This is a genomic window from Kitasatospora sp. CB01950 (assembly GCF_001905465.1).
Taxonomy (GTDB): Bacteria; Actinomycetota; Actinomycetes; order Streptomycetales; family Streptomycetaceae; genus Kitasatospora.
In genome coordinates this window covers 517,974-575,644 of sequence record NZ_LISX01000001.1, presented here as the reverse complement: position 1 = coordinate 575,644, position 57,671 = coordinate 517,974, and the positions used below count along the sequence as shown (strand labels likewise).

Here is a 57,671-nt window from a genome sequence, read left to right as displayed (position 1 = left end):
GTCGCGCAGCAGGACCATGACGGTCAGCAGCATCGCGGAGCCCGCCAGGTTGAGCGCGACGGCGACCAGCACGGTGGCCCGCAGGGTCGGGTCGCCGAAGATGTGCCGCAGCCCCGCGAACACCGCACCCTTCTCCTTGCCGTCGGCTGCCCCCGTCGGCCCGGCCGGTTCGGTGTCGAAGCGGACGGCGATCGAGGCGCCGAGCGCGGCCGCGGAGGCCAGCACGGTGGCGAGGAAGGGGACGGCGCGGCCGAGGCCGAGCAGGAAGCCGGCCAGCGGGGGGCCGGCCAGGGCCGCGCCGTTGACCCGCAGTTCGTCCTGGGAGAGGGCCTGGCGCAGCTGTTCGGGCGGGACGACGGTGCGCAGCGCGAGCATCCGGGTGGGGCCGCTGTAGGCCATGGTGGCGCCGATGGCGGCGGCGGCCAGCAGGGTGTGCGGGACGGTGAGGCGGTGGGTGAGCAGGGCGAGGGCGACGCTGAGCGCGGTGAGCAGGCGGACGGTGTCGGCGAGGATCAGCACCCGTCGCCGGTCGTGCCGGTCGGCGACCGCGCCGCCGTGCAGGCCGAACAGCACGGACGCGCCGAACTGGACGGCGCCGAACGCCCCGGCGAGGGTGGGCGAGCCGGTCATGGCGAGCAGCAGCAGCGGGTACGCGGTGTCGGCGACGCAGGTGCCGAGCATCGCGGCGGCCGATCCGGCCCACAGCGTCTGGAAGCGGCGGTTGCGGCGCAGCGGTACCGCCGCGGGCGCCACCGCCGTCGCTGTCGGGTTCTCGGTCACCGTCATCACTCCACCCCGTTCACACCTTGGCAACCATTCACGCTTGCGTGAATAGTTGCACGGCCGCGAATGATTGCACAAGGGATGAACGGTGTGGCTGAATGGCGACGTGGTGGATCAGAGGAAAGAACGCGAGGTCACGGACGTCGCGACGCTGAAGGCGCTGGCCGACCCGCTGCGGCTGGCCGTGCTCGGCGCGCTGATGAAGCGGGATCCGGAGCCGATGTCGGTGAAGGAGATCGCGGCCGAGCTGGACGAGGCGCCGACCAAGCTGTACCGGCACGTCAAGCAGTTGGAGCAGACCGGGCTGGTGTTCGTCGCGGAGACCCGGCTGGTGTCCGGGATCGTGGAGAGCCGGTACCGCTCCGCCCAGCACTCACTGCGGCTGTCGCCGCAGGTCTACACGGAGGGCGACGAGCCGCCGGCCGCGCTGGGCGCGATGCTGGCGGCGATGGACCTGGTGCGGTCGGACTTCCGGCGCAACTTCCTGGCCGGCCGGATCGACCTGACCCCGGCCTCGCAGGGCAACCTGCGGCCGAGCAAGTTCGCGCACACCACGACGCGGCTCAGCCCGGAGCGGCTGCGGAAGCTGCGCGGCCGACTGGACGAGGTGCTGGACGAGCTGTTCGCGGAGCCGGAGTCCACCGGGCCGGACACCGTCGAGGTGACCCTGTTCGCGCTGATGTACGCGGTGCAGCCGGCCCCGGAGGAGTGACGGCCGCTCAGACGTAGCGTTCCAGGATGGAGGACTCGGCGAGCCGGGACAGGCCCTCGCGGACCGAGCGGGCCCGGGTCTCGCCGACGCCCTCCACGGTCTGCAGGTCGTCGATGGACGCGGCCAGCAGCTTCTGCAGGCCGCCGAAGTGGTCGACCAGCCGCTCGATGACGGTGTTCGGCAGCCGCGGCACCTTGGCGAGCAGCCGGTAGCCGCGCGGGGAGACCGCGGAGTCCAGCGACTCGGGGGCACCGGTGTAGCCGAGCGCCTTGGCGACCGTCTGCAGGTCCAGCAGCTCGGCGTGGGTGAGCGCCTCCAGGTCGTCCAGCACCTCGGCGACGGTGCGGCCCTTCTTGGCGGCGCGGTCCGGGAAGTAGTCGCGGACGACGAGTTCGCGCTCCGGCTCGACGCCGGCGATCAGCTCGTCCAGCTGCAGGGACAGCAGGCGGCCGTCGGTGCCGAGTTCCAGCACGTAGCCGGCGATCTCGCCGGCGATCAGCCGGACCATCTCCAGGCGCTGCACCACGGCGGAGACGTCCCGGACGGTGACCAGGTCCTCGATCTCCAGCGCGGACAGGGTGCCGGCCACCTCGTCGAGGCGCAGCTTGTAGCGCTCCAGGGTGGCCAGCGCCTGGTTGGCGCGGGACAGCACCGTGGTGGAGTCCTCCAGGACCCGGCGGGTGCCGTTGACGTACATGGCGATCAGCCGCATCGAGTGCGAGACGGCGACGACCGGGAAGCCGGTCTGCCGGTTGACCCGCTCGGCGGTGCGGTGGCGGGTGCCGGTCTCGTCGGTGGGGATGTCGGCGTCCGGCATCAGGTGGACGCCGGCCCGCAGGATCTTGCTGATGTCCTTGTCGAGGATGACCGCGCCGTCCAGCTTGCACAGCTCGCGCAGCCGGGTGGCGGTGAACTCGACGTCCAGCACGAAACCGCCGGTGCAGAGCGCGTCGACGCTCTTGTCGAAGCCGAGGACGATCAGGCCGCCGGTGTTGGCCCGGAGCACCCGCTCCAACCCGTCGCGCAGCGCCGTGCCCGGCGCGACCGCACTGAGGGAGGCCCGCAGCAGGGCCTCCTCGCGGGTGGACTTGTCCGCCCGGTCGATGGCTGCCACGTGACTCCTTGGGCCGACCCGGACCGTGTGGCGCGGCGCCCGACGGTCTGTCTGTCATTACTGCACTTGACGGCAATTAGCAGGTGCAGTCTAACTGCGTATGACAGCGACAGGACGTGGGTCAGGCCAGTTCGTCCGAGTCGAGCGGCTCCCAGCCCGCCATCAGCTCCTCCGGGTACGCCTGGACCGGGGCGGCGGCGCGCTCCCGGGCAGGGGCCCGGCCGGCCGGAACGCCCTGCGGCGCGGCATCCTGACGGGCCTTCGAACGGGGGCGGCGGCCGGGGATCGCGCGCAGTGCCTCGCCGATGTCGGACACCTCCACGACCTTCATGCCCGGCGGCACCTTGCCCGGGTCCGGCGGCACCAGGGCGTGCGTGAAACCGAGCCGGTGGGCCTCGGCGAGCCGCCGCTGCACGCCCGTCACCCGGCGCACCTCGCCGGCCAGGCCGACCTCGCCGATCGCCACCAGGTTGTTCGGCAGCGGCGTGTCGGTGGAGGAGGACGCCACGGCGAGGGCGATCGCCAGGTCCGCGGACGGCTCGGTGAGCTTCACGCCGCCGACGGTGGCGGTGTAGATGTCCTGCTTGCCGAGCTTCACTCCGCCGTGCCGCTCCACCACCGCGAGGATCATCGCGATCCGCGGCGACTCCAGGCCCGAGGTGGTGCGCCGCGGCGAGGGGATCTGCGAGTCGACCATCAGCGCCTGCACCTCCGCCACCAGCGGGCGCTTGCCCTCCAGGGTGACGGTCAGGCAGGTGCCGGCCACCGGCTTGTCACGGCGCGTCAGGAACAGGCCGGACGGGTCGGCGAGGCCGACGATGCCCTCGTCGTGCAGTTCGAAGCAGCCGACCTCGTCGGTCGCGCCGTAGCGGTTCTTCACGCCGCGGATCAGCCGCAGCCGGGCGTGCCGGTCGCCCTCGAAGGACAGCACCACGTCCACCAGGTGCTCCAGCAGGCGGGGGCCGGCGATCTGGCCGTCCTTGGTGACGTGGCCGACCAGCAGCGTCGCCATGCCGCGCTCCTTGGACGCCCGGATCAAGGCGCCCGCGACCTCCCGGACCTGTGCGGGGCCGCCGGGCGCGCCGTCGAGTTCGGCGGAGGCGATGGTCTGCACCGAGTCCAGGATCAGCAGGCTCGGGTTGACCGCCTCGATGTGGCCGAGCACCGCGCCGAGGTCCTGCTCGGCGGCCAGGTAGAGGTGTTCGGAGAGCGCGTTGATCCGGTCGGCGCGCAGCCGGACCTGCCCGGCGGACTCCTCGCCGGTGACGTACAGGGTGCGGTGCCGGTCGGAGGCGGCCTTCGCCGCGACGTCCAGCAGCAGGGTGGACTTGCCGACGCCCGGCTCGCCCGCCAGCAGCACCACCGCGCCCGGCACCAGGCCGCCGCCGAGCACCCGGTCGAGCTCCGGCACGCCGGTGGAGCGGGCGGTGGCCACCTGGCCGTCCACCTGCGCGATCGGCTTGGCCGGCGAGGAGACCGGGCCCGCCGCCGTGGTGCGGATCGGCACCGCGCCGTACTCCTCGACCGTCCCCCAGGCGTTGCACTCGGGGCAGCGGCCGACCCACTTGGGCAGCTGGTGGCCGCACTCGGTGCAGCGGTACGCCGGGCGCGGCTTGGCGGTGGTCTTGGTACGGGCAGCCATGCGCGCCACGGTAGCGCCTCGCACCGACAGGGTCCGGCGGGCGGCGGGCCGGGCGTCAACGGCGGGGCGTCAACGGCGGGGCGTCAGCGGTGGGGCGTCAGCGGTGGGGGTCAAGGGCGGGGGTCAACAGCCGGGGTCAACGCTCGGCGTCAACCGGGAGCGTCAAGGGCGGGCGTCGAGGGTGGGCGTCAAGGGCAGGCGTCAAGGGCAGGCGTCAACCGGGCGAACAAGGGAGCGGTGGTGTTACCCGAAAGAAGGACAAGCGCCCCAAACCCACCGGTCGGAGGGTTTGTGCTGCCTACCGTCGATGACGTGACCACCGGCCAGCTCCACCCCGTCGAACCGTCCCCGGCCCTGCGGGCGTACGGCGCCTGCGTCGACGGGCTGTTCACCTACTGCCTGTCCGTGCTCTGCGACCACGACGCCGCCACCGCGGCCGTGCTGGAGGTCCGCGACCTGGCGCGCCGGCACGGCGGCCGGCTCACCGAGCCGGCGCTGCTGCGCGCCTGGCTGTACGCGCTGGCCCGGCACCGCTGCCTGACCCGGCTGAACGGCGGCCGCACCGCCGCGCCCGCCCCCGCCGCCGCACCGGTCCCGCCCGGCACGGTCGGCGAGCGGCGTCGCGAACTCGCCTCGCTGGCCTGGCCGGAGGCGGCCGGCACCGACCCGGAGCAGCGCGAGGCGCTGGAGCTGGCGGTCCGGCACCGGCTGGACGCCGGGGAGGTCGCGGCGGTGCTCGGCCGGTCCGGCGAGGACACGGCCGCGCTGCTGGACGCCGCGGGCGCCGAGGTCGGCCGGACCAGGGCGGCGCTGCTGGTGCTCGGCGTGGGCTCCTGTCCGCAGCTGGCGCGGCTCGGCGGGGTCGGCGGGGAGTCCTGGCGGGGCTGGGTGCTCGGCGCGGCGCTGCGCCGGGAGCTGGTGGAGCACCTGGTGGAGTGTCCGACCTGCCGCGGCACCGCCGAGCGGGTCGCCGGGCAGCTCGGCCACGGTCTGGCCGGGCTGCCCGGCCTGCCGCTGCTGACCGCGCCCACCCGGCTGCGCCCGGCCCCGGCGGTGGCGGGCGGCACCGCGTTCCTGTCGGGCGCGGCGGCCGGTCGGCGGGCCGCGCAGGGCCTGCCCGGTGGCGAGCCGCAGTTCGACCGGCGCGGTTTCCCCCGGCACCGGGCGGCGGCCGGGGCGCGCGGCTCGGCGGTGCGCCAGCGGGTGGTGACCACGGGTGTGCTGGCGGCAGTGCTGGCCTCGCCGGTGGTGGCGCTGTGGAGCGCGCACCGGGACGGCAACCCGGACGGGCCGGCGACGGCGGTGTCCTCCGTGCGGGTGGAAGCGCCCGAGCACCGGCCGGCGGTGGCGGCGGCGCCCGCGATGAGCGCCCTGCAGCTGGCGGGCTCGGTGGCCGCAGAAACGTCCCTGCCGATGGTTCAGGGCCCGGCGCTGATGGTGCCCTCGCACGGCCCGACCCCGCCGCCGGGCCCCGCGCCGACCGCGGATCACGCCCCGCCGTCCGCCGCCCGGGAGCAGTTGACCGTGGAGGCCGGCGAGTTCGGCAGTCGCACGGTGCTGACCCTGACCAACTCCGGTGGCAGCGCGCTGAGCTGGCACGCCGTGCCGGACGTCGACTGGCTGCGACTCAGCCGGGACTCCGGCACGCTCGCGCCCGGGCAGCGGATCACCGTCATCGTCACGGTGGACGAGTCCCGCGCCCCGCAGTCCCGGTGGACGGCGCACGTGGCGCTGGCGCCGTCCACCGCCGTGGTCACCCTGGAGGGCGGGAGCGACCACCGCGGGCTGCCGACGCCCGTTCCGCCGCCGAGGCCGACATCCACGCCGACGCCGACGCCGACGCCCGTGCCCTCGTCCGACGACACGCCGTCGCCGTCCTCCACCGGCTCGCCCGCCCCGTCGGCAAGCCCGTCCGGGGCGGCTGCTTCGCCGTCGGCGGCCGACTCGCCGTCCTGAGGCAGGGTCAGCGCGGCTGGATCGGCGGGAGGCGGTAGGTGCCGTCGAGGATCGCGTCCTGCGGCTGGTACATCCGCACCATCGGGCGGAAGCCGGAGGACGGGGTGGGCAGCCAGTTGGCGAACTCGTCGGGGTCGGTGGGCTGGGCGTGCTGGAGGTACAGGGTGAGCGAGCCGTCGGGGGCGTGCACCAGGCCGGGGGTGCGGTCGCCGATCGAGTACCGGTCGATGTCGTTGGGGACGAGCAGGTACTCGGGCGTGTCGTACATGGTCACCGACCAGAACGCGCCGACCGGCGGCAGTTGTTCGAAGCGCAGCGTGTAGGAGCGGGCGCCGTCCAGCGGGTGGCCGTCGGCGTCGTGGTAGGTGGTGGCGTAGGTGGCCTCGTAGGCGTGGTTGCCCCACAGGGCGGTGCGGGCGGCGACGGCGCGGGTGAGGTAGGTGGCGCGGCGGTCGGCGACCTTCCACTGGGATTCGTCGCGGGTGCCGGGGCCGAGGTGGTCCAGGTTGTAGTCGAACAGGTGCCGGTTGGCGGTCCATTCGCCGGTGGGTTCGACGGTGCCGATGCTGGCCGCCTCCACCCGTTCGCGGCCCGCGGCGAGGCCCTTGGCGAGTGCCTGCGCCCATTCGGCGGGGCCGTCGAGGTACGGGGAGCGGTCCCGGTCGAGCAGTCCGATCGGGGCGAAGCGGTGCTGGAACTCGACGTCGGCGGGGCCGGGCGGGAACGCCGCCATCCATACCCGCAGGCGCTCCAGGAACCGCAGTTCCTCCGGCACCTCGGCGTCCGGTTCGGGCAGTCCGGCGAGCGGCCGGTCCGCTTCGACCGGGGTGAGCGTCAACTCCCGTTGCAGGGCCCGCACTCGGGGCAGGTCATCCGGTCCGGCGCAGGCGTGACGGGCGGCGATCGCCGCGACGGTGGTCGGTGCGACGATCACCGGCACGCCCTCGGGCGGGGTGCCGTGCCAGTACGGCGGGGCGATCAGCCAGGCCTGTTCGGCGGTGCCGGACGAACGGCGGCCCAGGTAGGCGAAGTTGTCGGTCCAGGCGTCGATGAACTGCAGCACGTAGTAGGCCCCGGCGGAGTCCGGGACGTGCAGCAGCAGTGGGCCGCCGGACAGGTCGAGCGGGGCCACCGAGTACACCGTGTCGTTGTTGACCGACACGAAGTGCGAGTCGGGGGTGGCCAGTTCGGCGGCGTGCCCGAAGGTGTTCCACTCGGTCGGGCCGATCGATCCCAGGCCGCGCCGGTGGATGGTGTCCACCATGGTCAGGTCGGCGACCAGCGGGTAGCCGTACACGAAGGCCTCGGCGGCCAGCATCTCGGGCGTGGCGTCAACCATGGCGAACGTCCTCTTCTGCTCGGCGGGTTCAGCGGATTCAACGGGGGGTGGGCGTCGGGAGCTGCCAACTGCCGTCCAGCAGCGCGGACTTCGGTCCGTACGCGCGCACCACGACCTGGTAGGGGCCGGCCGGGGCGGGCAGCCAGTTCGCCGACTCGGCCGGGTCCGTGGGGCGTTCGCGCTGGAGGTACAGGGTGAGCGAGCCGTCGGGGGCGTGCACCAGGCCGGGGGTGCGGTCGCCGATCGAGTAGCGGTCGATGTCGTTGGGCGCCAACTGCCGTTCCGGGAAGCGGTACATGGTCGCCGACCAGAAGTACCGGGCCGGTGGGAGCTGCCCGGGCTCGAAGCGCAGCTCGACGGGCAGCCGGCCGCCGGCCTCGGACTCCCAGCCGCCGTACCAGGCTTCCTCGGCGGGCAGCCCGTACAGGCCGGTGAGCGCGCCGCACGCACGGTCCAGGTAGCGGCTGCCGAGTTGCTCGCGGGTGCCGAACAGGGCGCTCCCGGTGGCTGCTTCGCGTACGGCGGCGGCGAGTTCGCCGCGGGCGTCGGCGATGCCCGCGAGCATCGCCGACCGGGTCTCGGCGGGCAGCGCGGCGGGTTCGAAGTCGCCGGTGCCGACGCCGAGTTCGGCCAGGCGTTCGCGCAGCTCGGCGTCGGCGGGCAGGACCGGGAAGAAGCCGAGCAGGAAGTCCAGGAAGGTGAAGAACTCCAGGGTGCCGAGCACCTCTTCGCCGCGCCACACCGGCCACACCGGCTCGGCCGCCACCGGCCGCGGGGTGCCCAGGTGCTCGCTGAGCGGCTTGAGCCGGTACCCGGCCTGGACGCGGCACAGCTCCGGCACGTCGTCGGGCCCGGCCAGGTACGTCCGGCCGACGATGCCCGCCAGGTTGGTGTCCGTCCGCACCACCCCGTCGAAGCCGTCCGGCGGGTTCGCCCGGTGGCCGGGGCCGGCGATCAGGTGGCGGCCGCCGCCGCTTCCGGTGGCGCGGGTGCCGACGAAGCCCGCGTACGCGGTGTCCAGGTCGTGCACCGGCAGCACGTGGTACCGCTCGGTGGCCGGGACTTCCAGCACCCACGGCTCGGCCCGCAGGTCGAGCCACGCCCACGAGTACGGGGTGTCGTTGTTCGGCGTCACCACGTCGGTGTCCGCGGGGGTGAACGGGCGCGAGAAGTGCCGGAACACGCCGAGACCCCCGACGTGCCGGGGGTCCGCGTCGTCGATCGCCTGCGCGTGGAGCGTCGCGTAGTTCGCCAGCATCGGGTAGCCGCGGATCCACGCCTGCGCGGCCGTCCGCCGGACCGCCTCCGGATCCATGCTGGCCGGGCCGCCCATGCCGTCCACCCTTCTCCCCCGCGAAAGGGATCATTCAGACATACCGGTACACCGGGGATGCTATGCGGCGCTCCGGCCACGCGGGGGCCTCGACTCTCCGACACACCGTCCGCGGGTGTGCGATCGGGTCGGCCCGGGCGCTTTGCTCGCAGCGAAAGCGCTCTGCCGACAGCAGAGAACGCGGATGGCCGGGGGTCCGAGCGGACACCCTGCTCCCATGGACATCCTTCTGCTCGGCGGTTCCAAGTTCCTCGGCCGCGCCTACGCCGCGGAGGCGCTGGCGCGCGGCCACCGCGTCACCACCTTCAACCGCGGGGTCAGCCGCACCGACCTGCCCGGCGTGGAGGCCGTCCACGGCGACCGCACCTCGCTCGACGACCTGCGCCGGCTGGTCGACGGCCGGCAGTGGGACGCGGTGATCGACACCTCCGGTCAGCAGCCGCACGACGTCGCCACCGCCGCCCGCCTGCTGCGCGACCGGACCGGCCACTACGGGTTCGTCTCCTCCGTCCACGCCTTCGCCGACTGGCCCGCCCTCCCGGTGGACGCCGACTCCCCCACCCTCGACTGCGCCGGCGACGTCGGGCCGGACCAGCCGTTCGCCAACGCCCTCAAGGCGGGCTGCGAACGCGCCCTGGTCGACAACTTCGGGCCCGCGACGGCGATCCTCAACTGCGGCCTGCTGATCGGCCCGCACGAGCCGATCGGCCGCCTCCCCTGGTGGCTCGACCGGATCGCCCGCGGCGGCCGCGTACTCGCCCCCGGCGCCCCCGAGAACCCGCTCAGCCTGATCGACGCCCGGGACTTCGCCGCGTTCGGCCTCGACCTCGCGGAACGGAGCGCGACGGGGCGGTACGTGACCACCTCGCCGATCGGGTCGGCGACGACCGGGGAGTTCCTGGAGGCGTGCCGCGATGCGACGGGATCGGACGCGGAATTCGTCTGGACGGCCGACGAGACCCTGCTCGCCGCAGAGGTCGCGCCCTGGGTGGAGCTCCCGCTCTGGGCCCCCGTCACCGACGGCTGGCACGGCACCTGGCGGGCGGACCCGGCGACGGCGATGGCGGCGGGGCTGCGGATCCGGCCGCTCGCGGAGACGGTTCGCGACACGTGGGCCTGGCTGGAGGGCGGCGGGCGTGCGGAGGTGGCCTACCGGCAGTTGGACACGCCGCTGGGGATCGAGGCGGGGAAGGAGGAGCGACTGCTCAGGACCTGACGGCGGGCGGGCGCGGGCACTGACGGAGCGACAAGCGCCGACGGGTCCGCAAGGTCGCGAGCACGTGCAGGTCACTGTCCTGCGTCGCGATCTTTCCGTCCGGCGCTTTCCCCTTCGCGCAGTTCCCAGTGGGCGCGAAGGTCTTGCAACCCACTCGGGAGCGGGCCGAACCCGCAGCTTAGAGGGGTTCGCCCATGTCGACCGCCACCACCGCCCACCCTGCTGGGCGACGTTCGCTCCCTAACAAGAGCATGGAAACCACACAGCCGGGCATCTGCCCCTGCCACGGTCGGCCGCAGGCTGACCTTCTGCTGCGCAAGTCGAAGATTGTCCGCGAGGGTGAGCGGGCCCTGTCCATCCGGGCGCAGGAAGACCGGGGCCGCGCGTGGGTCGCCGAACAGGGGTACTGCGTTCGGACCGTGTGGAAGGAAAACCTGTCCGCCTGGTCGGACGTCAAGCGGCCCAAGATGGACGCCGCCCTTGACGCCGTGCTGGCCGGAGAGGTCAGCGTGCTGTGGTGCTACGCGCTCGACCGATTCTCCCGCAAGGGTGCCGAAGCCGTGGTACCGATCCTCGGTCGGGCCCGCGTGTACTTCGACTATGAGCGGCTGGACAGCTCGGAGGAACGCGACCGCCGGTGGATTCTTGACCGGGCCGAGAACGCCCGCGAGTACTCGGCACGTCTGAGCCACAACGTGCGCGGCACCAAGGCCCAGCAGCAGCGCGAGGGCAAGTGGCTGGGCAAGGCCCCGTTCGGCCTTGCGGTCGTCCCGGGCACTCGCCGGCTCATCCCCGACACGACCCCGTACATGTGCGTGCTGGCGGACCGGCAGGAGGTGAGCCCGTGGGACGTGGTCAAGCGGATCTTCAAGGCCATTGCGGACGGCACTTCCGCGCGGGCCCTCTCGGGAACGCTCAACTCCGAGGGTCTGCGGACCGGCACCGGCGCGTACTGGCGTGCCAGCACCATTTGGGCCATCGTCGTCCACCCCGTCTACGAAGGATGGCTCACGGTGGCTCCGGCGGTCGGCAAGCAGAAGTCGCACAAGCGGCCGTCCCGGTACGTCCACCCCGACACTGGCGAGAACGTCCGTTGCGTCACTGACGAGGCGCTGCCGCGCATGATCCCGGCCGAGCTTGCCGAGCGGGCCCGCCGCGTCATGGCAGGCCACCAGATCATGGACAACAAGAAGCGCGCCCCGGGCCGACAGGTGCACCCGTTGCACGGAAAGAAGACCACGTGCAGCAACTGCGGCTCCGCCATGTCGTTGCAGGGACGTAGCTACACCTGCAACCGGCACGATGCCAACGGAGGCTGTTCCGCTCCGGCGTCCGCGTTCCGTCCCGCGCTGCTCCGGTACGTCGTGGACGCGTGGTCGGCGCGGCTGCACTCGGCCGAGGACGACGACCCGCTGTTGATCGCCGTCGCCGAACGCTGGCAGGCCATCACCCGCCCGGAAGAGGGGGCAGAGGTGGCCGAGGCTCGCGCCGAAGTCGCCGCGGCAAAAGCCGAGTTGGATAAGTTCCACCAGGACGACGCTGCCGGGTTCTATGCCGGTCGCTCTGCCCGGTACCGCATGCCCGCGAAGCAGCGTGCCGAGGCCCGATTGGACGCCGCAGAGGAACGCCTCTCCGGGCTGGTCGGCGGGGGCACCGTCGATATCACGTGGCTGCTGGAGGGACACGCCGCGGACACGTGGCACCAGGCGGACCCGCAGTTGCAGAGGGATCTTCTGCACCTTGCGATAGATCAGGTGATCGTCACCCCCGCCCACGGCAAGCGCGTCCGGTTCAACGGCGCGGAGCGGGTCACCATCGTGTGGGCCACCCCCGAACAGGCCGAGGACGACGACTACGCACAGGCGGCCTGACGGCCCAGCAGAGCCCCGAACAGCCCCGGTTGGTCCCCGTGACCGGCCGGGGCTTTCTGCTGCCCGCACACGGGCGCGTCGGGCCTCGGGCTCGCCGGCTCGGGCCGGGCCAACAGCGGGCCGATTTGCGGTGGAGCGGTGGTTCTACCTGTTTTTTTAGAACACATAGAAAAAATAAGAAGAAAGTCAGATCGGCCCCGCTTCCACCGCTCCACCGCAACTGGCGACGTTCGCTCCCTCTCAAGAGGTAGAGGGACAGAGCGGCCAGGTTCACCGCCAAGCGGTGGCGGGCGACGTTCGCTCCCTCTCAAGAGGTAGAGGGCGGGTTACCGCGCACCCATCCCACTCGGGGGCACTCGGCGGACTGAGTGCCCGCCCTCGGAACAAGCGCTGCCCGTGCACCACGCACCCCGCATCACGGGGGTGGCTGCCGGAGTCGTGAGGCAGCGTGCGGGGGCCGCAGCACCATCCGAACGTGATCGTCCGCCAGGGCGCAGACGGGGGCGGACGGTGCTGCGGTCCCCGCCCGGACCGGCCCAGTCAGTCACAAAGCGTTAATCAGAGAGATTGCCAATAGCGCTACTGGCTAGTCTTGCGAATTTCATCGACTAGGTACTCTAGGCTCTTTTTGAGGATCAGCAACTGCGCTGCGCGGGCCATTTCAAAAGTTTCGCGATAGCCAAAGCGGCGCACATTGATCTGCCAACGATGAACTTTCCTGACCAGTTGGCCCACGGCAGCATGGGCCTCCCGAAATGCGAATCTCACCCCGTCCGTCGCGAACATATCAAAGTCGGGTGCGAGGGCAGTGCAGCGGTCTTCAATTTCCTGAAATGCTTGACGCCGGTCATCGATAGTTCTCGACGTGGCCATCTCCGATGGCAGGTCTTCCGTCGCAGCCAGGCGAATTGCCAGGTACGCCGACCGGTAGGCATCGCGCAAATCTGCGCCCCGGGCATCACCAACAGCAGTGCTCACATGGACACCGCCGTTGACCACGCCTGCCTGTACGGCGGTGCTCGCTTCGCCGCCGATCTCGTTGTGGGTTGTCACGCCCTTACCCCGCCCGTCCGTACTCTGCTGGCCTTCAACTTTCGGGCCATGCGGGGTTGTTGGGCAAGTCCGCGGGAGGGTGAGGGGTAGCGGAAGGGTGGCGAGGCGTAAGCGATGAGGGGCTTGGATGGCCTGTATTGACTGTCACAGTCCGCCAACTCGCCGGGCCGCAGCGACCACACGCTGTCGTCGATGTCCTCGCCGCTCTCGCCACCAGCGCGAGGCAGAGCAGCACAGCAGCAGAGCGCGGCTACGACGCCCAACACTGGGCCCGCATCCGACGGGCCTACCTGTACGCCCATCCGTGGTGCCTGCTGTGCACGAAGCCGGCGACCGTCGCCGACCACTTCCCCAAGTCGCGCCGCTCGCTAGTCGCTCGGAGTGTTGCTGATCCGGACTCGCCGAGCTGGCTGCGACCGTTGTGCACTCTCTGTCACAACCGCGAGACGGCACCACGCCAACCCGGAGGCTGGACGGCCGAGCGGGTCAAGCCCATACGTCGCTGACCTGCGGCTTTACCAGGGGGGGTACTCCCCTCCCCACCCGCCACTGATCGGCAGGGAGGCTTCGTTCTTGTGCCGGGGCTGTGGCAACTCTTGGCAGCCCTGCACGCCGCAACCGTGAGACGAGAGGAGAGCATGGCCGACCGATACCGACCGAGACCGGCACTCGCCCGGGCCCGCGAGGGGAACCCGTCGAAGACCGAGATCCGCGAAGGCGTGATCGTTCCGCGCGCCGTCCTGGCCGAGCCCGACTGGCGCGAGGTGTTCAAGGACTCGCCGGCCGCCGAGATCCAGGAAGCGAACGTTCGCTGCCGTGGAGTGGCGTCCGCCGAGTGGCAGCGGATCGTTCCCGTCCTCGAAGTGTCCGCCGGGCTCGGCGAGGTGGACCACTCGACCGTCAAGGACCTGTGCGTCTGCGTCGCCCGCATCGACCAGGCCGAACGCGACCTGTCGGTGCGCGGGCTCATGGTCACCGCCGAACGCGGCACCGTGAAGAACGGGGCCGCCACCATCGCCGCACAGTATCGCTCCCAACTCGCCCGCTATATACGCGAATTGGGTCTCTCGCCCAGCTCTCGGACCGCTATCACGCCGCCGGAGCCGGATGACGAGTCCGACGTCTGGGACTGAACCACCCATCTCATCAAGAGAATTCAGGAGAAACACCACCATGGCACTCACCCTTGCCGAGTCCGCGAAGCTCTCGACCGACGACCTTCAGCGAGGCGTCGTCGAAGCTTTCGTCCAGGAATCGCCGATCCTCGACCGGCTGCCGCTGATCCAGTTCGAAGGAAACGCTTTCCGCTACAACGAGGAGTCCACCCTGCCCGGGGTGTCGTTCCGCGCGGTCAACGAGGCGTACCCGGAGAGCGTGGGCGCGGTCAGCCCGCGTATCGAGAACCTGGCGATCCTTGGCGGCGACAGCGACGTCGACAAGTTCATCGTCAAGACCCGCGGCAACATCAACGACCAGCGCGCGATCCAGGCGGCCATGAAGGTCAAGGCCGCGTCGGTCCACTTCTCCGACCAGTTCTTCAACGGCGACACGCAGGTGAACCCGCTCGGCTTCGACGGTCTGCGCAAGCGCCTGATCGGCCGCCAGGTCCTGGATGCCAAGGGCGCCGGGCCCGTCTCCGGCGGCTATGACTTCTTCGATGCCCTGGACGCGGTGACCGCGCAGGTGCAGGGGATCACCAGCCAGAACGGCGCGCTGTACATGAACGCCGCGATCATCGCGAAGATCCGTTCCGGGTTCCGCCGGCTCGGCGGCTCGGAACTGCTGACCGCGCAGATCCATGGCAAGGAAGTCACCATGTGGAACGGCATCCCGATGCTCGACCCCGGCCAGAAGCTCGACGGCACCGACGTCCTCCCGCTCACCACGGGTACGGGCGGCAAGGAGACCGGCGATATCTACGCCGTCCGGTTCGGCAGCTCCGACGCCGACGCGGGAGTCACCGGCCTGACCAACGGCGGCATCCAGGTGACCGACCTCGGCGAGGCCCACGACAAGCCCGTGTTCCGAACCCGCATCGAGTTCTACTGCGGCATCGCCCTGTTCGGAGGCAAGGCCGCCGCCCGCCTGATGAACGTACTCAACGGCTGAACCCCGTGAAACCACAAAGGCCCCGCCCCTTCCTCCCTCTTCGGGTGGCCGGGGTGGGGCCTCTGTTGTTTGGCCTCCGTCAGCCGAGATAAGGGGTTGTTCGATTCTCCAGGAAGTGGTGGAGCCGGAGTTGCTGGGTGTGGTGCATCGGCAGGTCCCCGATGTCTTCGGGTGCCACAAACCGGAGATCGGTCGACTCATCGGAAATCCGGAGTGTCCCGCCCGTGATGCGCGCGGTGAAGCAGACATTGAACTGCTGTCGTACTTCGCCGTCCGAGTAGGAGATCACGTGTCGTGGGTCGGTGTACGTTCCGACGAGTCCGGTGATCTCCACGTCAAGGCCGGTCTCCTCGCGGACTTCCCGGACGGCCGCCCCCGGAAGCGACTCGCCGAGATCCATCGTGCCGCCCGGCAGTGCGTACAGGCCGTTGTCGGTACGCCGCTGAAGCAGGATCCGCCCTTCACCGTCGGTCACCACAGCGGACGCCGCCACCACCAGACGGTTCGGCTCTGGCGCGTCGGGATCGTCGTAGAACTCGGTGCGCACCACGTGATCAGTTCTCCTCAACCGGCAGGGCCGCGTTCCACACTGCATCGAAGCTTGCAGCGTAGGTGTCGAACAGCTTGCCTGCACTGGTCCGCCGCAGGTGCCAGACCGGGGCACCGAAGGCGTTGACCCCCCACACATGAGCATTCACCAGCACCTGGTCATCTGCCCGGTAGAGGCTGTTGTACAGCGTGGTCCCGTGGGTTCGAATTTCGATCCCTTGGGCGCCGAGCAGCGACCGGTAGTGCATGAGGGCGAGCCTGCAACGGGATTGGATGCCGTGACCGAACTTCTCCTCCTCCCCGCGTTGTCTCACGTTCTCGCTGTTGGGGTCGCCAACTGCGATCCGAATCGTGCATCCCTCGGCGGCGCGCTCTCGAAGTAGATCGTTCAGTCGTGGGTACGCCTCATGGAGGAAGACGGCGGCATAGACCAGCACGTCAATGCGCTCTGTGGCCTTCGCCAACAGGTCTATGTACACGGACACCGGTAGGTCGGCGCGCTGCTCGTAGAGTGCCACCAGTTCGGGGCTTATCGCCCTGGCGGCGCGTGGCTGCCACAGACTTGGCCACAGGCCGAACATGTCTTCTCCTAGCGCTTCGGCAGCCAGACGAGCTGTCCCCAACCGGGGCGTCCGGTTCTGATTCGCCCACCGCTCAACCGACTTGGTGTCCACGCCGGCCTTCTCCGCAAGGGCGGCGCACGTCCAACCCCCCAACTCCATGACGGCTTTCAGTCTGTCGTTCGGCACTTCGCCTGCCTCCCCGCAAGCCCGGACTCTTGTAGGGACGTTCTACCGCGTGAGGGACGTTCTGGAGTGTCCTTCGCAGGAGGTTTCACCGTCCTGGGCGGCTGCCAGATCCTGGTGACAACTTGGCGGGAGGAACTACCAATGGCAGCGAAGGTACGCGACGCAAGGGTGCTGTCCGGCATCCCAGGGAAGTTGGTCCCGGACGCCGACAGCGACGTCGAATCGCCCACCTACACCTTGGTATGTCAGGGGGAGTCCGAAGACGGTACGCAGTGTGCAGCGGTGTCTGTCGAGTTCAACAACCTTGATGCGGTGCAGGGACGGGCCTGTGTGCACATGATGCGCACCCCCGACCAGCGGTCGCACCGTGGGACGTCAATTGATGTCAGGTCGCGGGGAGCTGTCGAATGCTCGTAAGTCCGAGCCTTCGGCTAGTCGCCCAGGGAGTAGGGGTCGGCCCTACCGGGTGGGTGCCTGGAGCGGCCGAAGAGTGTTGGGTGAGGCGGACTGGTTCTCGGCCGGTGAGTTGTGGTTGAGGGCCGCGAGACGTCGGATGATCCGCTGGCGGACGAGGAGTTGCGGGCTGCGCGGGCGAGGGCGGGTGAACTCGCCGCGGAACTGGCTGTCTTGACCCGGGAACGTCCGTCGATCACGTGGACGCGTGGCGGGGCGGTGAGGGTGTCCGTTCGAGTTCGCGGGACGCCCGACCTGGGCCGGACGGTGGGCCTGCTCGCGGTGCTGAGCCGGGCCGATCGGTTCGGGCACCGGAGGGCGGAGGGCTGGCAGTACGTGTGGCTTGAGATCGGCGGAACACCTACGAAGGACGAGGATTCACCATGACCGCGCTGGTCGAGTACTACCCCCGCGAAGCGTTCGGTTTGGGCTTGCACTGGGAGGCAACCGCCGTGGACGACGAGGACGAGATCCGAGGGGTCGTGATCGCGGAGGCCAAGGACGGCTGGCTCGTCCTGGGGCACATCGAGGACGATCGCCGCCTCTTGCGCCTGCGTCCGGCCGAACTTGCCGGGCTGCGCGATGCGTTGGCGAGCGGGGAGTTCGACCACCTGATGTGCGACAACCGGAAGCACCTGCGACGGCCGACCGTGAGCCCCGAGGTGGCGGCGATGTGGAAGGCTCTTCGCCTTCCCTGGTACCGCAGGCTGTTGCGCGCCGCCACCGGCCGCCAGGCCGGGCGCCAGTACTGACCGCTGGGGCCCCGGCCTCTGTGAGGAGAGCCGTAGATGCCGGGCCCATGAATGCGTGGTCCCGCTCTGGCCCTGCCCGCTGTGATTCCGGCGGACAGGGCGCAGCTGTTTCAGCGCTGGTCCGGGTGTGTGACGAAGCTGCCCATGCCGGGGCGGGTGATGACGAGATTCTTGTCCCGCAGCGACTCGATCGCCTTTCGAACCGTCTTGCGGTCCACATCGAACGTTCCGGCCAACTCGACCTCGGACAACTTGTGGTCCGGCAGCAGTTCTCCGGCGCTGATCTGGCCGCCGATGACCTCGGCAATCTGTTCCCACTTCGAGCGGGACGGGCTGAACTCGAACACCCTGCGACCGTATCCGCGACGGATGGCCAGGCATAGCCAGGGATATCCATGGACAGGTATGGACAGGTTGGATACCGTCGGCAACGAACAGCCCCCGGCAGCCGCGTAGGACCGGCCACCGGGGGCACTTGTCCGCACAGCTAAACGGGAGCTGCCGACATGCTCGACCTTATCCACTCCGCCCTAATTGGACTTCTGCGTCTGGTCCTGCCGACCCGGGGCAGGCACAGGTACTCCGCCACCAAGACCATCTCCGCCGAGCCCACCACGCCCGACCGTCCCGAACGCCGCATCACCTTGTGCGAGCACTCACCCGAAAGCCCCATGGTCCGGCCGTACGTCGACCCTGCCGCATGGCGCACCGAACTGGACGAGATGGAGAAGGCGTACGCCCGCCAGGCCGCCCTTCACACAGCAGTCGCGAACCTGCCCGATACCGGCCACCGACACCACGGTGCCCACGGCCTCACAGGAGCGGCAGCATGACGACACAGGCCACCGACACCGCCACTGGCGACGCCCCCCGCACCTGCTGCCTGTGCTCCCAAGCGCACCCGGATCTCACCGTTGCGAGCGTCACCGAACGCCCCAGCGGCCCGCCCATTGAGTACTGGGCCTGCCCACCGTGCAAGCCCGTCGTGGCAAGCCTGGGCCAGCCGTAACACACGCCAGAGCCCCCGCCCGAAGCACCACCTCCGGGCGGGGGCTCTTTCTGTTCTGATCAGGCGCTCTCACCACTTGCAAGGGTGTAGGGTCCACCCCCGCGCCCCTGGTGGTGCTCTCCTTGGATTCGCCCCCCTCTAGTAGGTGCGGCGGGTGACCAGTTCTGCCAGGGCGAGCAGTTCGTCGGTGGCGGTCGGGTCCGGGATGGCGACGGCGAGGTGGCTGATGGCGGTGGCCATGCGTTCGCAGCTCTCGCCCTGGGCCCAGGCCCGGCCGCCGGCGCGGTCGACGGCGTCGGCGGCGGCGGCGAGTTCGGCGGGGCTGAGGGGACGGCCGGAGGCGTAGAGGGCGGCGAGTTCGGCGCCGTCGGCCGTGCCGGAGGAGAGGGCGTGGACGACCGGGAGGGACTTCTTGCGGGCGGCGAGGTCCGCGCCGACCGGCTTGCCGGTGATCGCGGGGTCGCCCCAGATGCCGATCAGGTCGTCGATCAGCTGGAAGGCGAGCCCGATCTCGCGGCCGAAGGCGTCCATCGCGTCGGCGGTGGCGGCGTCCGCGCCCGCGTACAGCGCGCCGAGGGCGCACGCGCAGCCGAGCAGGGCGCCGGTCTTGCTCTCCGCCATGGCGAGGCACTCGGCGAGGGTGACGTCGGAGCGCTGTTCGAAGGAGCAGTCGGCCTGTTGGCCGGCGCAGAGTTCGACCACGCAGTCGGCGAGGCGGCGGACGGCGGCCGCGGCGGCGGGGTGGGGGTCCTCGGCGAGGACGCGCAGGGCGAGCGAGTGCATGGCGTCGCCGGCCAGGATCGCGCCGGTGGTGCCGAACACCCGCCAGGCGGTGGGGCGGTGGCGGCGGGTGTGGTCGCGGTCGAGGACGTCGTCGTGCAGCAGGGTGAAGTTGTGCACGAGTTCGACGGCGGCGGCGGCCCGGACGGCGTCCTGCGGGCGGCCGCCGACGGCCTGGGTCGCGGCGAGCACCAGGGCGGGGCGGATCGCCTTGCCGGCCCCGGCCGCGCTCGGGACGCCGTCGGCCTCCAGCCAGCCGAGGTGGTAGCCGGCGATCTGCCGCATGGAGTCCGGGAGGGTGTCCACGGCGGCGCGCAGCGCCGGGTCGACGACGGTGCGGGCCCGGCCGAGCAGGGCGAGCGCTTCGGCGGTGTCGCGGGTGCCGTCGAGGAGCGCGGTGGTGTCCTCGCTGTGCTGTCCGCGTTCGGACACGGTGATGGCCATGGTGAGTCCTCCCCCTGGGGCCGCCCCGGGTGCGGGGCGGGGCGGATCTCCGCGCCGGCCGAGTGCCGGGGCGGTGGGCGGGGCGGGCCCGGGACGGCGGGCCCGCCGCGCGGTCAGTCGTGCCAGTTGTCGACGTCCACGTTCTCCAGCACGCCGATGGCGTCCGGGACGAGGATCGCCGCCGAGTAGTAGGCGCTGACCAGGTAGGAGACGACCGCCTTCTCGTCGATCCCCATGAAGCGGACGTTCAGCCCGGGCTCGACCTCGTCGGGCAGCTTGCCGGGGCGCAGGCCGATCACGCCCTGGTTGTCGTCGCCGACACGCATCGCCAGGATCGAGGTGGAGCCGTTCACCACCGGGATCTTGTTGCAGGTGTAGATCGGGACGCCGCGCCAGGTCGGCACCGTCTTGCCGTCCACCTGCACCGTCTCCGGGTACAGGCCGCGGCGGCTGCACTCGCGGCCGAAGGCGGCGATCGCCTTCGGGTGGGCGAGGTAGAACTTGGTGCTGCGGCGGCGGCAGAGCAGCTCGTCCATGTCGTCGGGGGTGGGCGGGCCGGAGTGGGTCTGGATCCGCTGGCTGTACTCGGCGTTGGCCAGCAGGCCGAACTCCGGGTTGTTGACCAGCTCGTGCTCCTGGCGTTCACGCAGCGCCTCGACGGTCAGCCGCAGCTGGTGCTCGGTCTGGTCCATCGGCTTGTTGTAGAGGTCGGCGACCCGGCTGTGCACCCGAAGGACGGTCTGGGCGACGCTCAACTCGTATTCGCGCGGCGCGAGTTCGTAGTCGACGAAGGCGCCGGGCAGTTCGTACTCGCCCTCGTGGCCGGCCGACATGCCGATCTCCGCCTCGCCCTTGCGGTTCTGCGGGAGCCGGGAGTCCGCGATGAAGGCGAGGATCTGGTCGCGCAGTGCCGGGGAGCGGTCCGCGAGCTCCTGGAACGCGGGCCAGGACAGCACCATGACGGTGCCGGCGGTGGCGGCCTTGACGCTGTAGGGCCAGCGGCGGTCCGCGACGGTGAGCGCCTCGTCGCCGATGTGGTCGCCGTCGGCGAAGGTGCCGAGCACGGTGGCGTCGCCGTACCGGCCGGTGCCGATCTTGTCGACCTTGCCGTGCGCGACCAGGTAGACCTCGTCGATCTCGCGGCCCTGCTCGATCAGCAACTCGCCTGCGGCGAAGTCCCGCTGGACGAAACGGCCGGCCAGCTCGGTGAGCAGCTCGTCGTCCTCGAAGCCGCGCAGCACCGGTACTTCGCGCAGCGTGGGCGGGACGACCTGGACCTGGCGGCCGGTCTGCGCGAAGCCGACCCGGCCGCGGCCGACCGCGTACGACAGTCGCCGGTTGATCCGGTAGGTGCCGCCGTCGACCTCGACCCAGGGCAGGGCGCGCAGCAGCCAGCGGTTGCTGATCTCCTGCATCTGCGGGGCCGACTTGGTGGTCGACGCGAGGTTCTTGGCGGCCGCCACCGAGAGGCTGCTCTGCGGCCTCGTCTGGGGAGTTCCGGCGGTGGTTTCGGTCGTCATTTCCGAGGGCCTCGTGATCGCTTCGACGGCGGTTGGCGGCAACCATGCTGACGGTCGATCAGGTGCTCCGGCAATCACTCGTGCGGGTGATTCAGGTGTGCGAGCCGAATAGTGCGACCAGCGCACTGGATCGATCATCGTTCGACCCGCGCGAGCCTCCCGGTGGGCTTCCACGCGCCCCCAACACCCCTTCCGGACACCCGGTTTCGAGGTGTCCGCGCAGCTCACCGCCCCACTGTTCGAATCGCTCCGGAACAGCGCTAAGGTGGCCCCCACACCGCAGGTGAGCGCCGCCTCAGCGCAGGCGAACCGGTCGGTGACGACCTCCCATTGGCACGCCCTTCTCCGGGGAGACCTCTCTTGACCGCGCCCGTCCGCGTCTGGCTGAACCGCACCTACGCCGAGAACGTGTTCTTCATCGAGTTGCTGCGGTCCGCGCCGCGCCCGGTGCACGTCCTGGCCACCCACGTCGACCCCGACTCGCCGGTGCTCGCCGCCGCCGACCTCGGGCTGCTGGAACCGGACGGGCTCTCCGCCGAGGACTACGTGGAATTCGCGCTGGAATTCTGCGCCCGGCACGCGGTGGACGTTTTCCTCCCCCGCCTGCACCAGTTGGCGATATCGCTGCGGCGCCGGGAGTTCGAGGCGCTCGGCACCGCGCTGATCTGCCCGCCCGCGTCCGCGATCGCCCTGTTCGACAGCAAGGCGGAGGGCTACCGCGCCCTCGACGCCGCCGGCCTGCCCACCCCGCTGTGGCGGCACGCCGACACGGCGGCCCAACTGCTGGTCGCCGTCGAGGAGATCGAGGCCACCGGCGCGACCGCCTGCCTGAAGCCGGCCAGCGGCGCGGGCGGCGAGGGCTTCCGGATCCTCACCCGCGAACCGTTCAACCTCCGCCGACTCGCCGGGTACGTCGACGCCAGGGTCCAACTCGACCTGGTGCTGGCCGCGTTGAGGGGTTCCACCGCGCCCGCCGACCTGCTGGTGATGCCCTACCTGAACGGCCCCGAGGTGTCGGTGGACTGCCTCGCCGACCAGGACGGGCGGCTGCTGGCCGCCGTCGGCCGCACCAAGCAGGGCCGGCGCCGGAGCTTCACCGTCGGCCCCTGCTACCTGGAGCCGGCCCGCCGGCTGGTCGAACGGTTCGGCGTCGGGCACGTCTCCAACGTCCAGTTCCGGCACGAGCCGGGCGGTCGGCCCGTGGTGCTCGACATCAACACGCGGCCGTCCGGCGGGCTTCACCAACTGCGGCTCTGCGGGCTGAACCTGCCCGCCGCCGCGCTCGAACTCGCGCTCGGCGAACGGCCGTTGCTGCCCGCGGTGGACGAACTCGCGCTCGGGGACTACACCCTGGTGTCGGGCATCCAGGCGATCCTGCCGCGACAGGCCGCGGCGCCCGCGCTGGAGCGGATCGACGGTCTGCTCACCCGCTGAGCCGCGGACGGCGGTTCAGTCCGCCGGCCCGGACCAGTCCAGGGTCGGCGGCAGGACGCCCTCCAGGGTGAGCAGCCACCGCTTCACCTCCACCCCGTGCCACGCGCCGCCGAAACCGCCCAGGCCGTCGGCCGCGACCACCCGATGGCACGGCACCAGCAGCGGCAGCGGGTTGGCGCCCATCATCTGGCCCACCGTCCGGGCGGGGATCCCCGGTTCGGCTTGACCCTCGAACACCCCGCTGCGGGCGGCGAGTTCGCCGTAGGTGATGCTTCTGCCGTAGCCGACCTCGGTCAACAGGCAGCGCAGGACGGTCAGATGGGGGCCGGTCGCGAAACGCCAGTCGATCGGAAGCCCCAACTCCCGCCGCTCGCCTGCGAAGTACTCGCCCACCCGGTTCTCCACCAGCGACCGCTTGCGGGCGTCCTCGCACTCCGGCACTCCGACCGGACGCCCCGCGAACACGTCCCCCGCGTACGTCGCCGCCGCCACGCCGTCCGCCGTCACCCCGAACTTCATCGCCCCACTCGGCAACGGCGTGTCCACGGTCACCCACGACAGCTCCATGGGCCCAAACCTACCGGGGAGAGGATGCGCGGGCGCGAAACCGGGGGCGAAAGCTGCGCTCCCCCCGGGGCTCGCGCCCGCTGGTCTGCCGGTCTCAGAGGTGATCGCGCAGGTACTCCGAGAGGTTGTGGCACCAGGTGGCGAGTTCCGCGCGGTCCGGGGGGTCGCCGCCGGAGAGGGCGGCGGTCGCGGGGGCGGGGAGTTGTCCCGTCGCGGCGAGGCGGGAGAGTCCGGACAGGACGGCGGAGAGCCGTTCCGCGTCCTGGTGGCTGAGCATCACGAGTGCGTCGGTGTGGCCGATGGTCATGGAGCCGGGCATCGCGTTCTCCTCGGGTCGGTCGGTCCCCCCGGGTGGCTGCCCCCTCGGTCCACGGTACGACCGGCGCGGCGAGCGGGCTCCCCGCGCGAGCGGGGTCTCGCCCGTTCGGCGCGCCCGGCTGGCCGGGGCGGCCGGGCCGCAGGACGGTCGGAGGACGTGTGTCCGGGCGAGGCAGGGAGCGCAGATGGCAGAGCAGGCCGCCGGCCCGGACTCGGCGCCGGGGATTCGTGCGCTGCTCCGCAGTCCGGGTTACGGGCGGCTGCTGCTGGTGTCCGCGCTGGTGGGGGTGCCGGTCTCGTTGGCGGCGTTCGGCTTCGTCGGCCTGGAGCACGAGTTGCAGCACTGGGTGTGGGAGTCGGCGCCGGAGGCGCTGGGGTACGGGCGGGCGCCGTGGTGGTGGCCGCTGCCGGCGTTGGCGTTGGCGGGTCTGTTGCTGGCGCCGATCGTGACCCGGATGCCGGGGCGGGGCGGGCATGTGCCGGTGCACGGGATGGGTGGGCCGCCGACGTTGCCGGTGGAGGTGCCGTCGGTGGTGCTGGCGGCGTTGGCGGCGTTGCCGTTGGGTGCGGTGCTGGGTCCGGAGGCGCCGTTGATGGCGGTGGGCAGTGGGCTGGCGTTGCTGACGGTGGGGCGGGCGCGGCGGGCGGCGAGCCCGCGGCTGGCGCCGATGCTGGGTGCGGCGGGGTCGACGGCGGCGATCTCGACGATCTTCGGGAGTCCGCTGGTGGCGGCGGTGATGATGATCGAGGCGGCGGGTCTGGGCGGGCCGCAGCTGACGTTGCTGCTGTTGCCGTGCCTGCTGTCGTCGGGGGTGGGCGCGCTGGTGTTCACGGGGTTCGGGCACTGGACGGGGCTGACGATCGGGGCGTTGACGCTGCCGTCGGTGCCGAAGGCGTCGCTGCCGGATGCGGCGGATTTCCTGTGGGGGGTGCCGTTGGCGGTGGTGATCGCGGTGGTGATCGTCGCGGGGCAGACGCTGGGCCACCGGTTCGCGGCGTTCACGGCGCAGCGGACGGCGGCACGGACGGTGATCTGCGCAGTGCTGGTGGGGTTGTGTGTGGCGGGGTACGCGGTGGTGACGGGCCGGTCGCCGGAGGAGGCGGCGCTGTCGGGGCAGGCGACGTTGGGGCAGTTGGCGGCGGATCCGCAGGCGTGGCCGGTGGGGGCGTTGGTGGCGTTGGTGGTGTTCAAGGGGCTGGGTTGGGGGGTGGCGCTGGGGTCGTTGCGGGGTGGGCCGATCTTTCCGGCGGTGTTGTTGGGGGCGGCGCTGGGGGTGGCGGTGGGCGGGTTGCCGGGGTTGGGGGTGGCGGCGGGGTTGGCGGCGGGGTTGGCGGCGAGCAGTGCGGCGGTGACGCGGTTGCCGGTGACGAGCACGGTGCTGGCGTCGTCGTTGCTGGGTGATCAGGCGGCGGATTCGATGCCGTTGGTGATCGTCTGCGCGGTGGTGGCGTTCCTGACGGCGACGTTCGTACACCGGGTGGCGGCGGAGGCTCCGGAGGGTCGGGCAGGTGGGTCCGGGGCGGTCGGCTGATCGTTTCTCGGCCGTCGGCGGCAAAGTTTGAGTCAAAACGGTGAACGCCCGTCGAACGTGTCATGGACTCCTGCCCCACGAGCCCCAGAGGGATCATTCCCACCGCGCGGGAGCAGCAGTGTTCACGGATTTCGCTGCTGAAACCTGGCCGCCGAAGGGCCGATCGGAAATGGACGGCGTGCGCACCGTCCCGGCCAGGACTGTTCGGTGGCACGACGAACGGCGAGCCGCAGGTCGCGCGGGTCGCGGGGGCGTCCGGCGATCGCGCGGCGGGCAGGTGCCGCCAGGTTGGCCAGGACGGCACTCACCGCATGGTGGGAAGCCGGGAAAAAGTTGGCCCCGGCACCGAATGCGAACGAACGTTCACAGCCGGTGCTGCGGCCGGGACTCCGTGCCGGCCGGACCGACGAGCCCTCTGGAGGGGACCATGCGTAACGAGATTCTCGTTCAGGACACCGACCTCGACCTCGACCTGCGCATCGCGGAGGTCTCGGAGGAGACCCAGGCGTTCGGCCAGGGCACCTACACCTCGCCCAGCAGCTACGCGATCGGCACCCGCTGCCCGGTCTGCTGCTGACGTCACGTCGGTGAAGCACCGACGCGGGGCGGGCTGCGGCCCGCCCCGCGTCTCTTCGTCTCCCAGCCGCTGTATCCGACCTTGAGGGGCACCACGAACGTGCGCGCAGAGCAGGACCTGTTCGAGATCCGCGAGCCGGTGCTGGTGCGGATGGCCAGTACGCCCCGGACGGGCGGCGAGGCCCGGATCGACCCGGACGACCCGGTGCCGGGGGTGCGCCGGCTGGCCGGGGACCCGCTGCTGCGGCAGGCCGTCGAGGTCGCCAGCGGCAGCCTCGCGCTCAGCCTGCAGCGCCTGGGCGAGCCCGACGGCGCGGCGGCGCTGGGCCGCAAGCGGACCGTCAGCGCCGCCCGCACCCTGACGCGCTACGCCCGCCGTTCGGGCGGTCGGCCGACGCCGTTCGGCCTGTTCGCGGGGGTCGGCCGGGCGACGTTCGGGGCCGCCGCGAAGTCCTCGCCGACCGGGGATGCCCGGGTCCGGGTGCGGCTGGACGGCGGCTGGCTGCACCGCCGGGTGCTGGCCTGGATGGCCGTGCCGGAGGTGCGCCGCCGGGTCGAGGTGGTGCTGGACGACCTGTCCGTGCTGCGCGACGGCCGGCTGCTGCGGCACACCGGCGAACGCGAGATCTCGGTGCGCGACAACGCGCTGGTCGCCCGGGTGCGGGAGCTGACGGCCCGGCCGGTCGGCTACGGCGCGCTGCTGGACGACCTGGCGGGGCGCTTCCCGCAGCTGTCCGCCGAACGGATCGACGCGGTGCTGGCCGGGCTGGTCCAGCACGGTTTCCTGCTCACCTCGCTGACCCCGCACCGGGTCGACGACGCGCTGCTGTCCCGGATCGAGGCCGCCGTGGACGGGGCGGTGCCGGGCGCCGCCGAGGGCCTGCGGGCCGTCCGCGCGGCCGCGGCCGTCCACGAACGCGACCGTCCCGGCGAGGGCCTGGCGTCCTGGCGGGCCCTGCTGGGCGAGGTCCGGAGGCTGGACCCGGCCGATCGGGCCGGCGAGCGGCCGCCCGTCCAGGTCGATCTGCGGATGCCCGCCGACCTGGTGCTGCCGGAGGCGGTCGGCGAGGAGGTGCGCCGGTACGCCGAGGCGATCTGGGCGATCACGCCCGAGTGGACCACCCTGGAGCACCTGCGCGACTACCGTGACCGGTTCATCGAGCACTACGGCACCGCGAGCGCCGTCCCGCTGGGCGACCTGGCCGACCCGCACCGCGGCCTCGGCCTGCCGCCCGAGTACGGCGGCGCGCTGCCCGCGCACTCCCGGTCCGGGCCCGGCGACGACGCCGACCGGCCGCGCCGCAACGCCGTCGCCGAACTCGTCCAGCAGGCCGTCATGTCCGGCCGGGACGTGGTGCTGGACGACGCCGACATCGCCCGCCTCGCCGACGCCGCCGGCCACACCCCGGGCAGCACCCGCCCGCCGCGCACCCTGGAGCTCTGCTTCCAGCTGCTCGCCGACTCCACCGCCGCGATCGACCGCGGCGAGTTCCTGCTGCTCGGCAGCCCGCACATCGGTTCTTGGACGGCGGGCGCCACCGCCGGCCGGTTCGCCGAGCTGACCGGCCTGACCGACGGCCTGGCCGCGCTCGCCGCCGGGCCCGCCGGGGACGACGTGCTGCCCGTCCAGGTCGAGCTGGCCCCGCGCGACCCGCGGTCGCTGAACATCGTCCAGGTCCCGCAGCTGCTGCCGCACCGCCTGCCGATCGGGGTGCCCGCCGACCGCGGCGACCCGCACTGCCTGGACTGGCGCACCCTGCTGGTCGCCGCCGGCGAGGACGGGCTGCGCCTGCTGCACCCCGGGTCGGGCCGTCCGGTGGTGCCGGTCTTCCCGCACATGCTCGCCCTGGACGCCCAGGCCCCGCCGGTCGCCCGTTTCCTGTCCGATCTGGTCGCGGCCCGCCCCCGGGTGTGGTCCGGCTGGGACTGGGCCGGGCTGGACACCCTGCCGTACCTGCCCGCCGTCCGCCACGGCCGGGTGCTCGCCGCGCCGCGCCGCTGGCTGCCCGGCCGCCGTCTGCGCGACGCCGCCCGCACCGCCGGGCCGGCCGCCTGGGCCGAGGGCCTGCGGCAGTGGCGCGAACGCTACCGGGTGCCCGACCGGCTGCAGATCGCCAGCAACGACCGGATGTTCCCGATCGACCTGCGGGAGAGCTGGGACGCCGAGCTGTTGCGCGCCGAACTCACCGCCCCCGAACCGAGGTTCCAGCTCGTCCAGGACCTCACCGCGGACGGCGCCGGGCTCGGCTGGAACCACGGGCACAGCACCGAGATCGTCGTCCCGCTGTTCCGCGCCCCGACACCGGAGCCGGCCTCCGACGCCCGCCGGCCGATCGCCCGCTCCGCGCCGCGGCCGGCCCCGACGCGCGTCCATCTGCCCGGCGAGGACTGGCTGTTCGCGAAGCTGTACGCCGACCCGTCCGCGCACGAGACGCTGCTGGCCGAGCACCTGCCACGGCTGCTCGCCGACGTCGAGGGCGACGTCGACCGCTGGTTCTTCCTGCGCTACCGCGACCCCGAACCGCACCTGCGGCTGCGCCTGCACGGCGACCCGGCCGTCCTCGCCGAACGCGTCCTGCCGACCCTCGGCCGGCACGTCCGGCGGCTGATCGACACCGGTGCGCTGCGCACCATGGCGCTGGACGTGTACCGGCCGGAGACCGACCGCTACCTCGGGCCGGACGCGCTGCGGGCCGCCGAGGAACTGTTCCTGACGGACAGCCGGTCGGCGATCGTCCAGCTGCAGGCCCGGCGGGCGGGGGCGGCCGCGGTGCCGGACGAGGTGCTGGCCGCCGTCGGCCACGCCGTGCTGCTGGACTCGCTCGGCGACTGGGACTGGTGCGGCTGGGTCGACCACCTGCTGGAGAAGACCCCCGACCACCAGCTCTACCAGCGCCACCGCGCCCTGACCGACCGGCTGATCCGCCCCGGCGACGCCGCCCGGCACGCCGCCGAACTCCTCGGCGTGCCCGCCCTGGCCGCCGTCTGGACGGACTCCCCCGCCCCGCGCGCGTACGGCCGGCTGGTGCTCGCCGCACCGGAGGCCGACCGCGACGAGGCCCTGATGTCGCTGCTGCACATCCGTCACAACCGGCTGTTCGGCATCGACCGGGCTGCCGAGTCCCGCGGCTACGCCGTCCTGCGGGGCGCCGCCCGCAGCCTGCTGGGCCGTCGGGCCAACGCCGCCGGACGCGCCTGAAGCCGGCACAACTCTCCTGCCCCACCGTTCACTTCACCTTGCGGAGCGCCCGATGACCGTCACCGAACCCCCCGCCACGTCGTCGCTGCGCGAAGCCGCCGGGACGGTCTCCGAGCGGATTCTCGACCGGCTGGCCGACCCGGCCGCGACCATGGCCGCCACCCGGATCCCGGCCGAGGCGAACGACAGCGGGGTCGCGGAGGGGGTGTGGGTGGAGCTGACGCTCGGCAGCGGCAGTCCGGGCCTGTCGCTGGCGTTCAGCGGCGGGGCCCGGCCGCACCCGGAGCGGGTGGCGCGGGCGCACGGCTGGCTCGCCGTCGCCACCCGGGCCGCCGCCGACGGCGAGACCACGCCCAGCGGGATCTTCAAGGGCCCGGGGGCGCTGGCCTTCGCCGTGCTGGTCGCCAACCGGGCCACCGGCGGCTACACCACCGCACTGCACCGACTCGACGCCTACCAGCGGCAGTTGGTGCACACCGCGCTGCCCGCCGTGCCGGACGGCCCGCTGGAGACCATCGGCCACTACGAGGTGGTGCGCGGGATGACCGGCGTCGGCCGGTACCTGCTGGCGCGCGCCGAGACCTGCGGCGAGGAGCTGGAACGCGTCCTCGGCTACCTGATCGAGCTGGGCTGCGGCGAGACCGAGCACCGCGGGGTGCGCGTCCCGCGCTGGTGGTCGCTGGACGCGCCGCGGATCGGCTCCGAGCACCTGATGCCCGACGGCCACCTCAACCTGGGCCTGTCGCACGGCGTCGCGGGCCCGCTGATGCTGCTCGCGCTGGCCTGGCGCGACGGCGTCCGGCTGCCCGGCCACCGGGAGGCGATGGAGCGGATCGCCGCGCTGCTGCTGCGCTGGGCGGTGCGCGACGAGCACGGCCCGTACTGGCCGAACCACCTGGACCTCCCCGCGTACCTGGCCGGCCCGGACGCCTGGCGCAAGCCCGCCGGCTGGCCGGCCTGGTGCTACGGCGCGCCCGGCGTCTCGCGCGCCCTCCAGGTGGCGGGCGCGGTGCTCGACCGCCCGGACTGGACGGCGGCCGCCCGGGACTCGGTGGAGCGGCTGCTCGCCGTCCCGATCGACGACTGGGGCATCGCCGACCACGCGATCTGCCACGGCTGGGCCGGCGCGCTGCACCAACTCGGCCGCCTCAACGAGTACTTCGCGGACCCGCGGATCGAGCAGCGGCGCGACCTGATCGCCGCCCGGCTGGTCGACGCCTTCGACCCCGGCGTCCCGTTCGGCCTGCGCTTCTCGATGACCTCGAAGCCGTTCGCCTCCGACGTCTCCGGCTACCTGGACGGCGCCGCGGGCGTGGCGCTCGCCCTGGACTCCTACGCCTGCGGCGGCACCCCGCACGACTGGGACATGCCGCTGCTGCTGTCCTGAGCCTTCCCCGGCACACGGGGCCGGCCCCCGGCCGTGGCGGGTGCCACGGCCGGGGGCCGGCGGGTTGCGGGGGATGTCAGGCACCCGGCAGGGCGGCGGTGAGGGCGGTCGGGACGCGGACCACGTCCAGGAAGGAGTAGCCGCCGTCACCGAACTCGGACGGGGTCATCGGACGCTTGTGGCCGTTGTTGACGACCAGCCAGACGGTGGTGTTGTCGGGCGACAGCAGCATGGTGCCGTCGGCCGGGGCGGACTTGGCGGCCGCGGTGGCCTCCCAGGTGCCGGGGACGCCGCGCAGCGGCTGCTGGTCGTAGCCGAGCGCGGCGAAGTCGGCGGCGCCGAGCGGGACGGCCTTGCCGCCGGCCATCACGTAGCGGGTGCTCTCCTGCCCGCTGGCGTTGGTGATGACGGTGCCGTTGGCCAGGGGCTTGGCCACGAGCCAGCCCAGCCACCGCTCCGGGGCGCCGGTGGTCGGGCGGTTGGCCCAGACGTTGTTGTACTCGGGGACGGTCAGCGGCAGGGCGGAGCCGTTGGCGGTGACGTACACCGACGAGTCGGCGCCCGATTCGCCCTTCAGCAGCACTCCGTCGGCGGGCTTGGCCGCGGCTGCCCGGCCCAGCCAGGCACCGGGGACGCCCATCAGCGGGCGGTCGTTGTAGCCGTCGTTCTCCCACTCGGCGCCGGAGATGGCGGCGGCCGCGCCGCCGACCATCACGAAACGGCTGTTGTCGGCGCCGTTCTGGTCCATCACCACGGTCCCGTCCGGCACCGGCTTGGCGACGGCCGCCTTCAACCAGGCGGCGGGAACGCCGGCCGACGGGCGGGCGGCGTAGCCGCCGTTGTCCCACTCGGCACCGGAGATCGGCAGCGCGGCACCGCGGACCATCACGTAGCGGCTGTTGTCGGCGCCCGACTGGTCCAGCACGACCACGCCGGTGCCCAGGGTGCGCTGCGTGGCGTCGCGCAGCCAGGAGGTGGGTACGCCCATCTGCGGCTTGGTGCTGTAGCCGCCCGAGACCCAGTCGTCGCCGCCGATGTTCAGGGCGACGCCGTCGACGACCACGAAGCGGGAGTTGTCGGTACCGGACTGGTCCATCACGACGGTTCCATTCGGCGGGACGGCGGGCAGGGCGTTGAACGCGGCGTCGCCGACCGTGACGATCTTGCTGAGGTCGTAGTGGTCGGCGTCCACGTCGGAGCCCTGGATCGCCAGGCCGGCGCCGCCCACGATGACCTTGACGGTCGGGCTGGAGGCGGACTTCACCAGGGTGCCGGCCGGCAGGTTGGACGGGTTGCTGGTGGTGCCGTTGAAGATCGGGGAGATGAAGCCGCTGATCCGCTGGCCGGTGGACGACGTGCTTCCGATCCCGGCGTTGTTGATGGTGTAGGTGGTGACGCTGTTGCTCTGGTTGCCGCCGACCACGGTGATCGAGCTGCCGTTGACGGCCGTCACCAGGTTGACGTGCGAGGCCCAGTCGGTGGCGGAGTTGAAGTCCCACACGATGGCGTCGCCGACCTGCGGGGTGCTGTGCCGGGTGCCGTGCTTGACGCCGTAGTCGTAGAAGCTGGCGGCGCCGGAGGACAGTTCATTGGCGAAGGCGACGTCGCTGCGGCCCCAGACCCAGGCCGCGAAGTCGGCGCACCAGGACTCGCGCTTGTGGCCCGCTCCGTCGCAGGAACTGCCGCTCTTGTTGGGGGGGTAGTACCCGCTGCCGCCGATGCTGCACGGGCCCTGCCCGAGCTGGCTGTTCGCGATGCTGACGATGGAGGCCGCGTCGGCGTGCGCCGAGCCGGCCGCGAAGGTGGTCAGGGCGCCGGCGGCGACCATGGCGGCCAGACCGGCCTTACCGAACTTGTGTGCGATTTCCATAATGTGGAACTCCTTGGAAGATGGACGCCCGATGGGCCGTCCAGACTGGTGGAGCAAGCTTTTTGGGGTGGGCCGCGGCGGGCCCGGGACCTTGGGCCCGCCGCGGCCGAGGGGGGTCAGAGCGTGGTGGCGAGCACCTGGGTGGAGCCGTCGGGCATCGCGGCGACCGCCACCCGCCGGGCCGGGAAGGTCGCGGCGCCGTCGTGTCCGGCCATGGCCTGGAAGGCCGTCCAGTTGCCGCCGGTGAGCCGGATCCGGGAGTACGCCTGGTGGTCGCTGCCGATCGCCAGCACCTGCGAAGTCCCGTTCGGCAGGCCGGCGATGGCCACCTCGAAGGCCTGCATCTTCGACGTGCCGACTCCGTCGAGCGGCGCGAATCCGGCCCAACCCGCGTTGGTCAGACGGGTGTTGTGGTAGACGTTGCCGTCGCTGCCGATCGCCACCACCTGGGCGCTGCCGTCCGGCATTCCGGCGATCGCCACCTTGCTCGCCTGCATGGTCGGCGTGCCGACCCCGGCCAGCGGCGCGAAGCCGCTCCACGTCCCGTCGGTGAGCCGGGCCTCGTGGTACACGTTGCCGTCGCTGCCGACCGCCACCACCTGCGCGGTGCCGTCCGGCATCGCCGCGATGGCCACCTCCCGGGCCAGCATGGTCGGCGTGCCGACCCCGGCCAGCGGCGCGAAACCGCTCCAACTCCCGTTCGGGAGGCGGATCTCGTGGTAGACGTTGCCGTCGCTGCCGATCGCCACCACCTGGGCGCTGCCGTCCGGCAGTCCGGCGATCGCCACCTTGCTCGCCTGCATGGTCGGCGTGCCGACCCCGGCCAGCGGCGCGAAGCCGCTCCACGTCCCGTCGGTGAGCCGGGCCTCGTGGTACACGTTGCCGTCACTGCCGATTCCCACCACCTGCGCGGTGCCGTCCGGCATTCCGGTGATGGCGCTCTCGCGGGCCAGCATGGTCGGCGTGCCCACCCCGGCGAGCGCCCCGAACCCGGCCCAACTCCCGTTCCCGGCAACGATGCTGTGGTAGATCACACCGGCCGGCACGGTGGGTTCCTGGGCCACCTGGACGTCCAGGTAGTCGGCGTCGATCTCCAGCGAGTAGCCGTGGTAGCTCTCGGTGACGTTTCCCGAGTACTGGTGCACCCGCTGGTGGCCGGCCCAGTACGAGGCGGGAATCGCCGGGTCGTTGGTGTCGGCGGGACGGCCCCAGCGGGCGAAGTACACCACGTCGGGCATGGTGTAGCCGGAGATGTGGTTCGCCAGGTCGGCGATGCCGCTGTCCGAGCTGCTGTAGATGGCGGAGAGGTAGCCGCGGGCGTGCAGCCGCTCGGTCCAGGCCGACTCGAAGGCCAGCACCTTGCTGCTGTAGCCCGAGGAGTACGCCTCCATGTCGTAGTAGAGGACGCTGCCGGGGCCGAAGCCGAGGGCGACCGCGTTGTTGATCGCGTCGTCGGCGGCGGCCGCGCCCTGGCCGGCGGGGGAGGTGATGTCGGGGGCCTGCAGGCCCACGTACAGCGGCATGAAGTGCCAACCCGCGGCGGCCTGTTGGCTCACCCAGCCGGGGGTCAGGTTGGGCTGGGGACAGCCCCGCTTGGAGCCGCCGATGTAGATGCCGACGGCACGGTACGGCGAGTCGGCCATCCAGCCCGCCATCAGGGAGCTGCTGGGGGCGGCGCAGGCGTCGAAGCCCTTGCCGGTGTAGTTGGTGCTGGTCGCCGGTACGGCCGCGGCCGTCAGCGCCTTGGCCCCCAGGGTGGCGGCCTTGGCGGGCGCCTTCGCGGGGATCGCGGCACCGGTCAGGATGCCGGTGACCAGCGCCCGGTCGGTGTCGTAGCCGGCGGTGATCCGCACCGTCCCGTCGGCGGCGTCGATCTCGTGCCCGGTCTCGTTGACGGTGGTGCCGGCCGGTTCGCCGGCGGCGGGCTGGACCAGCAGCGCCTCGGTGCGGCCGATCAGGTGGGACGGGCAGTCCTGGTCCGCGCCGGGGGCGCCGAGGTAGAGGGCGTGCCGGTCGAAGCGGACGCAGGTGCGGGGGTCGGCGGACAGGTCGATCACCGGCCAGTCGGCGGGGATCGCGAACGTCCGGCCCAGGTAGTCGACGTTCTTGGTGGCGTTCCTGGTGGCGTCGGCGCCCTGCTCCGCCGCGAACGCGGGGACGGTTCCGAGGGCGGTGGCGGCCAGGGCCAGTGCGGTGGCCGCGGTGGCCAGGGCCCGGCGGTGCGATTTCACGGCGGACAGCTCCTTCTCGATTTCGGCGTGCCGGTGCCGACCCGCCGACGGCGTCAACTGCCGTACGGGTGCTGGTCGGTGTGGGTTCCGGGTGGGGCGGTGGAGAGGGGAGGGGAAGCGGCGGCGATCAGTGCGCCGCGCGGACCGGCCGGAAGTCGCCGTGGCCCGCGAAGTACGGGTAGGGGATGGTGCGGTGCTGCACACCGGCCGAGGTGAACTCGTAGCCCAGGTAGGAGGTGTGCGCGTCGTCGGCCCAGTGGTCGAAGACCACCACGTGGCCGAAGCCCGCCGGGTTCAGCAGCCCGTCGCCGGGGGCCAGGTCGTCGCGGCCGGCGAGCGGCGTCGCGGACCCGGTGGAGAGGAACTCGGACGGCTCCATCGACTCGGTCAGCCGCCAGGCCATCGCCGCGTAGCCGCCCGCGTCGGTCCGGTACCCGTCGAAGCTGCCCGTCGGGGAGCAGGCCGGGCCCGCTCCGACCCAGCCCTGCGCCCGGACCAGCGGGTCGGACGGCGTCGGGGCGAGGTTCCCGAACACTCCGACCCTCGGCATCACCCCGGACGGGTGGCAGCTGTCGTTGCTGTCGGCGTGGGCCGGCGTCGCGGTCATCAGGACCGTCGCCACCCCCGCGGTGAGCAGCGCGGCGACGGTACGACGAGCGGTGTTCGAGCGAGTCATGGCAGTCTCCCTGGGCTCTTCCGGTCGGCCGGCCGCCCCGCTGTGAGGCAAGGCCGTCATTTCTGACTTTTCGTCAGCTGGCTTCACCTGCCGACATGAAAGAGCTTGGGCCACACGCATAATCCGCCGATAACATCTACCTAACGCGTCCCAGGGGGCCGTTGGAGGCGCGACCGACACGGGGGTTACAGCCATGCGGTTCGGATTACTCGGCAGTCTCCAGGCCCATGACGGCATTCGGGACTGCCCGGTGCGCGGCCCCAAGGCCCGCACCCTGCTGGCGGTGCTGCTCGTCCACGCCAACCAGCCGGTCTCGCTGGACCGGCTGATCGACGCCCTGTGGGGCGAGGAGGCCCCCAGCACCGCCGAGGCCTCGCTGCGCAACCTGGTCGCCCGGCTGCGCAAGTCGCTCGGCGACGAGACCGGCGACCGGCTGCGCGCCGCCCCCTCCGGGTACCGACTCGTGGTCGCGGACCAGGAGTTGGACAGCCGTCAGTTCGAACTGGCGGTCCAGCGGGCCCGCGCCGCGCACGAGGCCGCCGACTGGCCCCGGGTGCTCGCCGAGACCGCCGCCGCCCTCGACCTGTGGCGCGGCGACCCGCTCGCCGACCTGCCGGACAGCGCCGACGCCCAGGCCCGCCGCGACCAGTGGCACGAGAACCGGCTCCAGGCCCTGGAGTGGCGCTTCGACGCCGACCTGCACCAGGGCCGCCCGCACGGGCTGGTCGCCGAACTCACCCGCCTGGTCGGCGAGCACCCGCTGCGCGAGGCCTTCCACGGGCAGCTGATGCTCGCCCTGCACGGTGCCGGGCAGCGCGCCCAGGCCCTCACCGTCCACCAGCGGCTGCGCCGCGCCCTGATCGACGAACTCGGCATCGAACCCGGACCCGCCGTCCGCGCCCTGCACGCCCGGATCCTCGCCGACCAGCCCGAGCCCGCCGCCGCACCCCGGCCGACCCGCCCGATTCCCGCCCAACTCCCCACCCCGCCGGCCCACTTCGTCGGACGCCCGGACGAACTCGAAACCCTCCGGCAGGCCCTGGTGGCCGGCACCGACCGCCCCGGCCTGGCCGTGCTCAGCGGCATGGCCGGCGTCGGCAAGTCCGCGCTCGCCGTCCACTGCGCCGACACACTGCGCGGCCGCTTCCCCGACGGCCAGCTCTTCCTCAACCTGCGCGGTGCCACCGCCGGCCTCACCCCGCTCGGACCTCACCAGGCCCTCACCGCGCTGCTCCGCGGCCTCGGCGCCAACCCCGCCGACGTCCCCGACGAGGTCGACGGCGCCGCCGCCCTGCTGCGCTCCACCCTGAGCGGCACCCGCACCCTGTTGCTGCTGGACGACGCCGCCGACCTCGCCCAGGTCCGCCCGCTGCTGCCGTCCGGCCCCGGCTGCGGCGTCCTGGTCACCAGCCGGACACCGATGCTCGCCCTCGACGGCGCGGTCCACCTCCGCCTCGGCACCCTCACCACCAACGAGAGCATCGCGCTGGTCGAACTCGCCGCCGGCCGGGCCGGCCGCGGACTCCAACTCGCCGGCATCGAACACGCCCATCTGGCCCGCCTGGTCGAACTCTGCGGCCGCCTGCCGCTCGCCCTGCGGATCGTCGCCGCCCGGCTGGCCGCCCGCACCGCCCCGTCCGTCCGCAACCTGGTCGGCCGCCTGGAGGACGACGAGGACCGGCTCGACGAGCTCGAACTCGACGATCTGAGCGTCCGTCAATCACTGTCCCTGGCACACGAGGCGCTGCGCGGCTCCGACCGCCGACTGGACCGCCGGGCCGCCGACGCGCTGATCGCCGTCGGCGCGCTCGACCTGCCCGAGTACTCCCCCGGGTTGCTCTCCGGTGTGCTGCGGATCAGCGACTCGCAGGCCGGCGCCGCGCTCGACCGGCTGGCCGACGTCGCCCTGGTGGACGAGCTCGGCGGCGGCCGGTTCGCCCCGCACGACCTGGTCCGGGACTTCGCCCGGGAACTCACCGAGGACCCGGCCGACCGCACCCGTGCCGCCGCCGACGCGCTCCTCTGGTACCTCGACGCCGCCGCCGGCACCGCCCGCGTCCTCGACCCGGCGCTGCACCGCGAGCGCGGACTGCCCGCCGGCAGCGACGCCGCCGACCGGGACCAGGAGAGCGCGTTCGCCTTCGGCGACGGCGAGTACACCAACCTCACCGTGCTGGTCGAGCGGCTGGCCGACCAACACTGGGCAGCCCCCGCCCTGCTCGACCTGGTCCAGGCCCTGCTCCCCTACCTGCGGGCCCGCGGCCGCACCCCGGAACTGGTGCACCTGAACGAGATCGCGCTCCGGGTCGCCCGCCGCGAGGACCGCACCGCGGCCGAGGGCCTTGCCCTGGTCGACCTGGCCAGCGCCCATTTCGACACCGGCCGCTTCGCCGACGCCCTCGACCTGGTCGACCGGTCCATCCCGCTCTGGCAGCGCACCGGAAACCAGCACCGCCTCCAGATCTCCCTGAACAACCGCGGCATGCTGCTGCAGCTCCTCGACCGCCCCCGGGAGGCCGTTCTCACCCTGCACCAGGCCCTCGACCTCGCCGTCGAGCAGAACGACGCGCTCAACGAGGCCCGGGCGCTGTCCGCCCTGGGCAACCTGCTCGAACCCGAGGACCCCGAGCTGGCCATCCCGCTGCACAGCCGCAGCATCGACGCCGCCCTGCGCCTCCCGGACCCGGTGCCGATGCAGATGGCCGGCCGCTGCAACATCGGCAACGCCCACCTGCGGCTGAACCGACCCGCCGAGGCGCTGGGCCACTTCCGCGCCGCGCTCGACCTCGCCGAGAACGCCCCGTGGAACACCAGGCGCGAGTGCCGCCTCCGCGAGATCGAGGCGCTGCGCCGTCTGCGCCGCCTCGACGAGGCCGCCGTCCTCGGCCGCCGGCTGCTCGACCACACCACCGAACTCGACGACGGCTACGGCACCGGCCTCGCCGAACACGCCTACGGACGCGTCCTGCACGACCAGGGCCGCACCGCCCGGGCCGTCGGCCACTGGCGCGACGCCCTCGCCCGCCTCGCCGCCGCCGACACCCCGGTCGTCGCCGAGCTGCACGCCCTGCTTGCCACGGCCGAATCCGCCACCGGCGCCGCCTGACCCGCTCCCGCCGGCGTCAGACGCCTGTCCCGGCGAAGAAGCGCTCCCGGGTCAGGTGCACCAACTGCGCGTGCTTCTCGGCGAGTTCGAGCACGGGGCCGATCTCGAAGCCGCTGGCCCGCAGGCGGGCGACGGACCGCTCGTTGCGGACGTCCGGCTCGGCGACGGCCCGGCGGACGTACGGGTCGGCGAAGACGAAGCCGAGCAGGGTGTTCACCAGGGCCTGGGTGTGGCCGTGGCGGAGCGGGCCCGCGGCGGGGGCGACGAGCAGGTGGAGGCCCAGGTCGCCGTCCTGGACGGGGTAGTGCTCGCCGAGCGGGTCGTGTTCGGGCAGGTAGGTCTGGAGGAGCGCGGCGGGCTCGCCGTCGCGCAGCACCAGGTAGGCGTGGTGGGTGTCCAGGGAATCGACGAACTCGTAGGTCTCCCGGACCTGTTCGCGGCTCCGGCCGACCATGCCCCAGAACCGGGCCCGCTCGTCGTCGACCCAGCGGTGCACCACCTCGGCGTCGCCCGCCGGGTCGAGCGGACGGATCGCCACGGTGCCGAAGCCGGGGACGGCCTGCTCGTGGCGGGCGCCGTCCGGTGCGCGGTGGTCGACGGCGGGGCGGGTGGGCTCAGTGGTCACTGTTCTCCTCGGTCAGTCGGTTCCAGTCGGTCACCACCGGGGTGAGCGCGCCGCTCAGCCAGAGCCGGTGCTGGTCCCGGTGGTGGGGGTGGCGGGGGTGGCCGTGGGCGCCGTGCGGCACGATCCAGGCGCTGCGCTGCCGGTCGGCGAGGTCCCAGACCAGGCGGGCCGCCGAGGCGCGGGCGCTGACGTCGGTGACGCCGGGGACGGAGGACGTGGCGAGCACGCAGTCGTGGTCGCCGGACAGGCCCGGGCCGGGCCCGGCCGGTCCGGCGGGCAGTGCGGACCAGGCGAAGAGCCGGTGCCGCTCGCCCCAGGTGCCGTCGGTCGGGCCGGCGGCGGCCAGCTCCTCGACGGCGGCCCGGACCAGCGCGGCCGGGTCGATCCCGGGCAGCAGTTCGGTGGTGAGCAGGTGTTCCAGGGCGAAGCCGATCCGGGCGGTGGCCGACAGCCAGGGCGCGAAGACCGGCGGCAGGCCGTCGGGTTCGGCGAGGGCGGCCAGTTCGGGGGTGGCCGCGTAGCGGCGCACCACGGCGGAGCGCAGCTCGGCGTAGCGTGCGGCGGTGACCGAGTCGGCGTCCATCCGCCGGTCCCAGCCGAGGAGTTCGTCGCGCAGTGCGGCCGCGCGGGCGCCGAGACCGGGGAGCTGCGCGAGCAGGTCGAGCAGCGGGCGGGCGGAGGGCAGCAGGGTGTCGGTGTGGACGGCGGCCATCCGGTCGGTGGTCCAGTCGTCGCCCTCGGCGAGCAGCTCGGCGATCCGCTCGGCCCGGTGCGGGGCGCAGAACTCGATGCCGAGCGGCCCGGCCAGGCCACGTTCGTTGGCCATCACGGCGCAGCCGCGCACCTCGGCGCGGGGCAGCGGCCGCAGGCCGTGCCACTCGTGGCCGGGTTCCCGGGCGGGGACGGGTCGGACCAGGTTGCGCGGGTCGCGGGCCGGTACGGCACCGGCCACCCGGTGCAGCAGGGCGCCGGCGGTGTCGGCGGCGAGGACGACGTTGACCGGCTCGGCCCAGTCGTCCAGCGCCCGGTCGAGGTCGGCGACGGTGCGGGCGCGCAGCAGGACGGGCAGCGCTTCGAAGCCGAGCCGGCCGGTGACCCGGGGCGGGTGGCGGAGGCTGACGGCGTCTCCGGCGCCGTCGGGGCTTCCGGCGATCAGCGGGCCGCGCGCGGTCTCGACCACCTCGACGGTGACGGGGTCGGCCCCGGCGACCTCGACGGTCTCGGTGTGCGCCGCGGCGGGCTGCCAGCCGTCGGGGCCGAGTGCCTCGACGCCGTCCGGGGTGCGGCGCAGCCGTTCCCGGTAGAGGTCCTGGTAGTCCGCCATGGAGTTGGTGATGGCCCAGGCGACGCCGCCGGTGTGGCCGAAGTGCGCGATGCCGGGTACGCCGGGGACGGCCAGGCCGACCACGTCGTACTCGGGGCAGGCGAGGCGGATCTGCTGGTAGACGCCGGGTGTCTCGATGAAGCGGTGCGGGTCCCCGGCGATCAGGGCGGCGCCGGACGCGGTGCGTTCGGGGGCGACCAGCCAGCCGTTGCTGCCGGACGCGGGCAGGCCGTCGGTGGCGAACAGGTGCACGGCGTGGTCGCCGAGCACCCGGGCGACCCGCTCCCGCCAGAGCTTGCCGGGGAAGCCGGCGAACAGGATGTGGTGGGAGAGCCAGAGCGCGAGCGGCGTCCACTCCTGCCACTGGCCGGGGGTGAGCCCGGCGGTGTCGAACTCCGGTGCCAGGTAGGCGCTTTCGCGCAGGCCGCGGTTGACGCCGTCGACGTAGGCGCGCACCCAGGCGGCGGTGGGCGCGTCCAGGGCGGCGAAGCAGCGGCGGGCGGTGTCGGCGAGCCGGACCTGCCGGGCGAAGACGTCCCAGTCCAGGTGGTCGGGGCCGAGGAAGGCGGCCGAGGTGCCCTGGGCGCGGTGGCGTTCGACCTCCAGCTGCCAGCTGCGGTCGGTGGCGGCGTTGCGGCCCTGGGCGTGGGCCAGGGCGAGCGGGTCTGCGGCCCGCAGGTGCGGGATGCCGTGGGCGTCGCGGTACAGCCGGGCGTCAACCGGCGTGCCGGGCTGGGGTGGTGACTGGGGGTCGGACACGGGATCGGCTCCGGGCTCGGCACTGGACGGAATCTCGAATTAGGTTAGCCTACCCTTTGTTCGGCACCTCAGCCCTGAGGCCCCCGCGCGCACCCGTCGAGAGAGAACACCGTGACCGTCGCCAGCACCCCCCGCACCGACACCGACGACCCGAGCCTGGTCTCCGGGCAGTTCCGCTTCTTCGACGCCGAGGTGCTGCGCACCCGCCGGCTCGGCCCGACACTGACCCGGATCACCTTCGGCGGCCCGCAGTTGGCCGGTTTCGCCTCCGGCGGGCGGGACCAGAGCTTCTCGCTCCTCCTCCCCCGCCCCGGCCAGGCCGCCCCGCTGCTGCCGGACCGCACCGGCGAGGGCTGGTACGGCGCGTGGCGGGCGCTGCCCGAGGACGAGCGGCCGGTGGTGCGCTCCTACACGATCCGCGCCCAGCGCCGGGACCCGGACGAGCTGGACGTGGACTTCGCCCTGCACGGCACCGGCCCCGACGCCGCGCCGGGCGCGGCCGGGCCCGCGTCCCGGTGGGCAGCCGACGCCGCACCGGGCGACCGGGTGACGCTGCTCGGCCCGGTCGTCGAGGACAACCGCAGTGTCGACTTCCGGCCGCCCGCCGACACCGACTGGGTACTACTGGCCGCCGACGAGACGGCACTGCCCGCACTCGGCGGCATCCTGGAGCACCTCCCGGCCGACACCGCGGTCCGGGCCTGGATCGAGGTGCCGGACCCGGAGGACATCCAGGACCTGCCGCACGGGCCGGACTCCGAGATCACCTGGCTGGTCCGCGAACCCGGCGCCGCCGGGAGCCCGCTGGCCGAGGCGGTCCGCGCGGCCGCGCTCCCCGCCGGCACGCCGTACGCGTGGCTGGCGGGCGAGTCGTCCGCCGTGCGCGCGCTGCGCCGGCACCTGGTCCGGGAGCTCGGCGTGGACCGCGCCCGGGTGGAGTTCTCCGGCTACTGGCGTCGGGGCGCCTCCGAGGAGCAGCTCCGCGCGGAAAGGCTGGCGGCCGCCGCCTCCTGACTGGGCGTCACATCTTTGCAAGGCCCGCTCCCGCAGCCCGGGGGCGGGCCTTCGCGTCGCCAGAAAATTAGGATAGGCTTACCTAAGTCGGGCGGAAATGACCATGCCCCCGCCCCCGTCTTCCAGCCTCCGTGCCCCGTGACCGTTGAGGACCGAATTGATGAGCTTTCAGGGACCTGCCGTCCAGAACCGTTCGGCCGGCAGCGCGGTCCGCGCACGGCAGCACCTCTTCAACGACCGCACCCTCGACGCCTACCGCGACGCGCTGGCCGCCGGGGTGGACCGGGTCGGCGACCGGATCGCCCGCGCCGACCGGCCGTTCAGCGGGATCTCCCCGCAGCAACTGGCCCCGGAGATCGTGGACATCGACCTGGACCGCCCGCTGGAGGACCCGGCCGCGGCCCTGGACGAGCTGGAGGACGTCTACCTGCGCGACGCGGTCTACTTCCACCACCCGCGCTACCTCGCCCACCTCAACTGCCCCGTGGTGATACCGGCGTTGCTCGGCGAGGCCGTCCTCACCGCCGTCAACTCCTCGCTGGACACCTGGGACCAGAGCGCCGGCGCCACCCTGATCGAGCGCCGCCTGATCGACTGGACGGCCGGCCGGATCGGCTTCGGCGTGGACGCGGACGGCGTCTTCACCAGCGGCGGCAGCCAGTCCAACCTCCAGGCCCTGCTGCTGGCCCGCGAAGAGGCGCTCACCGCCGCCACCACCGCCACCACCACCGCCGCCACCGCCACCGCCACCGCCACCGCCACCGCCGAGGAGCGGACCGCCCTGCTGCCCCGGCTGCGCATCCTGGCCTCCCGGGCCGGGCACTTCAGCGTGCAGAAGTCCGCCAAGCTGCTCGGCCTGGCCCCGGACGCGGTCGTCACCGTCCCCACCGGCGCCGACCGCCGGATGGACACCGCGGCACTCGCCCGCGAACTGGAGCGCTGCCGCGCCGAGAACCTGCCGGTGCTGGCCGTGGTCGCCACCGCCGGCACCACCGACTTCGGCACCATCGACCCGCTGCCGGCCGTCGCCGACCTGTGCGAGCAGCACGGCGCCTGGCTGCACGTGGACGCCGCGTACGGCTGCGGCCTGCTGGTCTCCCCGACCCGCCGGCACCTGCTGGACGGCATCGAGCGGGCCCGCTCGGTCACCGTCGACTACCACAAGTCCTTCTTCCAGCCGGTCAGTTCGAGCGCCCTGGTGGTCAGCGACAGCGCCGTGCTGCGGCACGCCACCCACCACGCCGACTACCTCAACCCGGCCCGGGCGGTCGAGCAGCGCATCCCCAACCAGGTGGACAAGTCGCTCCAGACCACCCGCCGCTTCGACGCCCTCAAGCTCTGGCTGACCCTGCGCATCATGGGCGCGGACGCCGTCGGCAGCCTCTTCGACGAGGTCGTCGACCGGGCCGCCGCCGCCCACGACCTGCTGAGCACCGACCCGCGCTTCGAGGTGGTGACCAGGTCGCAGCTGTCCACCGTCGTCTTCCGCTACCGCCCGGACGGCGCACCGGACGGCGAGCACCTCGACCGCGCCAACCTGCACGCCCGGGAGGCGCTGGCCGCCTCCGGCGAAGCCGTGGTCGCGGGCACCAGGGTCGACGGCCGGCACTACCTCAAGTTCACCCTGCTCAACCCCGAGACGACGCTCGACGACATCGCGCACGTGCTCGACCTGCTCGCGGGCCACGCCGCCGGCCACCTGGCCGCGTCCGCCGCCTGAGCCCGCCCGTCCTCCCACCACCGCCTGCCCCGGAGACGCCTGTGTCCACCCATGACTTCATCGCGATCGGGCTCGGCCCCTACAACCTGGGCCTCGCCTGCCTGACCGCGCCGATCCAGGACCTCGACGGCCTGTTCCTGGAGGAGAAGGACCAGTTCGACTGGCACCCCGGGATGCTGCTCGACTTCTCCACCCTGCAGACCCCGTTCATGGCCGACCTGGTGACCCTGGCCGACCCGACCTCGCCGTTCTCCTTCCTCAACTACCTGAAGGAGAACGGCCGGCTCTACCCCTTCTACATCCGCGAGATGTTCTACCCGGTGCGCGCCGAGTACAACGAGTACTGCCGCTGGGCCGCCGGCAAACTCGACTCGGTGCGCTTCGGACAGCACGTCACCCTGGTCGAGTACGACGAGGCCGAGGGCCTCTACACCGTCACCGCCACCACCGCCGACGGCGCCACCGCCCGGTACCGCGCCCGCCACCTGGTGCTCGGCACCGGCACCCCGCCGCACCTGCCCGAGCCGTGCCGGGGCCTGGGCGGTGACCTGCTGCACAACTCCCGCTACCTGGACGGCAAGGCGGCCCTCCAGCGCAAGAAGAGCATCACCGTGGTCGGCAGCGGCCAGAGCGCCGCCGAGATCTACTACGACCTGCTGGCCGAGACCGAGGTGCACGGCTACAAGCTGAACTGGGTCACCCGCTCGCCGCGGTTCTTCCCGCTGGAGTACACCAAGCTGACGCTGGAGATGACCTCCCCCGAGTACGTGGACTACTTCCACGCGCTGCCGGAGGAGACCCGGTACCGGCTGGAGGCCGAGCAGAAGGGCCTGTTCAAGGGCATCGACGCCGACCTGATCAACAGCATCTACGACCTGCTGTACCAGAAGAGCGTCACCGGCCCCGTCCCCACCCGCCTGTTCACCAACACCGCGCTGGAGACCGCCTCCTGGGACGCCGGCACCGGCCGCTACACCCTCGGTCTGCACCACGCCGAACAGCAGCGCGGCTTCACCCTGGAGACCGAGGGCCTGGTGCTGGCCACCGGCTACCGGTACACCGTCCCCGCCTTCCTCGCCCCGGTGCTCGACCGGATCCGCCACGACCGGCAGGGCCGCTTCGACGTGGCCCGCAACTACAGCATCGACACCACCGGCCGGGAGATCTTCCTCCAGAACGGCGGCACCCACACCCACAGCATCACCTCGCCCGACCTCGGCATGGGCCCGTACCGCAACTCGTGGATCCTCCGCGAGCTGACCGGCCGCGAGGTCTACCCGATCGAAAAGTCCATCGCCTTCCAGGAGTTCGGCGCTCCCGAGGGCCTCGTCGCGTGAGTGAGCACCCCATGACCGTCCTGTACTCCCGCACCGACGAGCGGCTCGGCGCGTTCGCCGTCCGCCCGCTCGACCTCGACACCGACGCGGCGCTGCTGCACGCCTGGGTCACCCACCCCAAGGCGACCTACTGGATGATGCAGGGCCTCTCCGTGGAGGAGGTCGCCGCCGAGTACCGCAGGATCGTCGAGCACCCCCACCACGACGCCTTCATCGGCCTGTGGCAGGGCCGCCCGGCCTTCCTACTGGAGCGCTACGACCCGGCCCGCGCCGAACTGGTCGACCTGTACCCGGCGCAGCCCGGCGACGTCGGCATGCACTTCCTCTGCCCGGCCGCCGAGCAGCCCGTGCACGGCTTCACGCTGGCCGTGATCACCACCGTGGTCGGCTTCCTGTTCGACGACCCGGCCGCCCGCCGGGCGGTGGTCGAACCGGACCTGCGCAACACCGCCGTCCACGCGCTCAACGCCGCCGTGGGCTTCGTCCCGGACGGCCCGATCACCAAGCCCGAGAAGGAAGCACTGCTCAGCTTCTGCACCCGCGAGCAGTTCCTCGCCGCCACCGCCGGAGCCCGCGCATGACCGCCACCGACCGCCACCCCGCCGCGCGCCGCCTCACGGACCGCCGTCTCACCGACCGGCACCTCGCCCATCTGCGGCCCGACACCTGGGCCGAGGCCAACCGGCGGCTGGTCCGCAAGGCGCTGGCCGAGTTCACCCACGAACGGCTGCTCACGCCCGAGCACCTCGGCGACGGCCGCTACCTGGTCCGGTCCGACGACGGCGCCGTCGAGTACCGCTTCACCGCCCGGCGGCTCCGGCTCGACCACTGGCAGATCCCCGCCGACTCGATCACCCGGCACCGCGACGGCGGCGAACTCCCGCTGGACGCCGTGGACTTCTTCATCGAACTGCGCACCACCCTCGGCCTCTCCGACCAGGTGCTGCCGGTCTACCTGGAGGAGATCACCTCCACCCTGGCCGGCACCGCCTACAAACTGGACCGCCCCGAGCCGACCGCCGCCGAACTCGCCGCCGCCGACTTCCAGAGCGTCGAGACCGGCATGACGGAGGGCCACCCGGGCTTCGTCGCCAACAACGGCCGGATCGGCTTCAACGGCGAGGAGTACCACCGCTACGCCCCCGAGGCCGCCCACCCGGTACGTCTGGTCTGGCTGGCCGCCCAACGCGCCCACTCGGTCTTCACCTGCGGCGCGGACACCGACTACGAACGCCACATCGCCCAGGAGCTGAGCCCCGCCGAACGGGACCGCTTCGCGGCCCGGCTCACCGCCCTCGGACTCGACCCGGCCGACTACCACCTGCTGCCCGTCCACCCCTGGCAGTGGGAGAACAAGCTCTCCGTCACCTTCGCCGGAGAACTGGCCGCCCGCCGCCTGGTACTGCTCGGCGAGGGCGACGACGAGTACCTCGCCCAGCAGTCGATCCGCACCTTCTTCAACACCACCGACCCGACCCGGCACTACGTCAAGACCGCCATCTCGGTGCTCAACATGGGCTTCATGCGCGGCCTGTCCGCCGCGTACATGGAGGCCACCCCGGCGATCAACGACTGGCTCGCCGAACTGATCGAGCAGGACGCCATCCTGCGCGGCACCGGCCTGACGATCATCCGCGAACACGCCGCCATCGGCTACCGGCACCGCCAGTTCGAGGCCGCCACCGACCGGTACTCCCCCTACCGCAAGATGCTCGCCGCCCTCTGGCGGGAGAGCCCCGTACCCTCCCTCGCCCCCGGCGAACGCCTCGCCACCATGGCCTCCCTGCTGCACACCGACCGCCACGGCGACTCCCTGGCCGCCGCCCTGGTCTCACGCTCCGGCCTGCCCCCCGAGCAGTGGCTGCGCCGCTACCTGGACGCCTACCTCACCCCGCTGCTGCACAGCTTCTACGCCCACGACCTGGCCTTCATGCCGCACGGCGAGAACGTCATCCTGGTCCTGGACGAGGCCGGCACCGTGCAGCGCGCGATCTTCAAGGACATCGCCGAGGAGATCGTGGTGATGAACCCCACCGCGGACCTCCCCGAACCGGTCCAACGGGTGCGCGCGGACGTCCCCGACCACATGAAGCTGCTGTCGATCTTCACCGACGTCTTCGACTGCTTCTTCCGCTACCTCGCCGCCACCCTCGACGAGGCCGGCACCCTCCCCGAGGACGCCTTCTGGCGCACCGTCGCCGAGACCGTCACCGACTACCGCGCCCAAGTCCCCGAACTCGCCGACAAGTTCACCCGCTTCGACCCCTTCACCGAAACGTTCCCGCTCTCCTGCCTCAACCGCCTCCAACTCCGCAACAACCAACAAATGGTCGACCTCACCGACCCCTCCGCCGCCCTCCAACTCATCGGCCACCTCCCCAACCCCCTCGCCCCCCACGCCTGACCCCGCCCCAAACGCCAGAGGCCCTCCCGTCACCCGACGGAAGGGCCTCTGCCACAGCACCACTGAAACGAGCCCCCTGTCGGGTTCGAACCGACGACCCCCGCTTTACAAGAGCGGTGCTCTGGCCAGCTGAGCTAAGGAGGCGAGGTGGCCGTCCGCGGGATACGCGTCGGCACCAGTGGGCAGTGTACCGGGCGGGGGCGGCGGGATGCGGGTGGTTGGGGGGCTGGTGCGGGTGCGGGGAGGGGTGGGTGGTGGGGGTGTGATCGGATCGATGCGGAAGTCGAGGGCCGCCGAGGGCTGACAAAACGATGAACTGCCAGGTAGCGTCACGAGGAGTCGCGCCGGAGGGTCGGTGGTCCAGACCACTCGGGGCGATCGGGACAACTCAACCTTTACTCGGATCGTCCGGCACGTTCCTGCCGGTGAAGGAGCGAAGCAGCATGGCTTCTGTGACGTACGACAAGGCCACCCGTGTCTACCCGGGTGCCGACAAGCCGTCGGTCGACGCGCTCGACCTGGAGATCGGCGACGGCGAGTTCCTCGTCCTCGTCGGCCCCTCGGGCTGTGGCAAGTCCACCTCCCTGCGCATGCTGGCCGGCCTGGAGGACGTGAACCAGGGCGCCATCCGCATCGGCGACCGGGACGTGACCCACCTGCCGCCGAAGGACCGGGACATCGCGATGGTGTTCCAGAACTACGCGCTGTACCCGCACATGACCGTCGCCGAGAACATGGGCTTCGCCCTGAAGATCGCCGGCGTGAACAAGGCGGACCTCCGCACCAAGGTCGAAGAGGCCGCCAAGATCCTCGACCTGACCGAGTTCCTGGACCGCAAGCCGAAGGCGCTCTCCGGCGGTCAGCGTCAGCGTGTCGCGATGGGCCGCGCGATCGTCCGCCAGCCGCAGGTCTTCCTGATGGACGAGCCGCTGTCGAACCTGGACGCCAAGCTCCGCGTCTCGACCCGTACTCAGATCGCCTCCCTGCAGCGCCGCCTGGGCATCACCACGGTCTACGTCACCCACGACCAGACCGAGGCCATGACCATGGGCGACCGCGTCGCGGTGCTCGACAAGGGCCTGCTCCAGCAGGTCGACGCCCCGCGCGCCATGTACGACAGGCCCGCCAACCTGTTCGTGGCCGGCTTCATCGGCTCCCCCGCGATGAACCTGGTCGAGGTTCCGCTGGTGGACGGCGGCGTGAAGTTCGGCGGCTCGGTCATCAACATCGACCGCGCCGACCTGGCGAAGGCCGGCGACGCCAAGACCGTCGTGGTGGGCATCCGCCCCGAGCACTTCCAGATCGTCCCGGCCGGCGGCCTGGAGGGCGTCGCCGTCACTGTCAACGTGGTCGAGGAGCTCGGCGCCGACGGCTTCGTGTACGGCACCACCCAGGTGTCCGGCCAGGACAAGGACATCGTGGTGCGCGTGCACAGCCGGGAGATCCCGCAGCGCGGCGAGACCATCCACGTCGTCCCGGTCGGCACCGAGACCCACGTCTTCGCCACCACCGGCGAGCGCCTCAGCCGCTGAGTCGCCGACGCGATCGCCGACGCGACCGCGGTCACTGACTGACGCACCGGAACCCCCTGCCCACGGCGGTCGGCAGGGGGTTCCGCCGTTCCCCGGGCCCGTTCGTCAACCCGATGGCGGTACAAAACAGGACACCGGTCACTCGTTGGAGTAACGCGGCGCGCTCAAACCACCACGCACCGCTACTCTCCTGTGCGTGAAACAGCTCGTTCGCCGAATCGGCCAGACCGTTGCCCTCACTCTGCCGGTGATCCTGGTGACCACCGGCACCCTCGCCGTCACCCGCGTTCCATGGGCCCCGCCGACGGGCCTGGACCAGCAGGTGGTCGCGGCATCCAGTGGGGACGGCTCCATCGGCCGGACCTCCACCTCCCCCAACACCCAGGGCCTCGCCGCGCAGGACTCGCTCCGGGTCGACCTGATGGAGGAGCTCAAGAACCACAACCCGGGCACCGCACTCGACCTCCTCGAGCGCACCATGCGCGAGAATCCCTCCCTCACCCCGTACTGCAGCGCCCTGGCCGGCGAACTCGGCCGCGCCGCGGTCAAGAAGTACCAGGGCGACCTCCAGCGCGCCCGCTCCTTCGCCCGCCCGGTCTGCGACGGCTCCTTCGCCGCAGGTGTAGTCGGCTAGAGGTACCAGGCAGAACACCCTCAGGGGCGCGAGGAACCGCGCGAACAAGAAGCGCGCAGCCGTCAGGTCGCGATCACGTGCAGGTCATTGCCCTGCGTCGCGATCCGGCGGTTGGGTGCCTTCCGATTCGCGCAGTTCCCCGCGCCCCTGTCTTTGCGCCTTCCTCGCCCACGGCACAACCGGCGCCCACGGCAGAACCAGCAGGGCCCCTTCCGGAGGAGGTTCCGGAAGGGGCCCTGCTGGTTGTTGCGGCGAGGCCGCCGTCAGGCCGTCTCGGTGGCGGTTGCCGGCCGCATGCCGAGTTCCAGCAGCGGCGGCCCGCTGCCGAGCAGCCCGCCGATGACACCGTGCGAGGGCTGTGAGCGCGGGCTGGCGGGTGCTCCGCCGGTGCCGGAGGAGCCGGTGCCGGTGGCGCCCCCGGTGCCGCTGCCGTTGCCCGCGCCGGCGTGCGGGGACGGGACGGTGCCGCCGCCGGTGGTGCCGGCGCTGGGCTTGGGCTTGGTGGTGCTGTGCCCGGACGGGTTGGCCTTGCTGGGCGTCGGGGACGGCGTGGGGGTCGGGGTGGGCGAGGCCGGGGGGGTGGAGGGGCCGTTGCTCGGCCAGACCGGGGTGCCGTACTCGGTCGCCGGGTGCACCGGCGCGGTGCGCCCGGTGCGGACGGCGGCGCCCAGCAGCGAGCCGGACAGCAGGGTCAGGCCGACGACGACGGCGGTGACCACCGAGCGTCGGCGCAGCATCCGCCGCCGGACGGCGGCGGGTTCGGCGGGCCCGTGACGCCGGAACGCTTCGAGGGCGATCCGTCCGTCCAGTGAGGCGAACGGCGCGCCGGCGATCAGCAGCGGGCTCCAGGCCGCGAGGAAGATCAGGTCGGGGGTGTCGTAGGCGGGCACCGCCTTCCAGCTGACGGTGAACAGCAGCGCCGCGGAGAGTGCCATCGCGCCGCCGGCGGCGAGTCGCTGCCACAGGCCGAGGATGGACAGCACGCCGATCACGATCTCGGCGAAGGAGACCGCGAGTCCGGCGCCGACCGGGTGGGCCATCGCGAAGTCCAGCAGCGGCTGGGCGACCTTCCACGGGTGCAGCGAGGACAGCCAGCGCATCATCGAGCCGCGCTCGCCGCCGTCGAAGTACACGGGGTCGCACAGCTTGCTGAACCCGGCGTACACGGAGAGGGAGCCGAGCAGCACCCGCAGCGGCAGCAGCACCAGGCCCAGGTCGACCCGGCGGCCGGGGTACCAGGCGTGCTTGGAGCCTTCGCCGAGCGACGGCAGCTCGGGCAGCTCGCCCTCGGGCTGCCAGCTGTGTCCGCCGACCCGCACGGAGTCGTCCAGCAGTTCGGCGATGCCCACCCGCGAGGTCTCGTCCGGGTCCGAGCCGGTGCCCGGGCCGAAGCCGGAGCCCGCCGAGGCCCCGTACTGGCGTGGGACGGCCTGGAGTTGCTGGGTGTCCTGGTCGGCGAAGGACTTCGCCGGGGCGGGCACGGTGTTCAGCCGGACGGCGTCGAGCAGCCGGGTCGCGGCGGTGTCGTCGGGGTCGGCCTGGCCGCTCCAGGTGACAACCCGGGTCTTGCGGCGGGGTGCGGTGCCGGTGACCGAGGCGGCGGTGATCCCGGCCAGCGCGGGCACCGCCGCGGCGGCGGGCACCACGACCTGCGGGGTGACCATCGGACGGGCGCTGTGCTGCCGGCCGTACGGGTCGCCGAACGCGGCGCCGGACGGCGGGTCGATCAACGCGGTCACGGGGCCGGAGAGCCTGACCCGGAAACTTGCCTGGGTGCTGCTGAGCTTCGCCGGGTCGGACGGAACCCGGACCGTGTTGAGGCCCGGGCCGTCGTCTATCCCGGCGGAGCGCTGCCCGAAACGCCGAGGAGTTCTGGTGTCCACACCCCTCTAACCGGGTGACGGGCCCGGAGGACACTCTCCCGGGTGCATTCCGGGCGAGGATTTGAAGCGATCATGAGAAACCCGATCGGGTTCGACCGAACCCGATCGGTTGACTCACGAAAACGACGTCCTGCCAGCGGCCCCCGTCACACTCGGTGACGGTCAGCGCTTGGCGCGCAGCCGGGCGGCCTCGTACAGCACGATGCCGGCGGCGACACCGGCGTTCAGCGACTCGGTCCGGCCGGGCATCGGGATCCGGACCAGCAGGTCGCAGGTCTCCGAGACCAGGCGGGACAGGCCCTTGCCCTCGGAGCCGGCCACGATCACCACGGGGCCGTTCAGCGCGTCCAGGTCACCGATCTCGGCCTCGCCGTCGGCGGCCAGGCCGACCACCATCAGGCCTGCCTTCTGGTAGGCCTCCAGCGCGCGGGTCAGGTTGGTGGCGCGGGCCACGGGCAGCCGGGCGGCGGCACCGGAGGAGGTCTTCCAGGCACCGGCGGTCATGCCGGCCGCGCGGCGCTCGGGGATGACCACGCCGTGCGCGCCGAACGCGGCGGCGGAACGGACCACGGCGCCCAGGTTGCGGGAGTCGGTGACGCCGTCCAGCGCCATGATCAGCGCGTCCTGGCCGGCGTCGGCGGCCCCGTCCAGCAGGTCGTCCGGGTGCGCGTACTCGTACGGCGGGACCTGCAGCACCAGGCCCTGGTGGTTCAGGCCGCCGGTCATCTGGTCCAGCTGCGGGCGCGGGGCCTCCATCAGCGGAATGCCGCGCTCGTTGGCGGCCTGGAAGGCCTCGCGGACGCGGTCGTCGGTGTCGATGAACTGCTGCACGTACAGCGCGGTCGCGGGCACGCCGCCCTGCAGCGCCTCGACCACCGAGTTGCGGCCCACCACCAGCTCGGCCGCGCCCGCGCCGCCGCGGCCGCTGCGCGGACCGCCGCCCCGGCGCATGCCCGCGCGGGACTTGGCGTCACGCTCGCGCTTCAGTGCCGCGTTGGCGGCGCGCTGCTTGGGGTGTCCCTTGCGCTCCTCGCCGCGCGGGGTCGGGCCCTTGCCCTGGAGCGCCTTCCGGCTGTGGCCGCCGGTACCGACACTCGCGCCCTTCTTCGACCCGGGGTTGCGGCGGTTCCTGCGCTGGCTGTTGCCGGCCATGGCTGTACTTCCTGTCTCTGCGTCTGCTTCGTGCGTGGGGGCCGCACCCATACAAAGGGTACGGCCCCCATGCGCCCCGAAGGGCTACTGGTTGATCGTCCAGCGCGGGCCGGACGGGGTGTCCTCGATCGCCAGCCCGGCCTGGCCGAGCTGGTCGCGGATGGCGTCCGCGGTGGCGAAGTCCTTGCGGGCGCGGGCCGCCTGGCGCTGCTCCAGGACGAGCGCGACCAGCGCGTCGACCACGCCGGTGAGCTCCTCGCCCTGGTTGCCGCCGCCGGCCCACATGTCGTCCAGCGGGTCGAGGCCGAGCACGCCGAGCATCGCCCGGACCTCGCCCAGCCGGGCCGCGGTGGATTCCTTGTCGTCCGCGCCGAGCGCGCTGTTGCCCTGCCGGACGGCGGTGTGCACCACGGCGAGGGCCTGCGGCACGCCCAGGTCGTCGTCCATCGCCTCGGCGAACGACAGCGGCACCTCGGGTGCGGCGTCGACCGGGCCGCAGCGCTCGACGGCGCGCTCGATGAAGCCCTCGATCCGGGCGAACGCCGTCTCGGCGTCGCGCAGCGACTCCTCGCTGTACTCGATCATCGAGCGGTAGTGCGGGCCGGCCAGGTAGTAGCGCAGCACGATCGGACGCCAGCGCTGCACCATCTCGGAGACCAGCACCGAGTTGCCCAGCGACTTGGACATCTTCTCGCCGCTCATGGTGACCCAGGCGTTGTGCACCCAGAAGTTGGCGAAGTCGTCGCCGTACGCCTTGGACTGGGCGATCTCGTTCTCGTGGTGCGGGAAGATCAGGTCGAGCCCGCCGCCGTGGATGTCGAAGGCGCTGCCGAGGTACTTGTGCACCATCGCCGAGCACTCCAGGTGCCAGCCCGGGCGGCCGCGGCCCCACGGGGTGGCCCAGCTCGGCTCACCGGGCTTGGCGGCCTTCCACATCGCGAAGTCGCGCGCGTCGCGCTTGCCGGTCTCGCCCTCGGCGGAGGGCTGCCGCAGGTTCTCCAACTCCTGGTTGGAGAGCGCCAGATAGTCCGGGTAGGTGGTGACCGCGAAGTAGACGTTGCCCTCGGACTCGTACGCGTGGCCGCGCTCGATCAGCCCCTGCATCATCTCGATCATCTCCGGCACGTGGCCGGTGGCACGCGGCTCCGCGCTCGGCGGCAGGCAGCCGAGGGCGTCGTAACCCTCGTTGAACGCACGCTCGTTGGCGTGCGCGATCTTCCACCACTCGGTGGACTGCTCGCGCCCCTTGGCGATCACCTTGTCGTCGATGTCGGTGACATTGCGGACGAAGGTGACCTCGTAGCCGCGGTAGCGGAACCACCGCTGCATCACGTCGAAGTTGAGTCCCGACCGGATGTGCCCGATGTGCGGGGGCGCCTGGACAGTGGCACCGCACAGGTAGATCGAGACACAGCCCGGCACCAGCGGGACGAAGTCGCGTACCTGGCGGGTCATGGTGTCGTACAGGCGAAGGCTCACAGCGTCCAGAGTAGTGGGCGGCAGGGGGTGCCCCGCCACCTTCCGCCCACTCGGCTCGATCCGGTGTCAGACGTGGTTGACGACCTTGCGCGGGCTGAGCCGCACCACCACGCGCACCGCGTCCGGCTCGTCCCAGGCGTAGTCCTGGCCGCGGTACTTGTTCGACAGTTCGTCGATCAGCTCGCGGCCGCCCTCGGTGGTCATGCTGGCCTCGCCGCGCGCCTCGAAGTACTGGTAGGGGCTCTCCGGCGGGTTGACCAGCAGCGTCACCCGCGGGTCGCGCTCCAGGTTGAGGTGCTTGCGGCGGCCCTGGACGGTGGAGAACAGGATGTCGTCGCCGTCCCGCTTCACCCAGACCACCGAGGACTGCGGGCTGCCGTCCGGCTGGATCGTCGTGACCACCGCGAAGCTCTTGTCGTCCAACAGCTTCTTCACGCCATCGGCGAGTTCCACACCCATGATTCCTCCTGTGTCCGAGCAGTGACGATGTGTCAGCTCAGGCTAGGCGGACGGGCGTTGGTAGACCAGCGCCGTGGCGATCGCGGCGAGTCCCTCGGCGCGGCCGGTCAGGCCGAGGCCGTCGGTGGTGGTGCCGGAGACCGAGACCGGCGCGCCGACCGCCGCGGAGAGCGCGGCCTGCGCCTCGGCGCGGCGCTTGCCGATCTTCGGGCGGACGCCGATCACCTGGATCGCGACGTTGCCGATCTCGTACCCGGCCTCCCGCACCAGCCGGGCGGCCTCGCCGAGCAGGGCCACCCCGGCCGCGCCCGCCCACTCGGGGCGGTCGGTGCCGAAGTGCGCGCCCAGGTCGCCGATCCCCGCGGCGGAGAACAGCGCGTCGCAGGCGGCGTGCGCGGCCACGTCGGCGTCCGAGTGCCCGGCCAGGCCGGTCTCGCCCGGCCAGTCCAGCCCGGCGACGCGCAGCGGCCGGCCGTCCTCGAAGGCGTGCACGTCGGTGCCGATGCCGATCCGCGGCAGGATCGGTTCAGCGGTGCGGTCAGTAGGCATCGGTGGCCCTCCGGCGGGCGAGAACGGCCTCGGCGAGCACGAGGTCCAGCGGGCGGGTGACCTTGAACGCCTCCTCGTGGCCGGGCACCACGACGACCCGACCGCCGAAGCGCTCGATCAGTCCGGCGTCGTCGGTGACCTCGACGGCCTCGGCGACGGCCTTCTCGTGCGCCGCGACCAGACCGGGCAGGTCGAAGCCCTGCGGGGTCTGCACGGCGCGCAGCGTGGAGCGGTCGGGGGTGTCCAGCACCGGTTCGGGGCCGGACGGCTGCGGCTGGACGCGCTTGACGGTGTCGGCCAGCGGCACCGCCGGGACCACCGCCTCGGCGCCGGCCCGGACGGCGGCGGCCACCGCGTCCACCACCTCGACGGGCACCAGCGGGCGGGCCGCGTCGTGCACCAGCACCACCCGGGTGCCGGCCGGGATCGCGGCCAGGCCGAGCCGGACCGACTCCTGCCGGCTGGCGCCGCCGGGGACCACCCGGACGTCCTTGCCGTCCAGGCCGTGGCTGTCCAGCAGCGCGACGACCTCCGCCACGCCGCCGGGCGGCGCGCACACCACCACCAGGCCGACCGCCCGGCTGCGGGCCAGCGCGCGGACCGCGTGCACCAGCAGCGGGACGCCGCCGAGTTCGCGCAGCGCCTTGGGGGCGCCGGGGCCGAGTCGCTCACCGCGTCCGGCGGCCGGAACGACCGCTGCCGCAAGCTGTGCTGAGGCGTTCAGGTTTGGCTCCTTGGTCGCGATGGGTATGGCCCGTGCCGAACGCGGATTCGCGAGCGGGCAGGCCCCCTTCCTGACTGCACGTTAGTGGAACCGCGCGGCCCCTTCCGCCACCGTTTCGCCGTGCCGACCCTCTTCCGGGCATGGCGAAGCGCCCGAGGCGCCCTTTCGGGCACCATCGGGCGCTGCGTCACGCCGGGTCGGGCGCGCGAAGATCGGCGCTCGGACGGCTGGAGCTCATCGGACGGCTGGAGCTCAGGAGGCGAGGACCTCGTCGAGCAGCGTCTCGGCCTTGTCCTCGTTGGTGTTCTCGGCGAGCGCGAGCTCGCTGACCAGGATCTGGCGCGCCTTGGCGAGCATCCGCTTCTCGCCGGCCGACAGACCGCGCTCACGCTCGCGACGCCACAGGTCGCGGACCACCTCGGCGACCTTGATCACGTCACCGGACGCGAGCTTCTCCAGGTTCGCCTTGTAACGGCGAGACCAGTTGGTGGGTTCTTCGGTGTAGGGCGCACGAAGCACCTCGAATACGCGGTCCAGGCCTTCCTGGCCCACCACGTCGCGGACGCCGACGAACTCGGCGTTCTCCGCGGGGACGCGAAGCGTCAGATCTCCCTGCTGCACCTTCAGCACCAGGTAGGTCTTGTCCACACCCTTGATCTGGCGAGTTTCGATGGCCTCGATCAGCGCAGCCCCGTGATGGGGGTAGACCACCGTGTCGCCAACCTTGAACGTCATGTGACAGGACCCCTTCCGTGGCTTTCCAGAATAACACGCTTTTCGGCTGACCCGAAGGGCGTTTTCGCAGGTCAGGGCGGGTTCCAGGGCTTGACAACCACCCCCGTCGCGTGCTGCGACCGGTGTTCGACGAGGGCTTCCCGCAGGTCGGAGGCGGTCTGACCAGGGCGGCGAAACCTCTGGTCACACTCCCGAAACCATGATTGGATCTTGAGTTTTTGCCTCCGACTCGCCGAGCGCCCCGGATCGTGATCGGACCGCGACACGGGGCCACCCCGTGAGAGCCGGATATGTGTGGTCGGTAATGTGGCCCTCGACCACCGACCGTGATCCCTTTTCCGTGGGGATCATCCCCGACCAAGGAGAAGTCGCCGCCGTGAGCCGGAGCCTTCGACGCGGCGCAGCCGCCGCCCTCGTCCTCGCTGCGATCGTCCCGCTGTCCGCCTGCGCGGCGGGCAACGACGCCGACACGCTGCAGATCAAGCCGGACAACGCGGCGACGTCGATCGACAACTCGGTCAAGCTGAACAACATCGTCGTGGTCGCCCCCGCCGGGTCGGCCGGCGAGTACTCGGGCCCGGCCTCCGTCACCGCGAACATCGCGAACACCGCGCCGAAGGACGACCTGGTGCTCACCGGGATCAAGGTCGGCGGCACCGCTGCCCAGCTGACCGACGAGAACGGCGCGCCGGTCTCGCAGATCGTCATCCACGCGGGCGAGTCGGTGCTGCTGGGCGGCAAGGGCGGCGCCGCGAACGCGCAGGTGCCGAGCGCCAAGCTGTCGGTCGGCGGCTACAGCCCCACCACCTTCACCTTCGAGAAGGCCGGCGACGTCTCCGCCAACGCCAACGTGCAGCCGGCCGTCGGCTACTACGAGGGCTTCGGCCCGCAGGTCAAGACCTCGCCGTCGCCGGCCACCTCGCCGAGCGCGCCCGCGTCCCCGGGCACCGGCACCGGCACCGGTGCGAGCGGCTCGCCGAGCGCCCCCGCCGGCAGCTCGTCCGCGCCCGCCGCGCACTGACACCAGGCACAGACAGCGCGAAGGGGCCCCGCCGCGGCGG

47 protein-coding genes and 1 tRNA gene (1 of these 48 only partly in view) are annotated in these 57,671 nt (G+C 72.4%); 22 read left to right on the top strand and 26 right to left on the bottom strand.

What is annotated here, in order from left to right:
• On the bottom strand, positions 1-780 hold the 5' portion of the coding sequence (locus AMK19_RS02670) for an MFS transporter (protein ID WP_241844205.1). It extends 471 nt beyond the left edge of the window; only the first 780 of its 1,251 coding nucleotides appear in the window; the start codon lies at positions 778-780; its stop codon lies off the left edge, out of view.
• Between the two features lie 112 nt (positions 781-892).
• Here AMK19_RS02670 and AMK19_RS02665 point away from each other — a divergent pair, with 112 nt between their 5' ends.
• Positions 893-1,495: a winged helix-turn-helix domain-containing protein gene (locus tag AMK19_RS02665; protein ID WP_158071856.1), complete on the top strand. Its 603-nt coding sequence runs from the start codon at positions 893-895 to the stop codon at positions 1,493-1,495.
• A gap of 7 nt (positions 1,496-1,502) precedes the next feature.
• On the opposite strand, the gene disA is transcribed toward AMK19_RS02665, so the two are convergent.
• Together disA and radA are read right to left on the bottom strand one after the other, a co-directional pair.
• Positions 1,503-2,609 carry a DNA integrity scanning diadenylate cyclase DisA gene (disA, locus tag AMK19_RS02660; protein WP_073807687.1) on the bottom strand — a complete coding sequence of 369 codons (1,107 nt, stop codon included), beginning with the start codon at positions 2,607-2,609 and terminating at the stop codon, positions 1,503-1,505.
• 121 nt (positions 2,610-2,730) lie between these two features.
• Positions 2,731-4,251, bottom strand: a complete 1,521-nt coding sequence (gene radA, locus AMK19_RS02655) for a DNA repair protein RadA (protein WP_073807685.1) — start codon at positions 4,249-4,251, stop codon at positions 2,731-2,733.
• 312 nt (positions 4,252-4,563) lie between these two features.
• Here radA and AMK19_RS02650 point away from each other — a divergent pair, with 312 nt between their 5' ends.
• Positions 4,564-6,207 (top strand): BACON domain-containing protein, encoded by a 1,644-nt coding sequence (locus AMK19_RS02650; protein WP_073807684.1) that lies wholly within the window; start codon positions 4,564-4,566, stop codon positions 6,205-6,207.
• A gap of 7 nt (positions 6,208-6,214) precedes the next feature.
• Here AMK19_RS02650 and AMK19_RS02645 read toward each other — a convergent pair whose 3' ends face one another.
• Positions 6,215-7,546, bottom strand: a complete 1,332-nt coding sequence (locus AMK19_RS02645) for a DUF1254 domain-containing protein (protein WP_073807682.1) — start codon at positions 7,544-7,546, stop codon at positions 6,215-6,217.
• A 37-nt stretch (positions 7,547-7,583) separates the two neighbouring features.
• Positions 7,584-8,879, bottom strand: a complete 1,296-nt coding sequence (locus AMK19_RS02640) for a DUF1254 domain-containing protein (protein WP_073807680.1) — start codon at positions 8,877-8,879, stop codon at positions 7,584-7,586.
• A 217-nt stretch (positions 8,880-9,096) separates the two neighbouring features.
• Between AMK19_RS02640 and AMK19_RS02635 the strand changes: the two genes are divergently transcribed.
• Both AMK19_RS02635 and AMK19_RS34100 read left to right on the top strand, forming a co-directional pair.
• Positions 9,097-10,095 carry an NAD-dependent epimerase/dehydratase family protein gene (locus AMK19_RS02635; RefSeq protein ID WP_073807679.1) on the top strand — a complete coding sequence of 333 codons (999 nt, stop codon included), beginning with the start codon at positions 9,097-9,099 and terminating at the stop codon, positions 10,093-10,095.
• 194 nt (positions 10,096-10,289) lie between these two features.
• Positions 10,290-11,966, top strand: coding sequence for a recombinase family protein (locus AMK19_RS34100; RefSeq protein ID WP_083646447.1), 1,677 nt, complete (start codon positions 10,290-10,292; stop codon positions 11,964-11,966).
• A 579-nt stretch (positions 11,967-12,545) separates the two neighbouring features.
• Here AMK19_RS34100 and AMK19_RS34930 read toward each other — a convergent pair.
• Positions 12,546-13,019 (bottom strand): hypothetical protein, encoded by a 474-nt coding sequence (locus tag AMK19_RS34930; RefSeq protein WP_143200017.1) that lies wholly within the window; start codon positions 13,017-13,019, stop codon positions 12,546-12,548.
• A 638-nt stretch (positions 13,020-13,657) separates the two neighbouring features.
• On the opposite strand from AMK19_RS34930, the gene AMK19_RS02610 reads away from it, so the two are divergent.
• Positions 13,658-14,152, top strand: coding sequence for a phage terminase small subunit P27 family (locus AMK19_RS02610; RefSeq protein ID WP_083646446.1), 495 nt, complete (start codon positions 13,658-13,660; stop codon positions 14,150-14,152).
• A gap of 40 nt (positions 14,153-14,192) precedes the next feature.
• Positions 14,193-15,128: a major capsid protein gene (locus tag AMK19_RS02605; RefSeq protein WP_073807677.1), complete on the top strand. Its 936-nt coding sequence runs from the start codon at positions 14,193-14,195 to the stop codon at positions 15,126-15,128.
• 79 nt (positions 15,129-15,207) lie between these two features.
• Here the strand turns inward: AMK19_RS02605 and AMK19_RS02600 are convergent, their stop codons facing one another.
• Together AMK19_RS02600 and AMK19_RS02595 are read right to left on the bottom strand one after the other, a co-directional pair.
• Positions 15,208-15,678, bottom strand: a complete 471-nt coding sequence (locus tag AMK19_RS02600) for an NUDIX domain-containing protein (RefSeq protein WP_073807676.1) — start codon at positions 15,676-15,678, stop codon at positions 15,208-15,210.
• Positions 15,679-15,682: 4 nt separating this feature from the next.
• Positions 15,683-16,426, bottom strand: a complete 744-nt coding sequence (locus AMK19_RS02595) for a helix-turn-helix domain-containing protein (RefSeq protein WP_073807674.1) — start codon at positions 16,424-16,426, stop codon at positions 15,683-15,685.
• An 836-nt stretch (positions 16,427-17,262) separates the two neighbouring features.
• On the opposite strand from AMK19_RS02595, the gene AMK19_RS02580 reads away from it, so the two are divergent.
• Positions 17,263-17,631 carry a hypothetical protein gene (locus tag AMK19_RS02580; protein WP_073807671.1) on the top strand — a complete coding sequence of 123 codons (369 nt, stop codon included), beginning with the start codon at positions 17,263-17,265 and terminating at the stop codon, positions 17,629-17,631.
• Between the two features lie 110 nt (positions 17,632-17,741).
• Here AMK19_RS02580 and AMK19_RS02575 read toward each other — a convergent pair whose 3' ends face one another.
• A complete protein-coding gene (locus AMK19_RS02575) occupies positions 17,742-17,978 on the bottom strand; it encodes a GntR family transcriptional regulator (protein ID WP_073807670.1) in 237 nt (78 codons plus the stop codon).
• A gap of 159 nt (positions 17,979-18,137) precedes the next feature.
• On the opposite strand from AMK19_RS02575, the gene AMK19_RS02570 reads away from it, so the two are divergent.
• On the top strand, positions 18,138-18,464 hold the full coding sequence (locus tag AMK19_RS02570; protein ID WP_073807668.1) for a hypothetical protein: 327 nt from the start codon (positions 18,138-18,140) through the stop codon (positions 18,462-18,464).
• Positions 18,465-18,778: 314 nt separating this feature from the next.
• On the opposite strand, the gene AMK19_RS02560 is transcribed toward AMK19_RS02570, so the two are convergent.
• Complete coding sequence (locus AMK19_RS02560; protein ID WP_083646444.1) at positions 18,779-19,864, bottom strand: family 2 encapsulin nanocompartment cargo protein polyprenyl transferase; 1,086 nt, start codon at positions 19,862-19,864, stop codon at positions 18,779-18,781.
• A 113-nt stretch (positions 19,865-19,977) separates the two neighbouring features.
• A complete protein-coding gene (locus AMK19_RS02555; RefSeq protein ID WP_073807665.1) occupies positions 19,978-21,384 on the bottom strand; it encodes a family 2B encapsulin nanocompartment shell protein in 1,407 nt (468 codons plus the stop codon).
• A 360-nt stretch (positions 21,385-21,744) separates the two neighbouring features.
• Here AMK19_RS02555 and AMK19_RS02550 point away from each other — a divergent pair, with 360 nt between their 5' ends.
• Positions 21,745-22,818 carry an ATP-grasp domain-containing protein gene (locus tag AMK19_RS02550; RefSeq protein WP_073807664.1) on the top strand — a complete coding sequence of 358 codons (1,074 nt, stop codon included), beginning with the start codon at positions 21,745-21,747 and terminating at the stop codon, positions 22,816-22,818.
• A 15-nt stretch (positions 22,819-22,833) separates the two neighbouring features.
• Here AMK19_RS02550 and AMK19_RS02545 read toward each other — a convergent pair whose 3' ends face one another.
• The gene (locus AMK19_RS02545) at positions 22,834-23,385 is read right to left on the bottom strand and encodes a methylated-DNA--[protein]-cysteine S-methyltransferase (protein ID WP_073807662.1); all 552 of its coding nucleotides are present in this window, start codon (positions 23,383-23,385) and stop codon (positions 22,834-22,836) included.
• Positions 23,386-23,479: 94 nt separating this feature from the next.
• On the bottom strand, positions 23,480-23,704 hold the full coding sequence (locus tag AMK19_RS02540; RefSeq protein WP_073807661.1) for a hypothetical protein: 225 nt from the start codon (positions 23,702-23,704) through the stop codon (positions 23,480-23,482).
• Positions 23,705-23,888: 184 nt separating this feature from the next.
• Between AMK19_RS02540 and AMK19_RS02535 the strand changes: the two genes are divergently transcribed.
• The 4 genes from AMK19_RS02535 (at position 23,889) to AMK19_RS02520 (ending at position 30,397) form a co-directional block, all read left to right on the top strand.
• A complete protein-coding gene (locus AMK19_RS02535; RefSeq protein ID WP_073807659.1) occupies positions 23,889-25,235 on the top strand; it encodes a chloride channel protein in 1,347 nt (448 codons plus the stop codon).
• Between the two features lie 427 nt (positions 25,236-25,662).
• Complete coding sequence (lanA, locus tag AMK19_RS02530) at positions 25,663-25,812, top strand: SCO0268 family class II lanthipeptide (protein WP_073807657.1); 150 nt, start codon at positions 25,663-25,665, stop codon at positions 25,810-25,812.
• A gap of 150 nt (positions 25,813-25,962) precedes the next feature.
• Complete coding sequence (locus AMK19_RS02525) at positions 25,963-29,010, top strand: lantibiotic dehydratase (protein WP_083646495.1); 3,048 nt, start codon at positions 25,963-25,965, stop codon at positions 29,008-29,010.
• Between the two features lie 52 nt (positions 29,011-29,062).
• Complete coding sequence (locus AMK19_RS02520) at positions 29,063-30,397, top strand: lanthionine synthetase C family protein (protein WP_073807654.1); 1,335 nt, start codon at positions 29,063-29,065, stop codon at positions 30,395-30,397.
• A 76-nt stretch (positions 30,398-30,473) separates the two neighbouring features.
• On the opposite strand, the gene AMK19_RS02515 is transcribed toward AMK19_RS02520, so the two are convergent.
• The 3 genes from AMK19_RS02515 to AMK19_RS02505 form a co-directional block, all read right to left on the bottom strand.
• Positions 30,474-32,267, bottom strand: a complete 1,794-nt coding sequence (locus tag AMK19_RS02515; protein WP_073807653.1) for a CHAP domain-containing protein — start codon at positions 32,265-32,267, stop codon at positions 30,474-30,476.
• Positions 32,268-32,383: 116 nt separating this feature from the next.
• The gene (locus AMK19_RS02510) at positions 32,384-34,498 is read right to left on the bottom strand and encodes a glycoside hydrolase domain-containing protein (protein WP_143200016.1); all 2,115 of its coding nucleotides are present in this window, start codon (positions 34,496-34,498) and stop codon (positions 32,384-32,386) included.
• Positions 34,499-34,625: 127 nt separating this feature from the next.
• On the bottom strand, positions 34,626-35,174 hold the full coding sequence (locus AMK19_RS02505; RefSeq protein WP_073807649.1) for a hypothetical protein: 549 nt from the start codon (positions 35,172-35,174) through the stop codon (positions 34,626-34,628).
• Between the two features lie 193 nt (positions 35,175-35,367).
• Between AMK19_RS02505 and AMK19_RS02500 the strand changes: the two genes are divergently transcribed.
• A complete protein-coding gene (locus AMK19_RS02500) occupies positions 35,368-38,280 on the top strand; it encodes an AfsR/SARP family transcriptional regulator (RefSeq protein WP_073807648.1) in 2,913 nt (970 codons plus the stop codon).
• Between the two features lie 16 nt (positions 38,281-38,296).
• Here AMK19_RS02500 and AMK19_RS02495 read toward each other — a convergent pair whose 3' ends face one another.
• Together AMK19_RS02495 and AMK19_RS02490 are read right to left on the bottom strand one after the other, a co-directional pair.
• A complete protein-coding gene (locus tag AMK19_RS02495; protein WP_073807646.1) occupies positions 38,297-38,905 on the bottom strand; it encodes a GNAT family N-acetyltransferase in 609 nt (202 codons plus the stop codon).
• Positions 38,895-40,988, bottom strand: coding sequence for a penicillin acylase family protein (locus tag AMK19_RS02490; protein ID WP_143200015.1), 2,094 nt, complete (start codon positions 40,986-40,988; stop codon positions 38,895-38,897). The genes AMK19_RS02495 and AMK19_RS02490 overlap by 11 nt, the downstream gene beginning before the upstream one ends.
• A 111-nt stretch (positions 40,989-41,099) precedes the next feature.
• Here AMK19_RS02490 and AMK19_RS02485 point away from each other — a divergent pair, with 111 nt between their 5' ends.
• The 5 genes from AMK19_RS02485 (at position 41,100) to AMK19_RS02465 (ending at position 47,463) form a co-directional block, all read left to right on the top strand.
• On the top strand, positions 41,100-42,002 hold the full coding sequence (locus tag AMK19_RS02485; RefSeq protein ID WP_073807645.1) for a siderophore-interacting protein: 903 nt from the start codon (positions 41,100-41,102) through the stop codon (positions 42,000-42,002).
• A gap of 160 nt (positions 42,003-42,162) precedes the next feature.
• Positions 42,163-43,722, top strand: coding sequence for a pyridoxal phosphate-dependent decarboxylase family protein (locus AMK19_RS02480; protein ID WP_073807643.1), 1,560 nt, complete (start codon positions 42,163-42,165; stop codon positions 43,720-43,722).
• Between the two features lie 41 nt (positions 43,723-43,763).
• Positions 43,764-45,059: a lysine N(6)-hydroxylase/L-ornithine N(5)-oxygenase family protein gene (locus AMK19_RS02475; RefSeq protein WP_073807642.1), complete on the top strand. Its 1,296-nt coding sequence runs from the start codon at positions 43,764-43,766 to the stop codon at positions 45,057-45,059.
• Between the two features lie 11 nt (positions 45,060-45,070).
• Positions 45,071-45,640, top strand: coding sequence for a GNAT family N-acetyltransferase (locus AMK19_RS02470; RefSeq protein WP_073807641.1), 570 nt, complete (start codon positions 45,071-45,073; stop codon positions 45,638-45,640).
• On the top strand, positions 45,637-47,463 hold the full coding sequence (locus AMK19_RS02465) for an IucA/IucC family protein (protein WP_083646443.1): 1,827 nt from the start codon (positions 45,637-45,639) through the stop codon (positions 47,461-47,463). Before AMK19_RS02470 ends, AMK19_RS02465 begins: the two co-directional genes overlap by 4 nt.
• A 70-nt stretch (positions 47,464-47,533) precedes the next feature.
• On the opposite strand, the gene AMK19_RS02460 is transcribed toward AMK19_RS02465, so the two are convergent.
• A tRNA-Thr gene (locus AMK19_RS02460) sits at positions 47,534-47,607 on the bottom strand.
• 299 nt (positions 47,608-47,906) lie between these two features.
• On the opposite strand from AMK19_RS02460, the gene AMK19_RS02455 reads away from it, so the two are divergent.
• Positions 47,907-48,995 (top strand): ABC transporter ATP-binding protein, encoded by a 1,089-nt coding sequence (locus tag AMK19_RS02455; protein ID WP_073807639.1) that lies wholly within the window; start codon positions 47,907-47,909, stop codon positions 48,993-48,995.
• Between the two features lie 196 nt (positions 48,996-49,191).
• Complete coding sequence (locus tag AMK19_RS02450; protein WP_073807638.1) at positions 49,192-49,629, top strand: hypothetical protein; 438 nt, start codon at positions 49,192-49,194, stop codon at positions 49,627-49,629.
• A gap of 263 nt (positions 49,630-49,892) precedes the next feature.
• On the opposite strand, the gene AMK19_RS02445 is transcribed toward AMK19_RS02450, so the two are convergent.
• The 7 genes from AMK19_RS02445 to AMK19_RS02415 form a co-directional block, all read right to left on the bottom strand.
• A complete protein-coding gene (locus tag AMK19_RS02445; RefSeq protein ID WP_241844204.1) occupies positions 49,893-51,368 on the bottom strand; it encodes a DoxX family protein in 1,476 nt (491 codons plus the stop codon).
• 306 nt (positions 51,369-51,674) lie between these two features.
• Positions 51,675-52,664 (bottom strand): 23S rRNA (guanosine(2251)-2'-O)-methyltransferase RlmB, encoded by a 990-nt coding sequence (gene rlmB, locus AMK19_RS02440; protein WP_073807634.1) that lies wholly within the window; start codon positions 52,662-52,664, stop codon positions 51,675-51,677.
• An 84-nt stretch (positions 52,665-52,748) separates the two neighbouring features.
• Positions 52,749-54,143 (bottom strand): cysteine--tRNA ligase, encoded by a 1,395-nt coding sequence (gene cysS, locus AMK19_RS02435; protein WP_073807633.1) that lies wholly within the window; start codon positions 54,141-54,143, stop codon positions 52,749-52,751.
• A 66-nt stretch (positions 54,144-54,209) separates the two neighbouring features.
• Positions 54,210-54,602 carry a PPOX class F420-dependent oxidoreductase gene (locus AMK19_RS02430; RefSeq protein ID WP_073807631.1) on the bottom strand — a complete coding sequence of 131 codons (393 nt, stop codon included), beginning with the start codon at positions 54,600-54,602 and terminating at the stop codon, positions 54,210-54,212.
• A 42-nt stretch (positions 54,603-54,644) separates the two neighbouring features.
• Positions 54,645-55,151: a 2-C-methyl-D-erythritol 2,4-cyclodiphosphate synthase gene (gene ispF / locus AMK19_RS02425; protein ID WP_073807629.1), complete on the bottom strand. Its 507-nt coding sequence runs from the start codon at positions 55,149-55,151 to the stop codon at positions 54,645-54,647.
• The gene (gene ispD / locus AMK19_RS02420; RefSeq protein ID WP_073807628.1) at positions 55,141-55,896 is read right to left on the bottom strand and encodes a 2-C-methyl-D-erythritol 4-phosphate cytidylyltransferase; all 756 of its coding nucleotides are present in this window, start codon (positions 55,894-55,896) and stop codon (positions 55,141-55,143) included. The genes ispF and ispD overlap by 11 nt, the downstream gene beginning before the upstream one ends.
• A gap of 231 nt (positions 55,897-56,127) precedes the next feature.
• On the bottom strand, positions 56,128-56,610 hold the full coding sequence (locus tag AMK19_RS02415; protein ID WP_014136563.1) for a CarD family transcriptional regulator: 483 nt from the start codon (positions 56,608-56,610) through the stop codon (positions 56,128-56,130).
• Positions 56,611-56,986: 376 nt separating this feature from the next.
• Here AMK19_RS02415 and AMK19_RS02405 point away from each other — a divergent pair, with 376 nt between their 5' ends.
• Positions 56,987-57,631, top strand: coding sequence for a hypothetical protein (locus AMK19_RS02405; RefSeq protein ID WP_073807626.1), 645 nt, complete (start codon positions 56,987-56,989; stop codon positions 57,629-57,631).
• The last annotated feature ends 40 nt before the right edge of the window (positions 57,632-57,671 follow it).

Coding starts and splice junctions, on each gene's coding strand:
- AMK19_RS02515 (WP_073807653.1), bottom strand. CDS start 32,267: ATGGAAATCGCACACAAGTTCGGTAAGGCCGGTCTGGCCGCCATGGTC.
- AMK19_RS02610 (WP_083646446.1), top strand. CDS start 13,658: ATGGCCGACCGATACCGACCGAGACCGGCACTCGCCCGGGCCCGCGAG.
- AMK19_RS02535 (WP_073807659.1), top strand. CDS start 23,889: ATGGCAGAGCAGGCCGCCGGCCCGGACTCGGCGCCGGGGATTCGTGCG.
- AMK19_RS02540 (WP_073807661.1), bottom strand. CDS start 23,704: ATGCCCGGCTCCATGACCATCGGCCACACCGACGCACTCGTGATGCTC.
- AMK19_RS02645 (WP_073807682.1), bottom strand. CDS start 7,546: ATGGTTGACGCCACGCCCGAGATGCTGGCCGCCGAGGCCTTCGTGTAC.
- AMK19_RS02430 (WP_073807631.1), bottom strand. CDS start 54,602: ATGGGTGTGGAACTCGCCGATGGCGTGAAGAAGCTGTTGGACGACAAG.
- AMK19_RS34100 (WP_083646447.1), top strand. CDS start 10,290: ATGTCGACCGCCACCACCGCCCACCCTGCTGGGCGACGTTCGCTCCCT.
- rlmB (WP_073807634.1), bottom strand. CDS start 52,664: ATGGCCGGCAACAGCCAGCGCAGGAACCGCCGCAACCCCGGGTCGAAG.
- AMK19_RS02525 (WP_083646495.1), top strand. CDS start 25,963: ATGGCCAGTACGCCCCGGACGGGCGGCGAGGCCCGGATCGACCCGGAC.
- AMK19_RS02415 (WP_014136563.1), bottom strand. CDS start 56,610: ATGACGTTCAAGGTTGGCGACACGGTGGTCTACCCCCATCACGGGGCT.
- AMK19_RS02520 (WP_073807654.1), top strand. CDS start 29,063: ATGACCGTCACCGAACCCCCCGCCACGTCGTCGCTGCGCGAAGCCGCC.
- AMK19_RS02555 (WP_073807665.1), bottom strand. CDS start 21,384: ATGACGACCGAAACCACCGCCGGAACTCCCCAGACGAGGCCGCAGAGC.
- AMK19_RS02545 (WP_073807662.1), bottom strand. CDS start 23,385: ATGGAGCTGTCGTGGGTGACCGTGGACACGCCGTTGCCGAGTGGGGCG.
- AMK19_RS02455 (WP_073807639.1), top strand. CDS start 47,907: ATGGCTTCTGTGACGTACGACAAGGCCACCCGTGTCTACCCGGGTGCC.
- AMK19_RS02560 (WP_083646444.1), bottom strand. CDS start 19,864: ATGGCCATCACCGTGTCCGAACGCGGACAGCACAGCGAGGACACCACC.
- radA (WP_073807685.1), bottom strand. CDS start 4,251: ATGGCTGCCCGTACCAAGACCACCGCCAAGCCGCGCCCGGCGTACCGC.
- AMK19_RS02580 (WP_073807671.1), top strand. CDS start 17,263: ATGACCGCGCTGGTCGAGTACTACCCCCGCGAAGCGTTCGGTTTGGGC.
- AMK19_RS02480 (WP_073807643.1), top strand. CDS start 42,163: ATGAGCTTTCAGGGACCTGCCGTCCAGAACCGTTCGGCCGGCAGCGCG.
- ispF (WP_073807629.1), bottom strand. CDS start 55,151: ATGCCTACTGACCGCACCGCTGAACCGATCCTGCCGCGGATCGGCATC.
- AMK19_RS02635 (WP_073807679.1), top strand. CDS start 9,097: ATGGACATCCTTCTGCTCGGCGGTTCCAAGTTCCTCGGCCGCGCCTAC.
- AMK19_RS02640 (WP_073807680.1), bottom strand. CDS start 8,879: ATGGGCGGCCCGGCCAGCATGGATCCGGAGGCGGTCCGGCGGACGGCC.
- AMK19_RS02570 (WP_073807668.1), top strand. CDS start 18,138: ATGCTCGACCTTATCCACTCCGCCCTAATTGGACTTCTGCGTCTGGTC.
- AMK19_RS02465 (WP_083646443.1), top strand. CDS start 45,637: ATGACCGCCACCGACCGCCACCCCGCCGCGCGCCGCCTCACGGACCGC.
- lanA (WP_073807657.1), top strand. CDS start 25,663: ATGCGTAACGAGATTCTCGTTCAGGACACCGACCTCGACCTCGACCTG.
- AMK19_RS02500 (WP_073807648.1), top strand. CDS start 35,368: ATGCGGTTCGGATTACTCGGCAGTCTCCAGGCCCATGACGGCATTCGG.
- AMK19_RS02605 (WP_073807677.1), top strand. CDS start 14,193: ATGGCACTCACCCTTGCCGAGTCCGCGAAGCTCTCGACCGACGACCTT.
- AMK19_RS02470 (WP_073807641.1), top strand. CDS start 45,071: ATGACCGTCCTGTACTCCCGCACCGACGAGCGGCTCGGCGCGTTCGCC.
- AMK19_RS02505 (WP_073807649.1), bottom strand. CDS start 35,174: ATGACTCGCTCGAACACCGCTCGTCGTACCGTCGCCGCGCTGCTCACC.